Source organism: Nostoc sp. TCL26-01 (assembly GCF_013393945.1).
Lineage (GTDB): Bacteria > Cyanobacteriota > Cyanobacteriia > Cyanobacteriales > Nostocaceae > Trichormus.
Genome location: NZ_CP040297.1, coordinates 2,783,231 through 2,840,901, shown reverse-complemented (window position 1 = coordinate 2,840,901; position 57,671 = coordinate 2,783,231). Strand labels below are relative to the sequence as shown.

Annotated in this window: 56 protein-coding genes and 3 pseudogenes (2 of these 59 running past the window's edge); 25 read left to right on the top strand and 34 right to left on the bottom strand. The window is 41.6% G+C overall.

What is annotated here, in order from left to right:
• Together deoC and FD725_RS12180 are read right to left on the bottom strand one after the other, a co-directional pair.
• Positions 1-230 carry the start of a deoxyribose-phosphate aldolase gene (deoC, locus tag FD725_RS12185; RefSeq protein WP_179048396.1) on the bottom strand. 451 nt of this gene lie to the left of the window's left edge, so 230 of the gene's 681 nt are visible here — the first part of the coding sequence; it begins with the start codon at positions 228-230; its stop codon lies beyond the left edge, outside the window.
• Between the two features lie 185 nt (positions 231-415).
• Positions 416-1,558 (bottom strand): DNA cytosine methyltransferase, encoded by a 1,143-nt coding sequence (locus FD725_RS12180; protein WP_179048395.1) that lies wholly within the window; start codon positions 1,556-1,558, stop codon positions 416-418.
• Between the two features lie 10 nt (positions 1,559-1,568).
• Between FD725_RS12180 and FD725_RS12175 the strand changes: the two genes are divergently transcribed.
• From FD725_RS12175 to FD725_RS12150, 6 genes and pseudogenes are all read left to right on the top strand, one after another.
• A complete protein-coding gene (locus FD725_RS12175) occupies positions 1,569-1,775 on the top strand; it encodes a hypothetical protein (RefSeq protein ID WP_179048394.1) in 207 nt (68 codons plus the stop codon).
• A 74-nt stretch (positions 1,776-1,849) separates the two neighbouring features.
• Complete coding sequence (locus FD725_RS12170; RefSeq protein ID WP_179048393.1) at positions 1,850-2,440, top strand: COP23 domain-containing protein; 591 nt, start codon at positions 1,850-1,852, stop codon at positions 2,438-2,440.
• 128 nt (positions 2,441-2,568) lie between these two features.
• Complete coding sequence (locus FD725_RS12165) at positions 2,569-3,363, top strand: serine protease (protein WP_179048392.1); 795 nt, start codon at positions 2,569-2,571, stop codon at positions 3,361-3,363.
• Positions 3,364-3,382: 19 nt separating this feature from the next.
• A pseudogene (locus FD725_RS32445) lies at positions 3,383-3,877 on the top strand (serine protease); the annotation flags it as partial.
• Positions 3,878-4,174: 297 nt separating this feature from the next.
• Positions 4,175-4,696, top strand: a pseudogene (locus FD725_RS12155) (WD40 repeat domain-containing protein); the annotation flags it as partial.
• A gap of 158 nt (positions 4,697-4,854) precedes the next feature.
• Positions 4,855-6,486: a trypsin-like peptidase domain-containing protein gene (locus FD725_RS12150; RefSeq protein WP_179048391.1), complete on the top strand. Its 1,632-nt coding sequence runs from the start codon at positions 4,855-4,857 to the stop codon at positions 6,484-6,486.
• A gap of 30 nt (positions 6,487-6,516) precedes the next feature.
• On the opposite strand, the gene FD725_RS12145 is transcribed toward FD725_RS12150, so the two are convergent.
• Positions 6,517-6,924 (bottom strand): type II toxin-antitoxin system VapC family toxin, encoded by a 408-nt coding sequence (locus FD725_RS12145; RefSeq protein WP_179048390.1) that lies wholly within the window; start codon positions 6,922-6,924, stop codon positions 6,517-6,519.
• On the bottom strand, positions 6,921-7,175 hold the full coding sequence (locus FD725_RS12140; protein WP_179048389.1) for a hypothetical protein: 255 nt from the start codon (positions 7,173-7,175) through the stop codon (positions 6,921-6,923). The genes FD725_RS12145 and FD725_RS12140 overlap by 4 nt, the downstream gene beginning before the upstream one ends.
• Positions 7,176-7,261: 86 nt before the next feature.
• On the opposite strand from FD725_RS12140, the gene FD725_RS12135 reads away from it, so the two are divergent.
• The gene (locus tag FD725_RS12135) at positions 7,262-7,510 is read left to right on the top strand and encodes a hypothetical protein (protein WP_179048388.1); all 249 of its coding nucleotides are present in this window, start codon (positions 7,262-7,264) and stop codon (positions 7,508-7,510) included.
• A gap of 82 nt (positions 7,511-7,592) precedes the next feature.
• Here the strand turns inward: FD725_RS12135 and FD725_RS12130 are convergent, their stop codons facing one another.
• From FD725_RS12130 to FD725_RS12120, 3 genes are read right to left on the bottom strand one after another with little or no spacing between them, the layout of a single operon-like run.
• Positions 7,593-7,853 carry a type II toxin-antitoxin system RelE/ParE family toxin gene (locus FD725_RS12130; RefSeq protein ID WP_179048387.1) on the bottom strand — a complete coding sequence of 87 codons (261 nt, stop codon included), beginning with the start codon at positions 7,851-7,853 and terminating at the stop codon, positions 7,593-7,595.
• Complete coding sequence (locus FD725_RS12125; RefSeq protein ID WP_179048386.1) at positions 7,853-8,068, bottom strand: hypothetical protein; 216 nt, start codon at positions 8,066-8,068, stop codon at positions 7,853-7,855. Before FD725_RS12125 ends, FD725_RS12130 begins: the two co-directional genes overlap by 1 nt.
• A gap of 56 nt (positions 8,069-8,124) precedes the next feature.
• The gene (locus FD725_RS12120) at positions 8,125-8,361 is read right to left on the bottom strand and encodes a DUF433 domain-containing protein (RefSeq protein ID WP_179048385.1); all 237 of its coding nucleotides are present in this window, start codon (positions 8,359-8,361) and stop codon (positions 8,125-8,127) included.
• A gap of 135 nt (positions 8,362-8,496) precedes the next feature.
• On the opposite strand from FD725_RS12120, the gene FD725_RS12115 reads away from it, so the two are divergent.
• A complete protein-coding gene (locus FD725_RS12115) occupies positions 8,497-8,832 on the top strand; it encodes a XisI protein (protein WP_179048384.1) in 336 nt (111 codons plus the stop codon).
• Between the two features lie 81 nt (positions 8,833-8,913).
• Here FD725_RS12115 and FD725_RS12110 read toward each other — a convergent pair whose 3' ends face one another.
• Entirely contained in the window at positions 8,914-10,320 is a 1,407-nt protein-coding gene (locus FD725_RS12110) for a serine/threonine-protein kinase (protein ID WP_179048383.1), read from the bottom strand.
• A gap of 103 nt (positions 10,321-10,423) precedes the next feature.
• Here FD725_RS12110 and FD725_RS12105 point away from each other — a divergent pair, with 103 nt between their 5' ends.
• Positions 10,424-10,882: a retropepsin-like aspartic protease gene (locus FD725_RS12105; protein WP_179048382.1), complete on the top strand. Its 459-nt coding sequence runs from the start codon at positions 10,424-10,426 to the stop codon at positions 10,880-10,882.
• A 115-nt stretch (positions 10,883-10,997) separates the two neighbouring features.
• Here the strand turns inward: FD725_RS12105 and FD725_RS12100 are convergent, their stop codons facing one another.
• The 10 genes and pseudogenes from FD725_RS12100 to FD725_RS12055 all read right to left on the bottom strand — a co-directional run bounded on the left by FD725_RS12100 (position 10,998) and on the right by FD725_RS12055 (position 21,354).
• Complete coding sequence (locus FD725_RS12100) at positions 10,998-12,425, bottom strand: YcjF family protein (RefSeq protein ID WP_179048381.1); 1,428 nt, start codon at positions 12,423-12,425, stop codon at positions 10,998-11,000.
• A 41-nt stretch (positions 12,426-12,466) separates the two neighbouring features.
• Positions 12,467-12,946, bottom strand: coding sequence for a group I intron-associated PD-(D/E)XK endonuclease (locus FD725_RS12095; RefSeq protein ID WP_179048380.1), 480 nt, complete (start codon positions 12,944-12,946; stop codon positions 12,467-12,469).
• Between the two features lie 447 nt (positions 12,947-13,393).
• On the bottom strand, positions 13,394-14,347 hold the full coding sequence (locus FD725_RS12090) for an asparaginase (protein ID WP_179048379.1): 954 nt from the start codon (positions 14,345-14,347) through the stop codon (positions 13,394-13,396).
• 80 nt (positions 14,348-14,427) lie between these two features.
• Positions 14,428-14,931: a CGLD27 family protein gene (locus FD725_RS12085; protein WP_179048378.1), complete on the bottom strand. Its 504-nt coding sequence runs from the start codon at positions 14,929-14,931 to the stop codon at positions 14,428-14,430.
• Positions 14,928-15,386, bottom strand: coding sequence for a ribosome silencing factor (gene rsfS / locus FD725_RS12080; protein ID WP_179048377.1), 459 nt, complete (start codon positions 15,384-15,386; stop codon positions 14,928-14,930). Before rsfS ends, FD725_RS12085 begins: the two co-directional genes overlap by 4 nt.
• A 299-nt stretch (positions 15,387-15,685) precedes the next feature.
• Entirely contained in the window at positions 15,686-16,447 is a 762-nt protein-coding gene (locus FD725_RS12075; RefSeq protein ID WP_179048376.1) for a peptidase, read from the bottom strand.
• An 18-nt stretch (positions 16,448-16,465) separates the two neighbouring features.
• Positions 16,466-16,699 carry a preprotein translocase subunit SecG gene (secG, locus tag FD725_RS12070; RefSeq protein WP_179048375.1) on the bottom strand — a complete coding sequence of 78 codons (234 nt, stop codon included), beginning with the start codon at positions 16,697-16,699 and terminating at the stop codon, positions 16,466-16,468.
• A 179-nt stretch (positions 16,700-16,878) separates the two neighbouring features.
• Positions 16,879-18,480, bottom strand: a complete 1,602-nt coding sequence (gpmI, locus tag FD725_RS12065) for a 2,3-bisphosphoglycerate-independent phosphoglycerate mutase (protein ID WP_179048374.1) — start codon at positions 18,478-18,480, stop codon at positions 16,879-16,881.
• A 190-nt stretch (positions 18,481-18,670) separates the two neighbouring features.
• The gene (locus FD725_RS12060) at positions 18,671-20,365 is read right to left on the bottom strand and encodes an ABC-F family ATP-binding cassette domain-containing protein (RefSeq protein ID WP_179048373.1); all 1,695 of its coding nucleotides are present in this window, start codon (positions 20,363-20,365) and stop codon (positions 18,671-18,673) included.
• A 137-nt stretch (positions 20,366-20,502) separates the two neighbouring features.
• A pseudogene (locus tag FD725_RS12055) lies at positions 20,503-21,354 on the bottom strand (Rpn family recombination-promoting nuclease/putative transposase).
• Between the two features lie 120 nt (positions 21,355-21,474).
• Between FD725_RS12055 and FD725_RS12050 the strand changes: the two are divergent.
• Positions 21,475-22,824: a TIGR04222 domain-containing membrane protein gene (locus tag FD725_RS12050; RefSeq protein ID WP_179048372.1), complete on the top strand. Its 1,350-nt coding sequence runs from the start codon at positions 21,475-21,477 to the stop codon at positions 22,822-22,824.
• On the opposite strand, the gene FD725_RS12045 is transcribed toward FD725_RS12050, so the two are convergent.
• Complete coding sequence (locus FD725_RS12045) at positions 22,821-23,459, bottom strand: methyltransferase domain-containing protein (RefSeq protein ID WP_256871894.1); 639 nt, start codon at positions 23,457-23,459, stop codon at positions 22,821-22,823. The two genes, FD725_RS12050 and FD725_RS12045, sit on opposite strands and share 4 nt — an antisense overlap.
• 85 nt (positions 23,460-23,544) lie before the next feature.
• A complete protein-coding gene (locus FD725_RS12040) occupies positions 23,545-24,108 on the bottom strand; it encodes a Uma2 family endonuclease (RefSeq protein ID WP_179048371.1) in 564 nt (187 codons plus the stop codon).
• Between the two features lie 115 nt (positions 24,109-24,223).
• Between FD725_RS12040 and FD725_RS12035 the strand changes: the two genes are divergently transcribed.
• Complete coding sequence (locus tag FD725_RS12035; protein WP_179048370.1) at positions 24,224-24,478, top strand: UPF0175 family protein; 255 nt, start codon at positions 24,224-24,226, stop codon at positions 24,476-24,478.
• 755 nt (positions 24,479-25,233) lie between these two features.
• Here the strand turns inward: FD725_RS12035 and FD725_RS12030 are convergent.
• On the bottom strand, positions 25,234-26,151 hold the full coding sequence (locus tag FD725_RS12030) for a tetratricopeptide repeat protein (RefSeq protein WP_179048369.1): 918 nt from the start codon (positions 26,149-26,151) through the stop codon (positions 25,234-25,236).
• Positions 26,152-26,383: 232 nt separating this feature from the next.
• Here FD725_RS12030 and FD725_RS12025 point away from each other — a divergent pair, with 232 nt between their 5' ends.
• The 5 genes from FD725_RS12025 to FD725_RS12005 all read left to right on the top strand — a co-directional run bounded on the left by FD725_RS12025 (position 26,384) and on the right by FD725_RS12005 (position 30,617).
• Positions 26,384-26,644, top strand: a complete 261-nt coding sequence (locus tag FD725_RS12025; protein ID WP_179048368.1) for a hypothetical protein — start codon at positions 26,384-26,386, stop codon at positions 26,642-26,644.
• A 509-nt stretch (positions 26,645-27,153) separates the two neighbouring features.
• Positions 27,154-28,215: a two-component regulator propeller domain-containing protein gene (locus FD725_RS12020; protein WP_372726733.1), complete on the top strand. Its 1,062-nt coding sequence runs from the start codon at positions 27,154-27,156 to the stop codon at positions 28,213-28,215.
• A 197-nt stretch (positions 28,216-28,412) separates the two neighbouring features.
• A complete protein-coding gene (gene panB / locus FD725_RS12015) occupies positions 28,413-29,183 on the top strand; it encodes a 3-methyl-2-oxobutanoate hydroxymethyltransferase (RefSeq protein WP_179048366.1) in 771 nt (256 codons plus the stop codon).
• 378 nt (positions 29,184-29,561) lie between these two features.
• A complete protein-coding gene (locus FD725_RS12010; RefSeq protein WP_179048365.1) occupies positions 29,562-29,882 on the top strand; it encodes a YdhR family protein in 321 nt (106 codons plus the stop codon).
• A gap of 48 nt (positions 29,883-29,930) precedes the next feature.
• Entirely contained in the window at positions 29,931-30,617 is a 687-nt protein-coding gene (locus FD725_RS12005) for a DUF938 domain-containing protein (protein WP_179048364.1), read from the top strand.
• Between the two features lie 275 nt (positions 30,618-30,892).
• Here FD725_RS12005 and glgP read toward each other — a convergent pair whose 3' ends face one another.
• On the bottom strand, positions 30,893-33,106 hold the full coding sequence (gene glgP / locus FD725_RS12000) for an alpha-glucan family phosphorylase (protein ID WP_179048363.1): 2,214 nt from the start codon (positions 33,104-33,106) through the stop codon (positions 30,893-30,895).
• 901 nt (positions 33,107-34,007) lie between these two features.
• Here glgP and FD725_RS11995 point away from each other — a divergent pair.
• Positions 34,008-38,219: a PAS domain S-box protein gene (locus FD725_RS11995; protein ID WP_179048362.1), complete on the top strand. Its 4,212-nt coding sequence runs from the start codon at positions 34,008-34,010 to the stop codon at positions 38,217-38,219.
• Between the two features lie 108 nt (positions 38,220-38,327).
• Here the strand turns inward: FD725_RS11995 and FD725_RS11990 are convergent, their stop codons facing one another.
• Positions 38,328-38,603, bottom strand: a complete 276-nt coding sequence (locus FD725_RS11990; RefSeq protein ID WP_179048361.1) for a LapA family protein — start codon at positions 38,601-38,603, stop codon at positions 38,328-38,330.
• A gap of 100 nt (positions 38,604-38,703) precedes the next feature.
• Complete coding sequence (locus tag FD725_RS11985; RefSeq protein WP_179048360.1) at positions 38,704-40,131, bottom strand: phosphoglucomutase/phosphomannomutase family protein; 1,428 nt, start codon at positions 40,129-40,131, stop codon at positions 38,704-38,706.
• A gap of 105 nt (positions 40,132-40,236) precedes the next feature.
• Here FD725_RS11985 and FD725_RS11980 point away from each other — a divergent pair, with 105 nt between their 5' ends.
• Positions 40,237-41,103, top strand: coding sequence for a PD-(D/E)XK nuclease family protein (locus FD725_RS11980; protein WP_179048359.1), 867 nt, complete (start codon positions 40,237-40,239; stop codon positions 41,101-41,103).
• A gap of 34 nt (positions 41,104-41,137) precedes the next feature.
• Here FD725_RS11980 and FD725_RS11975 read toward each other — a convergent pair whose 3' ends face one another.
• Complete coding sequence (locus FD725_RS11975) at positions 41,138-41,626, bottom strand: cupin domain-containing protein (protein WP_179048358.1); 489 nt, start codon at positions 41,624-41,626, stop codon at positions 41,138-41,140.
• 157 nt (positions 41,627-41,783) lie between these two features.
• Here FD725_RS11975 and FD725_RS11970 point away from each other — a divergent pair, with 157 nt between their 5' ends.
• Together FD725_RS11970 and FD725_RS11965 are read left to right on the top strand one after the other, a co-directional pair.
• Complete coding sequence (locus FD725_RS11970; RefSeq protein WP_256871893.1) at positions 41,784-42,068, top strand: HNH endonuclease family protein; 285 nt, start codon at positions 41,784-41,786, stop codon at positions 42,066-42,068.
• Positions 42,069-42,541: 473 nt separating this feature from the next.
• Entirely contained in the window at positions 42,542-43,546 is a 1,005-nt protein-coding gene (locus FD725_RS11965; RefSeq protein ID WP_179048357.1) for a saccharopine dehydrogenase-like oxidoreductase, read from the top strand.
• Positions 43,547-43,831: 285 nt separating this feature from the next.
• Here FD725_RS11965 and FD725_RS11960 read toward each other — a convergent pair whose 3' ends face one another.
• From FD725_RS11960 to FD725_RS11950, 3 genes are all read right to left on the bottom strand, one after another.
• Positions 43,832-45,013: an aldo/keto reductase gene (locus FD725_RS11960; protein ID WP_179048356.1), complete on the bottom strand. Its 1,182-nt coding sequence runs from the start codon at positions 45,011-45,013 to the stop codon at positions 43,832-43,834.
• Between the two features lie 3 nt (positions 45,014-45,016).
• Positions 45,017-46,153, bottom strand: a complete 1,137-nt coding sequence (locus FD725_RS11955; protein ID WP_179048355.1) for an AI-2E family transporter — start codon at positions 46,151-46,153, stop codon at positions 45,017-45,019.
• A gap of 90 nt (positions 46,154-46,243) precedes the next feature.
• Complete coding sequence (locus FD725_RS11950; RefSeq protein WP_179048354.1) at positions 46,244-46,435, bottom strand: hypothetical protein; 192 nt, start codon at positions 46,433-46,435, stop codon at positions 46,244-46,246.
• A gap of 234 nt (positions 46,436-46,669) precedes the next feature.
• Between FD725_RS11950 and ftsH the strand changes: the two genes are divergently transcribed.
• Positions 46,670-48,601 carry an ATP-dependent zinc metalloprotease FtsH gene (ftsH, locus tag FD725_RS11945; protein WP_179048353.1) on the top strand — a complete coding sequence of 644 codons (1,932 nt, stop codon included), beginning with the start codon at positions 46,670-46,672 and terminating at the stop codon, positions 48,599-48,601.
• A 193-nt stretch (positions 48,602-48,794) separates the two neighbouring features.
• On the opposite strand, the gene FD725_RS11940 is transcribed toward ftsH, so the two are convergent.
• The 3 genes from FD725_RS11940 to FD725_RS11930 all read right to left on the bottom strand — a co-directional run bounded on the left by FD725_RS11940 (position 48,795) and on the right by FD725_RS11930 (position 50,906).
• Entirely contained in the window at positions 48,795-49,355 is a 561-nt protein-coding gene (locus FD725_RS11940) for a Uma2 family endonuclease (protein ID WP_179048352.1), read from the bottom strand.
• Between the two features lie 124 nt (positions 49,356-49,479).
• The gene (locus FD725_RS11935) at positions 49,480-50,394 is read right to left on the bottom strand and encodes an alpha/beta hydrolase (protein ID WP_179048351.1); all 915 of its coding nucleotides are present in this window, start codon (positions 50,392-50,394) and stop codon (positions 49,480-49,482) included.
• Between the two features lie 77 nt (positions 50,395-50,471).
• Entirely contained in the window at positions 50,472-50,906 is a 435-nt protein-coding gene (locus FD725_RS11930; protein ID WP_179048350.1) for a SufE family protein, read from the bottom strand.
• Between the two features lie 209 nt (positions 50,907-51,115).
• Between FD725_RS11930 and FD725_RS11925 the strand changes: the two genes are divergently transcribed.
• From FD725_RS11925 to FD725_RS11915, 3 genes are all read left to right on the top strand, one after another.
• Entirely contained in the window at positions 51,116-52,501 is a 1,386-nt protein-coding gene (locus tag FD725_RS11925; protein WP_179048349.1) for an AAA family ATPase, read from the top strand.
• Positions 52,501-53,070 carry a hypothetical protein gene (locus FD725_RS11920; RefSeq protein ID WP_179048348.1) on the top strand — a complete coding sequence of 190 codons (570 nt, stop codon included), beginning with the start codon at positions 52,501-52,503 and terminating at the stop codon, positions 53,068-53,070. Before FD725_RS11925 ends, FD725_RS11920 begins: the two co-directional genes overlap by 1 nt.
• A gap of 222 nt (positions 53,071-53,292) precedes the next feature.
• Positions 53,293-53,865, top strand: a complete 573-nt coding sequence (locus FD725_RS11915; RefSeq protein WP_179048347.1) for a Uma2 family endonuclease — start codon at positions 53,293-53,295, stop codon at positions 53,863-53,865.
• A gap of 39 nt (positions 53,866-53,904) precedes the next feature.
• On the opposite strand, the gene FD725_RS11910 is transcribed toward FD725_RS11915, so the two are convergent.
• Positions 53,905-54,942, bottom strand: a complete 1,038-nt coding sequence (locus FD725_RS11910; RefSeq protein WP_179048346.1) for a DMT family transporter — start codon at positions 54,940-54,942, stop codon at positions 53,905-53,907.
• A gap of 641 nt (positions 54,943-55,583) precedes the next feature.
• On the opposite strand from FD725_RS11910, the gene FD725_RS11905 reads away from it, so the two are divergent.
• On the top strand, positions 55,584-55,943 hold the full coding sequence (locus FD725_RS11905) for a hypothetical protein (protein WP_179048345.1): 360 nt from the start codon (positions 55,584-55,586) through the stop codon (positions 55,941-55,943).
• A gap of 129 nt (positions 55,944-56,072) precedes the next feature.
• On the opposite strand, the gene FD725_RS11900 is transcribed toward FD725_RS11905, so the two are convergent.
• The gene (locus FD725_RS11900) at positions 56,073-56,738 is read right to left on the bottom strand and encodes a response regulator transcription factor (protein ID WP_179048344.1); all 666 of its coding nucleotides are present in this window, start codon (positions 56,736-56,738) and stop codon (positions 56,073-56,075) included.
• Between the two features lie 16 nt (positions 56,739-56,754).
• On the bottom strand, positions 56,755-57,671 hold the 3' portion of the coding sequence (gene era / locus FD725_RS11895; RefSeq protein WP_179048343.1) for a GTPase Era. 58 nt of this gene lie beyond the right edge of the window; the window shows 917 of its 975 coding nt (coding positions 59-975); its start codon lies off the right edge, out of view; its stop codon occupies positions 56,755-56,757.

Below are 57,671 nucleotides of genomic sequence, written 5' to 3'. Positions count from 1 at the left end.
CTAGTTGTCGCTCCAGTAGGAAAACCAATTACCGTACAAACTTTAGGCTGCTTGCCGTGGAGATGTTCTGCTGCTTGTTTGACATAAGTCGGATACAAACAAACTGAGGCAAAATTAAATCTATCTGCTTGTTCACACCATTGCTCAACCTGCTCTGGAGTAGCAGTTGGCGTTAACAGGGCGTGATCGATAAATGGCGCAATATCAATGTCTGGATAGTGTGCTGCCATCGTGGCTTTTGTTAGTGATTGATTATAAATCTTTACAAAAAACTAATATCCTTTACATATATTAAAGAATACTCAATCACAAGTATAGCTTGAAAACAGAGTATTTATTGACTGAATCGCTAGGTATTTGTGAGCAAGCACTAGTATCTTATTTGACGTTATACGTTCGTGTTTTATGTAGAATTTTAATTACTTTTTATACCAACTTCTATAAAATCCAGAATAGACTGAGCTAATGCTTTTGCTGCCAAATACGGTACACCATTCCCAATAGTTTTAAACATATTCGTGAGTGACATATTTTCTGGCAAGACAAAATTTGCAGGTAAAGACTGTATTGCTAATGCTTCAGCCACAGAAATCCGCCGAATTTTGTAAGGATGTAAATGCACTTCATTATTACCATAACAAGCTGTAGGAGAGTAACGCCATCGGTGTAGACGTTTAAAAGATTTTTTAGAAACATCTCCCTCCGCAACACTAGCAAATCTGGTAATACCTGCTCTAGGTTGAAAATAATGCTTGGCGTTAGGATGGTTTATTACATGATTTTTTTTAAACCAATACTCAACAGTAATTTCTTGAGGAATATTATCAGGACAAGGAATTATAGAGTCTTCTTTAAAATGATTAGAGTGAATCCAAGGATAAGTAAAAATATTTTCTTTATTATATAAAATTTGATTTTTCCACGGAAAACTTAACAGATGCTCATCGTTAAATTTTATCCCAATATTTGCCATAAAACTTTTTTTGAACCCTAATAAAATGATTCTTTCCCTATCTTGAGGTACACCATACTCAATTGTATTAATCAACCGTTCTGTTAATATATATCCTGATTTTTGTAGCTGGATTTTGAGCAATTCAAAAAAATGACGGTGTTTTTTAGTTCGCCACAAACCTTTAACATTTTCAAATAAAAAGAAATCAGGTAAATTCTGACAAATTAATTCAATATAAGCCGTCGAAAGCTTACCATTATCTCCCAAAAAACCTCTATTTTTTCCTCCAATAGAAAAATCAGGACAAGGAGGCCCGCCAATAAACCCCACAATATTATTTGATTGACAACAATCTTGTACTAATTCCCGAAAAGTCTCTGCTTGTCTGCCGAAAATTAGTTGAGTGACATCTCCTACTTCTCCATCATGATAACCGTATTCCGGTAAGGGTAATTTCAGTACCTCCCGTGAATAACGATATGCAGCCATGAATGAGGGAGATATTTCATTGACATAAACAATATTAAAACCGCTAGTTTCAAACCCTAAATCTAGAAATCCTGAACCGGAGAAAAAAGAGAAAATACTAGGAGTAACACTCATTAAAAAAGCTATGGCCTTAGTAGCTGTGACTTCATTGTACCCAGAGAAAAGTAAATTTACTTACATTCGTACGCCACCACCCCGGAGATGGTGTTTAGGGGTGAGAGATGTGCGATCGCCTTTCATCTATCAATTCTCACGTATTTATTTTATAATTTGTTTATTAAAAAACCCGATTTTTACGGATATATTCGAGTATTTTTCCGAAAATTGGTAACTTGTGTTGGTAGCTATCTCTATGTGGTTCCAAGTTGAAATTAATCTAATGTTATTCCTAGAGTGCTGAAATATATGCAACTGAAGTTATTAAGTCACAGATTCACCAGCGTAGCAACATCTGTCGCAATTTCAGCTTTAGCTGTCACCACTACTAACCAACCAAGTGCAGCCAGAGAAAACAAATTCTTCTGCAAACAAGAAAATGGTGTACCTGTCACTAAGGTACGCACCTCACGGGGAAATGAGACGTTTATCCGTTGGGTAGTCAAAGACTTTAAAAAATTCCCACCTGCACAGCGTTGTCGAATTGTTTCCGCCAGATTTCAACGCTTTTATGATAATGGTTCACTATTTATCACCAGTAGAGATAACTTCAACAATCATCCAGTTTTGTGTATTACCAATCGCAAAGGCGCATCTTGCACAGCAGACAATATATTAGTCACCCTCAAACCGGGAACTGATACCGGCAGAGTTTTACAGCAAATACTTGATTTCCGCCGAGGTGTAGGTGAATCAGTGATTAATTTAAGTGGATGTCAAGCTTTTAGCTATGAGCAAGGTGAGGTTTATTTGGATGTGAAGCGGCTTGTAGACACTAACGAGTGTACTTCATCTACTCCTAGCACTAACCAAACAAAACCCGTAGAACCACGTTTTTAGTTTGTAGGGTGCGTCAGTATGAAGAATTTCTGGGTGTAGTATGGTTTAATCACACTCACGCACCCCACCCAATTGCATATTTTTTTACTTGGAAGTCCCTTAACGCTGCTTGAGTGAGCAATACTTACATGAAATGGCTACTCAGAAGCAAGATTGTTTATCTAGTTTGCTTGCTGATTTGTCTTGGAGGTTTTTTCTTTGCACTGTCAAAACAGCAAAACCTTTCTAGGGAGTTGAGCAGAAGAGAGCAACATACTAGACTTTCTACCGAGCAATTGCAAAAATTAGCTCAAACAATCACCGTCAAAATTTCCGCATCTGAGTTACTAGGTTCAGGAACACTGCTAAAACGCCAAGGTCAAATTTATACAGTCCTCACCAATGCTCATGTTTTGAGAGCCGCTAAACCACCCTATCAAATTCAAACACCAGATGGGAGGATATATCAAGCTAATGTGTTGCCAGTTGCCAAATTACAGCAGGATGATTTAGCTGTGTTACAGTTTCGTAGTCCCGATATAGTTTATCCAGTCGCTAACCTCTCTGATTTGTCCAACTTGCGAGTTGGGGATGAGGTGTTTGTCGGTGGATTTATCGCTGATTTAGGACATCAAAACCAGTCTAACTTGACCAAAACTCAGTTTATTTTCACCTCTGGAAAAGTCACTCTATTATTAGACAAAGCCTTAGAGCAAGGCTACCAGATTGGATATACCAATGATGTCCGTAAAGGGATGAGTGGTGCGCCATTGCTGAATATACATGGTGAAGTCGTGGGGATTAATAGCTTACATAAAGATCCGCTTTGGGAGACACCGGAAGTTTATCAAGATGGTTCTCAACCGGAAGCCTATTTACAAGAACTAATTACCCGTTCTAGTATGGCTGTGCCGGTTAAATCAGTGAACAGTTATCAATATTGATGTATCAGGGGAATCAATTATGAGGTTTGTTGGTGGACTTGGAGCAATATTATTAGGTACAGCAATTGTCATAGTCCAGCCAACCGCTACAGCCTTGACACCCTCAGAAATTGCTACTATTGCTCAACAAATTACAGTCCGCATTGATGGCGCGAATACTGGTTCTGGGGTAATTATTGAGCTTCAAGGTAATGTTTATACTGTCGTGACTAACTGGCACGTAGTCCAACTCGAAGGTAACTACACAGTACAGACACCAGATGGTCAAAGATATACATTCAATCATAGTCAAGTCAAGCGACTTCCAGGTGTTGATTTAGCGGTGTTTCAGTTTACTAGTAACCAAAATTACCGTCTGGCTGAAAAGGGAAATTCCGACCAAGTAGCATTAGCAACCAATATTTCTGTAGCTGGTTATCCAGAAGGAACCTCAGACATAAGGTTTCTCAGGGGTGCAATTTCGAGTCTGTTGACAAACCCACAAAATGGCTATGCCTTTGTTTATGACATCGGTGGTTTTCCAGGGATGAGTGGGGGAGCGATACTAGATGAACAGGGTAAATTAGTTGGGATTCACGGACTCGCTAAAACTCGCCCAGACACGAATGCAACTACTGTGTCGGGGATTCCGTTGAGGACTTATTTAAGTCTTGCGCCATCAGCACAACCAGTTGCAACTGCACCAGCACCAAAGCCACCAGTTTCAACTACGCCGACTCCAAAGCCTCAAAATCGTCCGGTAGCAACTGCGCCAGCACCAAAGCCGCCAGTGGCTAATGCGCCATCAGCCGCTAAGTTTACTCTAGCAAATACCCTGTTTGGACATTCGCAAAAAATCAAATATGAAGATCAAAAAGAAGGGGGAGTTTTTTCTATCGTCTTTAGTCCAAATGGCAGAATTTTAGCTAGTGGTAGTGCAGACAAGACTATCAAAATCTGGAATCTCGCCACAGGACAAGTAATTCGTACCCTCAATGGTCATTTTAAAGGTGTTATTTCAGTCGCCTTTAGTCCAGATGGCAAAACTTTAGCTAGTGGTAGTAGCGACAAGACTATCAAAATCTGGAATCTCGCCACAGGGCAAGTAACTCGTACTCTGAATGGTCATCTTTTTTTGGTTCCGTCAGTCGCCTTTAGTCCAGATGGCAGAACTTTAGCTAGTGGTGGTTTTTATAAAACTATCAAAATATGGAATATCGCTACAGGGAAAGAAATTACCACCCTTAATGGTCATTCCTCGCTGGTTTGGAAAGTCGCCTTTAGTCCAGATGGTAAAACTTTAGCTAGTGGTGGTGAGGACGCGACTATCAAAATTTGGCGGTTGTCTGAGTAGCTATTTAATTTGATATTTTGTATGTTATCCCAATTAAACCAACCTTGTATTTTCACATTTTCTAGTAATTTAATAAGGCATACAATCAATTACATTTACTCTCTTATGGCTGTACCGATTAAAAAAGAAGTATTACAAAATCATCAGGAGAATAAATCATGAGGGTGGCTGGTGTACTTTCAGCATTATTATTGGGTATAACAGTTGTCATAGTGCAACCAGCCGCTACAGCGTTGACACCGAAAGAAATTTCTGAAATTGCTCAACAAATTACAGTCCGCATTGATGGCGCAAATACTGGCTCTGGAGTAATTATTGAGCGTCAAGGTGATATCTATATTGTGGTTACCAACTGGCACGTAGTCCAACTTGAAGGTAACTACACAGTACAAACACCAGATGGTAAAAGATATACATTCAATAAGAGTCAAGTTAAGCAATTTTCTGGCGTTGATTTGGCGGTATTTCAGTTTACGAGTAATGCAAATTACCGTGTTGCCGAAAAGGGAAATTCTGACCAAGTAGCATTAGGTACAAATATTTCTGTAGCAGGTTATCCTCAAGGAACATCAGACATTGATTTTCGTAGGGGTGCAATTTCCCGTCTCGTGAGAAACCCAAAAGATGGTTATGCCTTTGTGTATGACATCGGTGGTTTTCCGGGGATGAGTGGGGGAGCGATACTCGATGAGCAGGGTAAATTAGTGGGGATTCACGGAAGGGCTATAACTCGTCCAGATACTAATGCTACTACCGTGTATGGGATTCCGTTGAAGACTTATTTAAGTCTTGCGCCATCTGTGCAGCCGATAGCAACTGCACCAGCACCGACACCTACACCCACCCCAAAGCCACCACAGTCAATCACCTCAACACCTGTAAATCTTAATAACTCATCCGGCAATTTTGTTTTAGCTAAAACCCTCAAAGGTCATTCTAATTGGGTTAAGTCAGTCGCCATAAGTCCAGATGGCAGAACTTTAGCTAGTGGTAGTTATGACAACACTATCAAAATCTGGAACATCGCCACAGGGGAAGAAATTCGTACCCTCAATGGTCATTCTTATGATGTTTGGTCAGTCGCCATAAGTCCAGATGGCAGAACTTTAGCTAGTGGTAGTAATGACAGGACAATCAAAATTTGGAACATCGCCACAGGGGAAGAAATTCGTACCCTCAAGGGTCATTCTGATTGGGTTTGGTCAGTCGCCATAAGTCTAGATGGCAGAACTTTAGCTAGTGGTAGTCGTGACGAGACTATCAAAATCTGGAACATCGCCACAGGGCAAGAAATTCGTACCCTCAAAGGTGTTTTTAGTTGGGTTAGGTCAGTTGCCATAAGTCCAGATGGCAGAACTTTAGCTAGTGGTAGTGATGACAGGACAATCAAAATCTGGAACATCGCTACCGGGCAAGAAATTCGTACCCTCAATAGTCATTCTGGTTCGGTTTATTCAGTCGCCATAAGTCCAGATGGCAGAACTTTAGCTAGTGGTAGTTCAGACAAGACTATCAAAATCTGGAATATCGCTACAGGGCAAGAAATTCGTACCCTCAATGGTCATTCTAATTGGGTTAATTCAGTCGCTTTTAGCCCAGATGGCAGAACTTTAGCTAGTGGTAGTAATGACAAGACTATCAAAATTTGGAATGTCGTTACAGGGCAAGAAATTCGTACCCTTAATGGTCATTCTGATTCGGTTCGTTCAGTCGCCTTTAGCCCAGATGGCAGAACTTTAGCTAGTGGTAGTTCTGACGCGACTATCAAAATTTGGCGGTTGTCTGAGTAGCTATTTTCTGCTGGAATACTACACTAGTTCTCAAGGAAAAACCTCAAATGCTTGATTGCCATACAATCTATATATTTGAAAATCCCTATCAAGTGTAAAAATTCTTCTCTGATTTAAAGATTCAGCCATAGCTACCAAAGAAGCATCTCCTAAATCTATTGGTATATCTCGATATTGCTCCATTAACACTTGCATTCTCTGCTGTTCTTCTATAGTGTTGGTATACAACACAAGAATTTGATCAGCGATATAACCCCATAATTCTTGTTGTGCTAACCAGCCACCATAGCGACTTAGCAGATACATTGCTTCTGTAAAACAAGACCAAGTTGTCACAAGTGGTGCAGATAGCTGAGGTAAAATATCTACACAACGCTGATGATTAGAATCATTTCTGTTAATTAGAGCAATCAGAGCAGAGGCATCACAAATAATCACTGGTTTAATGTTGAAGAATTATACTGATTTTCTAGTAATTCAGCAAAAGCCTCTCCTGTAAACTCAGATAAATTAGAGGGTTGAAAATGAACTTTTCCCACTCTTCCTTGCAACCGCTTACCTAAGTTTTCTTCTACTGGTTGACTAGCAGTTTCAGTAGTTAAAATTGTCAACCTCACTCGTTGTCCGGCAAATTCAGTGGCGTGTTGCAGAATTTCTTCCCAAGTTCCTTCAAAAATCTGTTGTGTCATAATCAATTTTAATAATTATTGAATTGGTAATAAATACTATATTACCAGTTAGCACTTATAAACGAGCTTAAGAATTGGCTGTAATTATGTATGAACAATTGATAAATTTCGAGGAGATTTTTAACTTAGCATTTAAGCACACTGAAGAATTAATCGAACTCGGCTTTGATCTAAGTGATAATTGTGGAATAACAGAACTAGAATCGGTCGCAAATCAATATCCAGAACTTACTGAACGTTGTAATCATGCCTTGCTAGAACTGATTAAAAAGCAAGGTAAGAGTCCTGCGTTTGTAAGTGCTGGATACTCGGATAATGATTTAGAGAGTTTTTAGTTCATGCAGGCGAGTCTAGTTGTAAAAAATTGTAGGGATTGTCTGAGTAGTGATTTTCTCTGATTCCTTGGATAAAACGCGATTAATTATAAATATCTCGGCGATGTCCAATTTTGTGAATCGTGATTAATAAAGCTTCAATATCGAAGGAATAAATAACCCGATAGTTTCCTACTCTCAATTTGAACAGACCACTCATATCAGCACTCAAAGCTTGAGGAGTCAGGTTATCAAAATTTTCACATAACCAGCGAATTTTACGTAATAAACGCTCTTGAATTGTTAAAGTTAGTATTTCTAAACCAGCGATCGCTTCGGCTTTAAACTCGACTTGATAGCTCATTACCAGTTCAATCCCAGTTTTTTCGCCACTTCTTCCGCAGAAATACCACGTTCCCCATTTTGAGTACGCTGTAGCGAATCAAGGAGTTGCTGCTTGACTTCAGGCTTTACTTCCCTATCCTCTTCAAAATCAATCAACAGGGATTCAATGGTTTCTGTAACAATTTTCTGTATCAACAGTTTTAGTTCTTCAACTGTTAAATCTTTAACTTGCATAAGGTTAAATAATCACAACAATTATCATACTATTGTAGTAATATATATTAAAAATATCAAGACAAAAAAGGTAGCATATACAAAGATTCATCTCGCATACACTCAGCAACAAAAGCAAACACAGCCTGCACAGATTGTGGTGTTAAAGTTGGATAATTATCTAAAATTTGCTGTACCGTCCAACCATTAGCAAATAAACCTAGTATAAATTCCACAGATAATCGTGTACCTTTGAGTGTTGGTTTACCTAACAATATTTTGGGGTCAGAATGAATATATTGCTGCCAGTCCATAAATAAGGAATTTTTATTGTAATAGTAATCTTAATTGTATGTTGTGTAAAGTGTAGTAACAACTAATAGCTGCAAAATTTATGAATTTCAATTAAAGCTAGTGATTTACGATACTGAAATTGAGGAGATAGTAAGATGGATAAGTTAGAAAAATATCGGGAATACATTCAGCAACTTTTGACAAAATATGGTAGTTATAAACCTTCTTATAGAGATGTAGAAGTAGAACAAATATTTGATACTGTGCGCGACCATTATCAAATTGTTCATGTAGGTTGGGAAAATAAACGTCGTGTATATGGTTGTTCAATACACATTGATATCAAAAATGAAAAAATTTGGATTCAATGGAATGGAACAGAGATAAATATTGCGGAAGAATTAGTGGCGATGGGTGTTCCCAAACAAGATATTGTCATAGGATTTCATTCACCTTATAAAAGAAAATTTACAGATTTTGCTGTGGGTTAGGAAGTAAATTGATATTTTGCAACTGCCGACATAATAAACTTTCGTTGAAAAAAAGTTTCATAAACTGCAAACAATAAAAAGTCATTCCGCTTTAATTTCCAAGGAATTAATCATTTCTTCTACAACATCTAAATACTTGTTATATTCTTTATCTTCTGCTGTATAAGTAATAAAGTAAGCCTTACCATTTCTGACTGTGCCAATTTCCATAGATTGCAGCTTACATTGTTCTTCTTGGCGAGTATAAGTTAATTTATAAGCCTGAAATTTTGATAGGGTTGTTGATGGTTGAGAATTATCTGTAATTTGTTGATTGGGATTATTCCTGGTGATTTTCCTGAATGCTAGATTTTTATATTCTTCTAAAGATAACAATTTTTGAGGTAATTCATTAGTATTAATTGTAATTTCCAAGAGACAAGAATCTGTCTGATTTTGATTTTTTGGGATAAAGCGGATTAATTCACCGCCAATATCATCACTGGGTTTAATTAGTTGCCAATTCTCTGAGGGATATTTAATGGTGATACCAGAATTAAGCCCTTCGTAAGTTGCAAAAGTAAGTTTTGGCTTACTAAATTGAGAGAAGATCCAGAAAATTAAAAGAGTAATTACTACTAATACACCAATTCCTAACCCTACTTTTTTGAGTGAATATTTGGGAGATATAGTTTTCACCGCTTCCAGTGCTTCACTAGCTGAGTGGTAACGCTGACGGTAATCGTAGCGCACCATTTTATCGATGATATTTGCTAGTTTAAGACTAACTTGAGTGTGAGTACGCCAGACAATTTCCCCTGTTTGTGGGTTTGTCGGGAATCCGCTAGGATAGGGATTTATCCCCGTTAAAGCTTGTATGGCAATAATTCCCACGGCATAAATATCACTGTGGAATGTTGGTTGACCTTTTGCTTGTTCACCAGGCATATAACCAGGAGTACCAATAGCAACTGTTAAAGTCGGTTTTCCTTGAGGATTGACAACTTGAGTAGTAACTTCTTTAACTGCACCAAAATCAATTAAGATAACTTTGCCATCAGACCGACGACGGCGAATATTTGAAGGTTTGAGATCCCGATGGATGAGGTTCTGTTGATGAACAAAAGCTAATACTTCTAAAATATCCTGTAAAAGTTTAATGACTATCGGTTCACTTAGTTGTTGACCTAAGATTAATTCTTGAGTCAAGTCGTGACCTTCTATATATTCCTGTACTATATAAAACTGTTGGTTTTCTGCAAAGAATGCCAGCAGTCGCGGGATTTGGTCATGATTTCCTAACTTTTCTAGTTTTTCAGCTTCGGTGTCAAACAATCTTTTGGCAACTGTCAAACTATATGGGTCGGTAGACATGGATTTAAACTGTTTGACAATACATTGAGGATTGCCCGGTCTGCTGATGTCAATAGCTATAAAAGTAACTCCAAATCCCCCTTGACCAAGTTGTTCTAGAATTTGGTAGCGTCCACCGAGAATTTGACCTATCATGCAAGTTACCAATGTCTGTCTTCTGAACTTTTTTATAGTCAAATATTAACTCGGCGTTTGTGTCTCTAGCTTAAAAGTAAAGAGCTTTTAGGAGTAAAAAGAAATGGGTAAACTCGTAATACCAAATCTTCCTTATAAGCAAATGGGGCAAGTTATAGTTACCCTGACTGTGACAAATAGAATTGATCAAGTACTGGCCCAGCGAGGCTTTATTTCTCCTGAAGAAGTTTGTGGTTGTATCCTGAATGATGTTTTAGTAGATACAGGTGCTACCTTACTATGCTTACCCAGTAGTGTTATTAATCAACTAGGTTTAACTCCAGGTGGAGAAGCTCAGGTAGAGACAGCAGCTGGAGTCAAGCAAGGAAGAATTTTCCGAGATGTGGAATTGAGTATTGCAGAAAGTCGAGGAACTTTTGATTGCTTGGAATTGACAGAAGTACCCTATGCTCTTTTAGGGATAACACCAATGGAAATTTTAGGGTTAGAACCAGACTTAAAAAATCGTCAATTGCGAGTGTTACCAATGAATTATGAGCAAAGTTATTTGAGTATTTTGTAATAGCTTTTTTCAACAATAATGTGTATTTATGGTTAGTTGGCTACCAAATTATTTTTTAGATTTTTATCTCAAGAGGCAAAGACGCATCAGCAAAACTTAGCGCCTTTGCGTGAAATTATCCCACTTCAACCGCCTGTACTTCTGGCGACAAACGCTTCATCCCTTGCTTGACAAAACCTTGCAGAAAACCTAGCTGCTGATTTTGTTGGAAGACGTTTTGTAAGGTTTGGCGTAATTTGTCTAGATTCAAATTACTTCCAGAATCTAGGGCTATTTCTTGTTGCTCAAAATAGGTTATGAGAGTTAAACCAGCAACCCTGGTGAGATAAGCTGCACTGACACCTTGGACTAAACCACCGGCGACAAAGGTAACGGCGTTACTTTTGAGGACTGTGGTGATAGCTTTGGTGGAAAGTTCTACTAAGCCCAACTTCAACATCAGGCTTCCCATTGTTCCGGCTACTGTTTGCGCCTGTTCTAGAGAGAACTTCTGCTGATAGATATTACCTAAATCCATCACCATTTGAGCATTGATTGCCGCAGTTGCTAGGATATCTAGGGCTGGTACTGGGTTGGCAAAGGCAGCAGCCGCCGCTATCCACTGATATTGTTCGATAATTGGGATGGAGCGATCGCCTCTTACACTATTTAACCAGTTTTTCGCCTCAGCTTTTAACAATCTGGCTTGTCTCGTAGTCGTTGTCCACACCAATTGTTGCGTTTGCTGTGCTAAAAGTTCACTCAATTGCTGTGTCAACTGCTGGACATCGGGTGCGGGTTGTTCCATCCACTCTTGTACAGCACCATCAGCTTCATGTTTTCGGACTTTGATGGCGACGGGAGAAGCACAAACAGCAACTACATGATCTTGCACTCGCTGTTTTAATGAGAGTGATATACTAGCTCTCTCGTCTGGTAAATACTGGTCTTGTTTGTTGAAAACCAGAATTTTGGGCTGGTTTGCTGCTTGTATTTGTTGTAAGGTTTGAAATTCTGTATCTGTCAAATCACCATTGGTTAGGAACAGGACAGCATCAGCCTTGGTAATTTCTGCCAGAATATGAGTATCTGAGCTATTACCTACTTCCTTAAATAATGGTGCTGTTTCTTGGAATGTGACTCTTTGCTGGCTAGACTCTAGCACTCGAATTAAAGTACTCTTACCAACTGATTGTCCACCAGTGACAGCCAGTGTAATGTTTTGCCTGTCCAACTCCAACTGTAATTGAGCGAGTTGTGTTCGCAGTGGTTCTAAAGCTTGCTGGTTTTCAGCTTCTTGTGCTAACTGATTAATTACAGCTTCAGTTTTGGCGATCGCACTTTCTGCCGTTGCTCTATCAACAAGCTTACCATTTAGCTGTTCTGTACTGTCTTTTGGTCGCTGACGTTTAAAAAACCACAAGCCACCACCAACCGCTAAAGCACTGAATAGACTCAGTTCACTCAACTGTACGATTGAATGATGCCAACTTTCCAGCATCCACAAGGAAAAGGATAATCCTAATCCTCCGATTAAAATTGGTCGCTGCAACTTCACAACCATGATTCTCTGCACTTTTTGGAAGATTCCAACTTAAGAATAGATCAAAAACCTGACTCACCGAATTGCATTGGCGAAAAGACACAATTTTCTTTACTTGCTGCTTGTAAGATTAACTCCCAAGCTTGGCGATATTGTGTAGAACGAGGTTTACGCTGCCGTTTTTCGGTTTCGACAAGGTGTATTTCGCTACCATAGCCGATAAATACATCTACCGGAAAGATATAGAACAAGTCGAGTTTCTCTATGTACAATAGGGCAAAATCAAAGTCCGATTGTGTATACGCTTCTCGAAGCATGAGCCTACGGTTGGTTTTAGTGCGGCGATTATCTACAACATAATTACCCGATGGCTCATCTAACCAAGCGTATTTGACTTGAATTTTAATGAAAGTCCTCTCCATATCAAATACTAAATCGTCAGGTAAGCGATCCCCCACTGGCCTTAAAACTCCCCAGCCACGCTTTAAGGCATGAAGTATGGCTGCTTGTTCCGCTATATCTCCCTTAAGTTTTGTGTCCATTGGCTAGAGGAAATAACCTAATTTCAGCTTAAAACAAAACCCTGCAACTCTTAAAAGTTACAGGGTTTTATTCTCTATTTGGTGGCGGGAAGTGGATTTGAACCACTGACCTTCGGGTTATGCTTACCATCTACAGCTTTCACTGCCCAGCTTTACTGGTTTGTGGTCTGGACTGTCCCTTCACCCTCAGCATTACTGTTAGGGTGCTTGCCTCCCAGTCTCTACACCTTCTCTGTTTCCAGAGCTTGGTTCGGGATTACCGCGCTATTGGCTTCCCCGAGTTTGACAAGTAATCGTACACGAGTTTCTTCATGCACCGCCCACTGCAAAGTCAATTAAAAAGCGCTTAGTTGACTTTACCTTTGAGCCCGACGAGCTACCAGGCTGCTCTATCCCGCGTCGTTTGCTTCACTTATCTACTGTAGCTCAATCTGATAAGTTTGGCAACTACAAAAGCGATAATTCTCCCACAACCTCTAGACGGGTGTATTTTCCAGGGTTCATAAACTTTTCTGCCAAGCTTTCGGCGACGCTGGGGGTAATCCAACCCATCTGTTGTAGTAAGTAGATGGCAACGGCATATTTTGCCCGTTTAGAGCCATCTATAACTTTAATGGTCAATCCCATACCTTCACCGAGTCTAGCAATGCACTGGATGCCCTCTGCACCTGCTTTGCTGACTAGTTCGCCTGGGGTGAGACGCATTAGTTCTGTGTCAAATTCCCCATCTCCGGCTACCATTGCTGGATGATGGCTCATAGCGCGGACAATGCGTTCCATATCCAAGTTGTTGCTGGCGGCTAGAAGTGCGTATAAGGAGGCAATTTGCCCTAGTTGTAGCAGGTATGTGGGTGCGCCACAGTCATCGTGAGCGCTGATAAACTCTGCGGCTGGCATTCGCAGTAATTCTGCGACTTTAGCCAAGATTAACTGCTGGACTGGGTGCTTGCGGTCTAAGTAATTATTTAAAGGCCAATGGCGCTGCTGACAAACTGCCAACATTCCTGCGTGTTTACCAGAACAATTGTATTCCAGAGGACTTCTTTTGCCTGGAGGAATGGGACATTGGAGTACTGAAGGATCAAGATCAGCTCGCCAAAGGATGTTAAATGTTTGTCGTACCTGCTCGATTGTCCCTCTGTGGGAACTGGTGATGATGGCTAAGTCGCGATCGCTCAGATCATAACGTTCCAGTGTACCTGTCGTAGTGACTGCCAGTGCTTGAAATGGTTTGAGTGCAGAACGGACAAAGGTAGCTGTTTCCGAATTACCGGCAACAGTAAGTACTCGCCCTCGTTCGTCACACACAACAGCCTGGACGATGTGTCTTGATTCAATAATACCTTCTCGCAACAACCGGACTTCCAGTGCTGCGGCTTGAGTTCGCTTGCCCATTGTCATGGGTTAAATTTTATCTCTTTTTAGTTATTAATCAAAAGTCAACAGTCCATAGTCAATTGACGTTGACTTTTGAGTGTTGACTATGAAAACAAATGCCAAACTATAGTACCAGTAAGAAAGATTCCCGCCAAGCCAGCGAAGGTAAATTGTAACCGTTGGAGAATTGGTTTAATTTCGTAGGTGACAATCAGGCGATCGCGGTTGAGGACTTCTGGTGGTTTAATCCAAGTTTGACCATCATACCAGCCTGATTCCTCATAGAATACAGTTGTATCGTAGAGGCGATCGCGCACATACAGCCATCCCAGGTACAAACGCAGCAAACTCAGTACTACTCCTAGACTAGCTCCAGCCGCACCACAAAGCATAAAGTGAACTATGTATTTATGTGGAGGAAAACTAGCTGCTGCTACTGGCCCAGCCACCAGCCAAGATAAACCCCAAATCCAGATTAATTTTGTGGTATAATCTCGCCAAGTTAAGGCACAATCACGAAATAGCCAGGAAGTTTTTAGCTCTTCGTACTCGTTGAGTGGCTGTTGGTCTATAGGAACTGGACAATTTGCCAGGGACGACTTCATCATGTTGGCTTACCCTCATCCTCATCAGATTTTGGCAGAGGAATACGTTCTGCATGAACCCAGAATGCTTCTAAATTATAAAACTCTCTTTCCTTCGGCATCATGATATGGACTATGACATCGCCGTAGTCTTGTAGAACCCAACTTCCTTCGGCTTTTCCTTCTGTCCGCAAAGGTCGTCGTTGCCAATCACTTGCTACTTGTGCTTCAATTGCGTCAGCGATCGCTCTCACTTGGACTTTAGAATAACCAGTCAACATGACAAAGTAATCTGCCAAGTAAGAAACATCAGCGACCCTCAGTACTAAAATATCTCCCGCTTTCCGGTCTGATGCAGCTTCAGCAATGGTTAGAGCCAAATTTCCACTCGACTCAGTTTCAGCCTCTGGACTTCTGATAGCACTCTTGGCCACTGAGACGGACTTTAATGGTAAATTTCCTTGGAAATAATCAGTCATTCAACCTCAGATGCTTTATCCTTTTTACGGTTCTTGAGAATTACTAACAAACAACAATCTAACAGGAACTGTGTCTATTGGTTTTTTTGAATACTAACAAAAAAACTCTTGTCTATGGCACTAAAGTAGTAATTGGCTCACATATCGCAATATAACTGAAGCAGCATTTGCAGGTAGGGTTTATGTAGAGATTAGACCAGAAATGCTCAAATATCAATATGTTCCAATAATCATCATACAACAAACCCACTCTGGCAGATTCTGCCTCAAGTCTGATTGAGAATAATTATTGATAATCTCTATCTTGAGATTGAGGGTGAATGTTGCCAACCCAAGCTGGTGGGCTGTTCATAAATCCGCTTTAAGGTATTTACATCTCTAGTAGAAATTGGTGGTGGGTTACGGACTTGAGAAAAATATAGAGCATCGGTTGGTAATGGACTATGTCCCCAAATACCCAAAGCGTGACCAAGTTCATGACGTGCGGCGGCGATAAGATAATTACCTGTCTGGCTGGGACTCAACAAAATAGTGCAGCGATGCCATAAGATGTTGTCGCTCGTGTATAAATCGTAGCGAGTCAGTGCAGAACGCGCACGAGGAACTTTATCTTCACCTATTTCTAAAGGAGGGGTTTGACGCTTAAATATAATATCGGCAATTTCTGGTTGTTCAACAACTGTCAATGGTAAATAATTGTTCCACTCTTGGACAACTTGCAAGATGCTGTTAACCCATTGTTGGTTAACTACTGGTGGTTGTTTGATGTAAACTCGCACCGGAAATCGTGACCAAATTAAATAACCTACTGGAGTTGTAGCGATTTGAGAAAAATAATCACCGCTATTTGTACTGTCTTGCCATTTTGCAAGCGTAGATGGTAAGGGATGAGAGTGAGATGATGTGGGTGAGGAGTTTGCACCTAAAGTATTGCTCCAGGGAATATTTGTCAAAATAATGAGCAGCCCTGTACTAATAGTGAAGACGAGGGCTGCTAGTAAGCGCTTGGTTATAAAATTTTTGCGGTTATGAGGTTTTGGGTGCCGAATTTTCTTGCCCATTTACTCATCCCCTTGATTTTATTTAGGTAGCCAGCCGGCACTTAAAACTACTGTTAAACCCATAAATATGACTGTTAATGCCCAAGTAATGCGGTTAAGGGTGTTTTCAGCGCTTTTGGTACTACTAAATAACTGTGCTTGTCCACCAATGGCTCCAATGCCATCACCTTTGGGACTGTGAAGCAATACCAAAATAATCATACCTGTCGCGGAAAGCGCCCAAATTAGTTGCACTATATTAGTAATTGTCATGGTAGCAATCTCTTTCTTTTATCACAAGTTTCTAAACGGAAGGGTTTTTCAGGGGAGAACAGTTAACAGACTCTGTGTTTTTTGTGTCTCTGTGGTTAAATAAGTTATTTTTACCACAGAGGCACAGAGACACAGAGAGAAAAATCACTACATTGACACAGTGACTGTTCTCTCATAGCTCAGTTAAGACCTACTGGTATGCGAGTGCGGGGGTTTTGCACATCGTATGCTGTCGGTTGTAAGAGCGATCGCCCTGTCATTTCTGGTGGTTGGGGTAGTTGTAAAATATCTAAAATTGTGGGTGCAATGTCGGCTAGTTTGCCATCGCTGCGTAGTTCAACATTGGTAGCACTTCCAGGGATTTTTACTTTTTCGCCTTCCACTAAAATTAGGGGGACTGGGTTAGTAGTGTGAGCTGTCCAAGAATTACCTGCTTCATCTAGCATATACTCAGCGTTGCCATGATCGGCAGTAATAATTGCTGTCCCACCTGCTTTGCTGATGCCTTCTAACAAACGACCCAAACAGCGATCAACTGTTTCAATGGCAGTGATTGTTGGTTCTATTTGACCAGTATGCCCTACCATGTCTGGGTTAGCATAATTGATCACAACCAGGGAATATATACCTTTTTTAATGGCAGCGATCGCTGTATCTGTGACAGCTGCTGCTGACATGGCTGGGGCTTTGTCGTAAGTTGCGACCATCGGACTGCTGACAAGTTCCCTGTCTTCCCCAGCAAAAGGTTCTTCCAAGCCACCGTTAAAGAAGTAAGTGACGTGGGCATACTTTTCGGTTTCGGCAGTGCGAAACTGTTTTAACCCTTGATTGGCGATGACTTCACCCAGAATATTACTGAGATTTTGCGGCTCAAAGGCTACATTTACAGGTAGATCACCATCGTATTGGGTAAATGTGACAAAAGACAAAGGTTTAACCTGTTGTCTGGCAAAACCTGTAAATTCGGGGCTAACAAAAGCTTGAGTTAGTTGTCTAGCGCGGTCTGGGCGGAAGTTGAAGAATATCACCCCGTCTCCTGGCTCGATTGTACCAGGAGCAATGCGAACTGGAACGATAAACTCGTCCGTCACCCCTTCGGAATATGAAGCTTGCAAGACATCAACAGCCTTGCGACCATCACCCGCACCGACTTGTGTCATCACATCGTAAGCCCGTTGTACCCGATCCCAACGGCGATCGCGATCCATTGCATAGTAGCGCCCGCTAATTGTGACTATGCGGCCAATACCTAGACGTTTTGTGTAGTCTTCTATAGCAGCGATCGCTTTGATGCCGTCTACTGGTGCAGTATCACGACCATCGGTAATAGCGTGAATACAAACGTCGGAAATTCGCTGATCTTTGGCTAAGTCAATTAGTCCGAACAGATGGGTGAGATGTGAGTGTACACCCCCCTCAGAACAAAGCCCAACTAAGTGTAACTTGCCATTTCGAGAGCGAACTTCCTGGCAAATTTTGACAAGAGCTGAGTTGCTGAGGATAGAACCATCTTCCACGGCATCAGATATGCGTACCAATTCTTGTGGTACGACTCGCCCAGCACCAATGTTCAAATGACCAACTTCTGAGTTACCCATTTGACCCTCTGGCAATCCTACGGCTTTCCCTGATGTATGGATGAGGGTGTGGGGATAAGCTGCCCATAAACTTTCCATGACTGGAGTTTTGGCAGCCATAATGGCATTTCCTCGCTTCTCCTCGCAGTAGCCCCATCCGTCTAAAATGACTAGCACCACAGGAGCAACAGGTGCTTTGGTCATAGTAAAATTGCCCTTTACTTTTTGTAATACCCGAATGATACCACTGCTAATTACCACTGCAAGTGAATTTCTGCTTATTAACTTTTTTTATGACATAACTCTATATTTTTTTAGCTTTTCTTTAACCTAGTCATTAGTCAATAGTCAATGGTCATTGGTAAAACTCTTACCCATTACCCATTACCCATTTTTATTTCTTCTTACCGCCAGCCTTGGCAGATTTAGCGGCTTTTTTAGCAGCTTTTTCCGCAGCGATCGCTTCTAATCTGGCAGCTTCTTTTTCTTCCGCAATTTTTGTCAGATAATAGTGATAATCGCCTAAGTAGACGCGAAATTCTCCATCTCGAATTTCCACAATTTTGTTAGCTACCTGAGAAATAAAATAGCGATCGTGAGATACGACTATGGCTGTCCCATCATAGTTTTGCAGCGCTTCTTCCAGCATTTCTTTGGCTGGAATATCTAGGTGGTTAGTAGGCTCATCTAAGATGACTAAGTTGGCTGGACGCAAGAGCATTTTTGCTAAAGCTAAACGTGCTTTTTCGCCTCCACTTAATGCTTCTACTAGCTTAAATACTGTGTCACCTGTAAACAAAAACTGTCCTAACAGGGTGCGGACTTCTTCGTTTTTCCAATCAGGTACTTCATCATGAATAGTTTCCATGACGGTTTTTTTCAAGTCTAAGGCTTCGGCTTGGTTTTGTTCAAAGTAACCAGGAATGACGTTATGATCGCCCAATATCACACTGCCTTCACTGGGAGGTTCTAAACCCATGATTAGCCGCAATAGGGTAGATTTTCCTGCACCATTGGGGCCTAAAAAAGCAATGCGATCGCCTCTCTCAAGTAAAAGATTTGCACCCAAGAATAAAATCTTATCATCGTAGATGTGAGTTAAATCCTTGATGATGACAACCTCTCGTCCACTCCGGGGTGCAGGAGGAAAGCGGAAATGCAAGGTTCTCACCCCAGATATAGGTGCTTCGATGCGTTCGATTTTGTCTAGTTGCTTTTCCCGGCTTTTTGCTTGAGTACTCCGGGTAGCACTAGCGCGGAATCTGTCAACAAAGGCTTGCTGTTTGTCGATTTCTTTTTGCTGACGTTCGTAAGCACTCAGTTGTGCTGACTGATTTTCCGCCTTTTGTTGTAAGTATGCAGAATAATTACCGAGGTAGGTGCTAGAAACACCCCGTTCAGTCTCGACTATTTGTGTGCAGAGGCGGTCAAGAAATTCCCGGTCATGGGAAACTATCACCATTGGTGTGATCAGCTTTTTCAGATAATTTTCTAGCCATTCAATAGTTTCTAAATCTAAATGGTTTGTCGGTTCGTCCAGCAGTAAGATATCTGGTGCTTGCAGGAGAATCTTACCTAAACTCATCCGCATTTGCCAGCCACCAGAGAAAGCACTGACTAAGCGATCGCCGTCTTCTTGCTCAAACCCCATTTCTGGTAAAATTTTCCCGATGCGTGCTTCCAAGCCATAGCCATCCAAAGCTTCAAACTGACGTTGCAAGCGATCCAATTTATGAATTAGCTCATCTAATTCTTCTGGAGTCGCTGTTTCCATCTCACGCTGTACTTGAGTTAAGGCTAGCTGTGCTTGGTTTGCTTCCTTAAAGACTGTCCAAAATTCTTCTCTAACGGTACGCAGGGGATCTACCTCAAATTCTTGGTTAAGGTAGGCAATGTGTAAACTCGCCGGCCGAATAATTTCCCCAGATGTGGGTTCCATTTCCCCAGTGATAATCTTTAGCTGGGTGGACTTTCCTGCACCGTTTACGCCAACTAAACCAATGCGATCGCCTGGTTTAACTTCCCAGTTGATGTCTTTGAGAACTTCGCCTGTAGGATAAATTTTACTTATATGTTCTAGTCGCAGCATCGAGTTTCTCTCAGGTAGGAATTATAGGATTTGAGGACGAAGTAACAACACTGTGTCCAATATTAACAAAAATTAACCAATAATTTGTCTTAAGAAACTCTTTCTAGACCAAAAATAGTAGTTAAAAGTTATCTTTCTCAATTACCACTTGAGGAATTAGGCGACTTTTGTTGTGTAGCTTGGCGTACTGCTTCAATATTTAAATCTAAAGCTTGTGCTATTTGCTCTAAACTAAACCCTGCTGTCAACATTGGTAAAACCGCTTTTAATTTACCTCTAATCTCTCCTTGCTCAATGCCTTGCTCAATGCCTTGCTCAATGCCTTGCTCAACACCTTCTTGAAAAACTTCCTGATAAAATCTGGTTTGCTTTAAATCGCTTGTGCCAAACATTTCTTCCATCTCCTCTTTACTGATTTTGGGTAATTTATACAACAGGATAGTCTCTATTAATTGTAATAACTGTTGTTGTTTTAGTGGTAGGTTTATTTCTAACTTGGTTCTGGATATCAACTCCCTTGCTTGTGCGATCGCTCTATCTTCAGATACAACTATTAGTTTGAGAGTGGCAATACCAATTGGTAATGAAGTAGCCTCACTTAAATCATCCAAATAAATACGTCGAACTCGTTGACTAGCAAAGAATTCTCGATAATGTTTGATGTCTCCTGTGTCTACACTCCTATTTGGGTATAAAAGTACAGCACCCCAATCATTTAAGGGTTGATTTTGCCGTAGGTATAAGCAGATTTCAGCAAACAGTCGTGAGTAAATACTTGCATCTGCTTGAAATTGTACTTCGATAAAATATATTGGCTGCTCACTTTCAACTATGGGAACAAACACACCATCAATTCTAAATGCTGTTTGTTTGATTTAAATTGATGAAAATTGGTAAGCAATAGCCATATCAGGAGAATTCCCCATCAGTTCAAACAAGATATCGGGAAATTCTTGAAACAGGCGATAAAAAATACTATCTGTTTTCACTATTTTAAATAAATTATCATTAATAGATGTATTATACGTGACTACACTTTTCCAATATTTAATTATCGTGATCCTAGACGCAAGTGATGATGAGCATACCTTTAATCAAGGTCACTACCCATGCTAAATTCTTTTGAAGCTGCCCTCTATCAACGTTTACAAGATTTTGCGTTAGATGATCCCACCCATGAATTTGGGTTTACTCGCCATTTGATGAAAAATCAGGGTTGGACACTAATCTATACACAAAGAGCGATCGCTGAATATAAAAAGTTTGCATTTTTAACTGTGGTAGCCAACCATCAAGTCGTACCATCAGATCAGGTTGACCAGGTGTGGCACGCTCATGTGCTACTAACACAATCTTATTGGGAAGAGTTTTGTCCCAAAGTGTTGAGGAAAAAATTACACCATCATCCCGCGCGGGGTGGACGGACGGAACGTGCAGAATTCCATCATCTCTACGTGCAAACAATGACTAGCTATCGGGATTTTTTTGGCTCTCCACCAGCAGATATTTGGTCACCCCCCGATATTCGATTTGGTGCAGAACTGAAGATGCAGCGAGTTAACTTAAGTGAGTATTGGGTGATTCCCAAACGTCTACCTCAAATGAGATTTGCCTGGCCCTTGGGAGTTATGGTAATAATTGCTTTGGCAATCGCTGGTTGTGTGGATTTAGGTCAAAAATCTCCTTTTGGCAGATTTGTGAGTGATTTTATCGTCTATCATTTTATCACCATTCTGATTGTATCCGTTATCCTCGGACTAATTCTGCGTTACTGGATTCGCATACCGAGTCAACAACCACAAAAGCCGCAACTAGATATTTATCAAATGGCTTATCTGGCAGGTGGTAGTGTGCGATCTGTGGAGTTAGCAATTACACAACTTGTCCATCAGGGATATCTGCGTCCAAATGTGCGTCATCGGACTTTAGCGATTGAAAAAGCACTTCCTTCTGGAGCTAACAATTTAGAACGACAGATTATGCAACAAGTTCATCAACATCCAAATTTACAAAGTCTACGGCAAATCAGCAAATACAAAACCGATTTTCTTCAAAAACAACTGGAGCAAGAAAAACTTTTTATCACAGGCTGGGAAGCTATAATCAGAATGAGTTTTGGATTCTTTTTAGTCATCACGGTTTTGGGTCTTTTCATAGCATCAGTAGTATCAGGTTTACTAACAGAACCATTGATGAAAATTGCCCCAGTTGTGGATATGATGATAGTAATCTGGACAGCCATTGGTATTATCACTGCCTGCTGTTTTGTCCCTTCTGGTCGAACTCGCTGGGGTAGTTGGCTACTTGCAGACATCAAGAAAAACCACGATGTCTATGATGTGACACAAAGATTTGCCCTCTATGGCTATGGGGCGCTGTCGGGTGGAACACTGGATGATTTAAAGCAGATGTTTAAAGCAGAGGATGAGGAAGCTGCTTCCGGTGGCTGTGGCTGCTAGGTCGATTTCACCTGAAAAATTGCTAAATGTTCTTCCCCTTTGCGTCCGGTGATGGAATCTTTCGCCGCCTGAAACAGGATGATATCAAAGTAGGGTGAAAAGCTATCCAAAATTGCCTGTGGCTTCACACCAAATGGGGGGCCATCTAACCGACTATGAGTAAAAAACAGGGCAATTAGTTGACCATTGGGACGGAGTAAGTTTTTGACAACCTGCACATATTGCGATCGCAATTCTATATCAATGGCACAAAAACAAGTGTGTTCTAATACATAATCAAAACTATGGAGAAACTCTACTTCTAAGTCAAAAATGTTGCGTTGTAAAAATTGCGTGTTTAGTTCTCGTGCTTTAGCAATTTTATCAGCACGAGCGATCGCACTGGCAGCAAAATCAAACCCAATCACATCAAACCCTGCGGTGGAAAATAACATCGCATCCTGTCCGCTACCACAGCCTAGAACTGCCATTCGTCCAGGCTTAGGGGCTTGGGCTGATGCCAAAAGATTGATCAATGGTGGAGCAGGACAGCCCAAATCCCAAGGATCGCGATTTTCTTGATATCGTTTTTCCCAAGCTTCAGCGCTGAGGTCAATCATGATAGCATTTTCAAACAGCAACAATTTTCTTGTCACAAGTTTAGCTTATGGACGTGTGAACAAAATAGCTAAAAATCGCAGCTTACAAGTTTTTTGACTTCCCCAAAGTAGTACCATTAATTTATCTACCAAATATTTCATCAGCAGTAATTTTGACATCAGGAAAGCCAGGAATTGATAAAGTTTCACCGCAATCAAACTTTTGTATATGTTGATATCCTGTAGCTATTGGTTGTTGATAAACTTCGACAATTTGCTCATTAATATCTACTAACCAAACCTCAAGTATATTTGCTGCTGCATATAAAGGGATTTTCTCTTCCCTGTCATATATAATTGTCGAATCAGCTACTTCAATTAATAACAAAATATCCTGGGGTTGGGGGTGTGCAGTTGCATAAAAATCATCACGGGGTTTGAGTAACGCCACATCTGGCTGCGGTTGTGAATTATCGTTTAAAGCCACTGGATTTTGAGCCGCAACTACAACCTGTTTTCCCAACAACTGCACCAATAAATTAATCAATCGATTGACACAAGCTGCGTGTTTTGTCCCAATGGGTGACATCTCAATAATCTCTCCTCGTATCAACTCCACTCGGTCGTCTTCTGTCAGAATCCCCGACTCAATCATTTTATGATATTGCTGCACTGTGAATTTTCGTCTTAATAATTGCACAGTCATAACCACCTCTACTGTCTCTTGTATCTTAATTATGGAGTAAGTGATGCCTACGCTCCATGTTTCAGGTTATTTTGGAGATAATTAAATGATTAAACAAAGCAAAAAGGAATATTTTATGAAAATAGTACCAATCCAATTACCATCAACTGTATTCTCGGCTCTTCGTAAGAACCCCGAAGAATTTGTGCAAGAAATGCGGATTGCTGCCGCAGTCAAATGGTACGAATTAGGTGAAATATCTCAAGCTAAAGCAGCAGAAGTTGCTGGGCTAACACGGGCAGAATTCATTAATGCTTTATCTCGTTACAGAGTTGATTTTATGCAATATACTCCAGAAGAACTAGCACAAGAAATTGCCAATGTCGATTAATCGCATTATTATCAATTCTTCTCTCTACGTCCCACATGGGATCTAAAAAATTAGAGCGATCGCACTTTATACTTCAATACAGTAAGTGTAGGTTGGGTTGAGGAACGAAACCCAACAGTATTAGGACTAAAAAATTAGAGCGATCGCATTTTATACTAGAAGCTTCAGCTTTAGAACATGACAGTTGAGCCTCTGAAGTCGAACGTTGAGCCTTTGAACATGAACTTTGCGGTTCTGAAGTCGGAGGTTGAACCTTTGAGGGTGAATGTTGAGGTTCTGAGGACGAAATTTGAGCCTTGGAACATGAACGTTGAAGTTCTGAGGTCGAAAATTGAAGTTCGGAAGTCGAATGTTGAAGCTTTGAACATGAACGTTGAGGTTTTGAGGTTGAAATGAGGCGTTGATGTCTACAAGGGGCTGTCTCTACACTTCATTTTTTGGGTTATCGCACTTGTGGGAAGCACAACAAAATATAAAAATATGTCTCAAATATAGCGGTTCTCGTTTGTATGCAATACGCTCTGACCTCTCTCCAAACCTCTCTCCTACAAGGAGAGAGGCTTTGAATCTTGCTCCCCTTCCCTACAAGGGAAGGGGTTGGGGGTTAGGTCTGTATTGGACTCGATTGAGAAGCACTATAGTATGAATCTTGCGTTTTATGTGTCGGTGTTGAAAATTTAACTAAGACTTTTGTGATTGCAGAGCGATGACTTTATTTTTTGAGAATCAAGAGACTTGCTAACGATATGCTTCTCTTAAAAATTGTGCATATTCTCCCGGACTCTTATTGTATGGGGATGAGCTACACCCAAACTACGCTCACAAATTGCTAAAGCTTGCTGATACAGAAGTTTGGCTTCACCGTATCTTCCTGTCGCACGGTAGAGTTCTGCCAGATTATTCAGGCTATTGGCGACATCGGGATGTTCTGCTCCTAACTGGTGTTTCCTGATTTCTAGAGCTTCCTGAAACAGAAGTTCGGCTTCACTGTACCTTCCTGTCGCACGGTAGAGTTCTCCTAGATTGTTCAAGCTACAGGCGACATGACAATGTTTTGCGCCTAACAGGCGTTTCATTAGTTCTAAAGCTTGCTGATAAAAGAGTTCAGCTTCACTGTACCTTCTTGTCGCGTAGTAGAGGTCTGCTAGATTATGCAGGCTAGTGGCGATATTGGGATGTTCTGCGCCTAACAGGCGTTTTTTAATTTCCAAAGCTTGCTGAAACAGGGGTTCAGCTTCACTGTACCTTCCTGTCTCACAGTAAAGTAATGCCAGATTATTCAGGTTAGCGACAACAGATGGATGTTCTGCGCCTAAGTGGTGTTTCCTGATTTTCAAAGCTTGCTGAAACAGGGGTTCAGCTTCACTGTACTTTCCTGTCGATCGATAGAGTAATGCCAGACAATTCAGGCTATTGGCAACATCGGGATGTTCTTCTCCTAACTGGTGTTTGCTGATTTCCAAAGCTTGCTGAAACAGAGGTTCGGCTTCACTATACTTTCCTGTCAATTGATAGAGTGATGCCATGTAATTTTTGAAAGACGCAATGCCCATATTAATTTCATCGGCAACTTTCACGTCCTCATCATCAGTTCGCAAACGCGCTAAAAAAGCTTTTTTTTCGTCTTCATTCAACCCATGTTTGGTAGCTTCTTCGGTTAGAAAATCATCCATTGCATAGACGAACTGAAACTTTTCTACTTTATTCTACTTTTTTCTATCAAATTTATACATATCCATTGATCTCCGGCTTTGAGGGGAGACATACGATTTACATAGTAGGTTAGGTGGAGCGATCGCGCAACCCAACAAAAGCCTTGTTGATGTTGGGTTTCCTTGCGTCAACCCAACCTACGCAGATTATGTTTTTCAAGATTAAAACAGTAAATTTCACAAGGTTTGCGCCATGAATAATCATCTAAAAACTTCTCCCAACTCCCAACCATCTACCCAAACCTCACAATTAATTCCCCCATCTCCCCCAGCAATGGAAAATCCCTCTGCTTGGATGCGCGACGGTTACAGTCCGACAGAAATCATCCTCGCCGCCGCAATTTTAACTTCCTTATTGATGGGAGGAATGGCCAGTGTGATTTTAGCAATGACTGGTTTAGTCAAAACTGTAGCCCCAGGAACGGTAAACCAAATAAGCCAAAAAAGAAAATAATCAAACTGCGTGTCAGGGAGTAGGGGAAACCACAAGATAAAGGTAAGGACTCTTCACTGATAACTGATAACTGATTTAAGTTGATCAGCTAAAAAATTGCAGATCACAAAGTTTTTGCCAAAGTGCGAACTACTGAAATTAAGGGAATACTCAAACTAAGTCAAAGCCCATTGCGGCGATGGCTAATTATAAGGCAATACGGTTCAGTTAAGCTTCTGATCCCCCCTAGCCCCCCTTAAAAAGGGGGGAATTAAATTCAAAGTCCCCCTTTTTAAGGGGAGCCACTGCGTTGGGCGGCTCTGCCGACTTGAAGCAAGTGGCGTGGATTTAGGGGGATCTAAAAGAATTGGGTTCTACTAACTGAACCGTATTGAATTATAAGGGGCTGGAGTGGATAAAGTTTTTGAGACTATATACACTTTCAACCCTCAAGGTAAAGTGTTTCTAGAGGAAAGAAGACCGTGATATACTTACGTAGGTGTCGTAATTTATTAATTAGCGCTTCATTGATGGGATTGGTAGGGTTGCCAAATGTAGTGGATGTGGCGATCGCTATACCAGCAACTACCCCAACAAAAAATAGTAACCCTCTCAATGTCAAACCATCGGAATTAACACCCGCCTATCCAGCATCTGCACCACCACCGCGAGTAGCCCCCTTGCCAGACCAACGGGACATAGAAGAACGTACAGTAGAAACTGATTACCGTGTGAGTAACTTGCTGGGAGATTTTGCTGGTAATCTCTGGGTGGGTTCTTGGCGGGGGTTATCGCGGATTGACCCAAAAACAGGTAAGATTTTAGCTCGTGTTAGTTTGCCTAATGTGGCTATTGGTGCGTTAGCTCAAGATAAAGTTGGGCGTTTGTGGGTGGGGAGTTATGAAGGACTGATGCGTGTCGAACCCCGGACTAATGAAATTACAGCTCAAAATTTATTTTTACCTTCTAAACGGGTGTTGTCACTGTTAATAGACAAGCGGGGTTACCTGTGGACGGGAACTGATAACGGCTTGGCTTTGGTGAGTCCCGACCAAGGCTTGATTATGACAACAGTCAAAAATTTACCAGGGGTAAGTGCTAACACTTTGACTTTAGATGCTGAAGGTCAGTTGTGGGTAGGAACTCTAGATGGAGTTGTGCGAGTCAATACCGCTAATGCTTTAATTATGAAGCGGATTAATGATTTACCCGGTACAACTGTTCAAGCCTTGGCTATTAGTCCAGATGGGTTGATTTGGGCAGGAATGCCGAATAATCTATTGGTAATTAATCCCAAAACTGGTGTGGTTTTGCGCTCTGTAGCTCGTTTACGAGGTAAAAACGTCACCGCAGTGCGTTTTGCTCAAGATGGTAGTGTTTGGGTCGGTACGAACAATGGTTTGTTACGATTAAATCCAAACACAGGTGCTGTTTTAGATGAAGTCGCCGGACTTCCTTCTAGCCGAGTTTTGGCTCTTGTACCAGATGTAGCTAGTAAACTATGGATTGGTACTAGTGAAGGTCTAGCTTGGTTAATGCCCAAAATGGACAGTGCAAAACCTCATTTGGCTTTTAGTCGTGCTGTTAAATAAGTGCTGAGTCATGAGTGCTGTTAGCGGAAGCGGGGCGTTCAGCCCGTGCTGAGTCAAGGAGTGAGGGAGTGAGGGAGTGAGAGACAAGAAGATAATCTGTTGACTAATGACCATTGACTATTGACCAATGACCAATGACTATTGACCAATGACTATTGACTAATCACTCTTCCCTATCCCCTATCCCCTAATTTAAAATGTCAGTTACTACACAGCAGTTAATTCAATGGAAACAGCAGGGACGTTCGATTGTGGCGTTGACTGCATGGGATTATGCGATCGCCCAAATTCTCGATGCGGCTGGTGTAGACTTAATCCTGGTGGGTGACTCGATGGCTGTGGTTTGGGGCCATGAAACTACATTGCCCATCACTTTAGATGAGATCATCTACCATGCTAAAGCTGTGCGTCGCGGGGTGAAACGAGCTTTTTTGCTGGTTGATTTACCGTTTTTGAGTTATCAAGAAAGTATCCAACAGGCAATACATTCGGCGGGTAGGGTGTTGAAGGAGACGGGAGCGCAAGGGGTAAAATTAGAGGGTGGTTATCCAGAAATGGTAGAAACTGTGGCTCGGTTAGTCAAAGCAGGAATACCAGTTATGGGTCATGTAGGTTTGACACCCCAATCAGTACATCAACTGGGATTACGACAACAGGGTAAGACACAAGCAGCCAGTACCCGGATTTTACAAGAAGCGATCGCTCTCGAACAAGCAGGTGCTTTTGCCTTGCTACTGGAGCATATACCCGCAGATTTGGCAATGCAGATTACACAAAAAATTAGTATTCCTACAATTGGTATCGGTGCTGGAATTCATTGTGATGGACAAGTTTTAGTAACATCTGATGTACTTGGGTTATTAGAAAAACAGCCACCCTTTGCCAAAGTCTATACAAATTTGCGACAGACGATTACTCAAGCTGTTCAAGATTATGCACAAGAAGTACGGGATAAAAAGTTTCCCTAGTTAATACCATTTCATGTTAATCATCATACATATAAATTATGTAGAGACGTTGCAATGCAACGTCTCTACTGTTTCTTTGACAAAGAATTTTAGCTGCGATCGCTATTAAGTAGTCAGATTAATTACACTGTCACAAAGAAAGACAGATCATTTAGAGCAGATTAGTCATGACAAAATTAATCCCTATCTCAAAAATGAAAAGCTAACACCACGTTTGCTGTGAGATAATGTCAAATATAATATCGAAAAAAAGTTCCTTCAAGCTAAAAAAGTGAAACAATTCCTTTGTTAATGTCTCCACCGACAAAGCGGATTTTATCGCTACAAACGATTTATTTCAAGATTCTACGGACGTTGTAAAATTGCAGGATCAAGATTATGAGTCAGGTGTTTATCTATGCTGAGTATCAAGTTTCAGTGCCATTCACCGAAATTGATTGGGTGCCAATCAATGCGGAAATGAAAAAGTTTGCAGGATTAATCTCTAAGACTTGGTTAAGCGGAATCAATACCAATACTGTTGGCGGATTCTATGAATTTGATTCGCTTAAGAATGCCCAAAATTACATTGATGGTTTATTGATTCCATTTACCAAGCAAATCAATGGAACGCTATCGGTAAAGCTTTTTGACGGCATTGTCACGAAAGAAGCTAGTGCTGATATTGGTTCTCCGTTTTATTTGACTACCTCTCGATAAACGGCCGCCTTGGAACTGAATGCAAATTAATACAATACAGAAATAACGATGTCTCAACTAGAATTATCTAATACTGAAGAAATTCCTTCACTTGATGAAAAGCCAACCCTTGATCCACATCCATTAAGCCCTTATGTTGCTTGGGCAGGTAAACGTAACTGTAATCCAATTCTGAATGTCTTTAAGGATAAATTTCCTCAGGGCAAAGGTCAGGTTCTGGAGTTTGCTTCAGGTAGCGGTTTTCACATTCATTACTTTGCGCCCCATTTTCCGAATCTGAATTTTCAGCCCTCTGATCTAAACGAGGAAGTCTTGGAAACGATTAGACAATCAACCCAACAAACAGGTGCTAAAAACGTTCAGTCGCCCATCAAGCTGGATCTGACTGCACCAGAAACATGGTCTGCTTTAGAGGGCAAAAAATTTGATGCCGCTTTCGTCATCAATATCTTTCAGGTCGCACCCGTTGCTATTGCTGATGGCATTGCCAACATAGCTGCAAGCCATTTAAGTGAGGGTGGGTCTTTATATATTTACGGTCCATTCAAAGTCAATGGTACGTTTACAACCCCATCAAATGAGGAATTTGACCGGACGCTTCGCTCCTACGGAGTCCCAGAATGGGGACTCAAAGATATTGCAGACATTAGCAAAGCTGCTAATAACTATGGACTGGCATTGAAAGAAACAGTGGATCTACCTGCCAATAATTTTATCCTGATTTATGGGACATAGGCTGGGGTTTGAGTAGTAACGCCAATCATCGCTCTACCCAAGCCACTTTGGTTGCTGATGATGATATCAGCCTTAAAGATATAGCAACAGCCAAGCTGGTTAGGACATCAAGAGATAATAAAACTTAGACACCAAAAGACTTTTCACCCAGTCCCCAGTCCCCAGTCCCTTGCTATATTTCTCATCGTCGTAGTGATTGGTTTTGGAAACTAGCTCATGAATAAAAAAGGGGTAGATGACCTACCCCTTGACCGAACCAGGAAACTTGTAATTACTTAGAGCAGAACTTTAGCCAAAATTGGTTGTACGACAGTGGAAATTTCGGGAACGTACACCTGGGTAACGTAATCGGCAATCATTCTGTCTGTATTGAATAGGGGTGCATTAGTTTTGATCGATGCTTTCATCATCTGCACCCAACGATGGGGGATACCTTGGGCATCTTGATCGTAGTATAGAGGAACGATTTCCTCTTCTAGTAGATGATAAAGAGATTGGGAGTCAATGCGGTCTTGTAATTCTTGATCGCTTGTATGAGCATCTTCCCCAATTGCCCAACCGTTGATCCCCTTACCGTCTGCACCAGCTTGATAGCCTTCGCACCACCAGCCGTCCAGGACGCTGCAATTGATCCCGCCGTTGAAGCAGACTTTTTGTCCACTTGTTCCGGAAGCTTCTAGGGGACGACGGGGATTGTTCAGCCATACATCTACGCCTTGGACTAGTTTTTGTCCGGTGTAAATGTCATAGTCTTCAATAAAGGCAACTCGGTTGATAATACCGGAATTATGACACCATTCCATCAGGCGTTGGATAATCCGCTTACCTTCTTCATCGGCTGGGTGCGCTTTCCCAGCAAAGACAATTTGTACTGGACGTTGGGCGTTGCTGAAAATTTTCAGCGCCCGTTGTGCGTCACGGAGAATCAAATCCCCGCGTTTGTAGGGACTAAAGCGTCTAGCAAAACCAATTGTCAAGATTTTGGGATCAAGTAAACTATCGCTGGCTTGGATGAGTTGATAGTCTTCACCTCGTTGTTCCCGCGCTTTCCTGACTTTATATCGAGTGTAAGCTACTAATCTTTCTTTGAGGATCAGATGACGTGACCACAATTCCTCGTCAGGAATATTGTCAACTTTTGCCCACATTTGGGGATCAACAGCGTGAGTTCTCCAGTCTGCACCCAGGTATTGATTGTACAAGTCGGCTAACAATGGTGCTGTCCAAGTCGGTGCATGAACGCCATTAGTGATATAACCAATGGGTACTTTGTCTTCTGAACGATGAGGATACAGGACTGTCCACATTTTGCGAGAAACTTGACCGTGGAGTTCACTCACACCGTTACAAGCACGGGACATCCGCAAGGCTAAGACAGTCATCCCGAAGGGTTCCCAGGGATCGCCTAATCGACGTGCGCCTAATGCTAAAAATTGTTCGCGGGATAGACTCAATTGTGGCCAGTATTGCGCGAAGTAGGAGTCGATTAAGTCGGGTGAGAAGACATCATGACCGGCGGGAACGGGTGTATGGGTGGTGAATACACAACTATTACGGACGGTGGCTTCGATATCGTAGAAGGATTTGCCAGTGCGTTCGATTTCTTGACGAGCAACTTCTAGAGTACAGAAAGCCGCGTGTCCTTCGTTGAGGTGGTAGACTGAGGGTTTGATTCCCAAGGCTGTTAAGGCGCGGACACCACCAATTCCTAAGACGACTTCTTGAGCGATGCGAGTTTCTGAGTTACCGCCGTACAAGTGTCCAGTCAGCCAACGATCTATGGGATCATTGTCATGGCGATCGCTATCTAGTAGATATAAGCTGACTCGTCCTACTTGCACTCGCCAGATTTGCACTTTTACCTGTCTGTGGCGAATCTCTAATTGAATTGTTAGGGGTTCCCCTTGAGGATTTTTCATCAACTCAATGGGCATCCGGTCAAAGATATTATCTATGTAATAATCTTCTTGCCAACCCTGACGACTTAAGCGTTGGCGAAAGTAACCTTGGCGATACAGTAAGCCAATCGCTACCATCGGTACACCTAAATCTGAGGATGATTTCAGGTGATCCCCAGCGAGAATTCCCAAACCACCAGAGTAAACTGGTAGGGATTCATGGATACCAAATTCTGCACAAAAATAAGCGATGGGATTGTCTTTGGTAACTTGTGGTGCGACTCGACTCACCCAAGTGTCTTTTTGGTTCATGTACTCGTCAAACTCCTGCGCTAAGGCAGAAACTTGCTTGAGATAGAATGGATCTTCTGCCAATTGGGTGAGACGTTCGTAACTTGCAGATTCGAGAATGGAGACTGGGTTATGTCCGCACCGTTCCCATTCTTGGGGATCAATGGCTTGGAATAACGCCAGGCGATCGCCACTCCAACTCCACCAGTAGTTGTAAGCTAAATCTGCTAGGCGTTTCAATGGAGAAGGTAACTTTTGACTTAAATGTATGGCTGCTGTATTTGCACTGCTATTAGTCATAAAATGCTGCGTCATCTGTTGTGAAATTTCTGTTAAATTGCGGGGTGTGACTCTTGCTGCTACCCCAGATGATGAAAGATATCCTCTGCTTTGTTGACACCAACAGAACATCAATGGATCTCTAAATTTGATTCAATTCACTTAAATATTTACTCCCCATCAGAACTTATTCAGGTTTATTGAGTTTCAGCTTTCAAGAGTTAGCTATCACCTGAATATGGAACCGTCTATTGTCAACAAATTTTGTCCGGCGTGAATAACTTCTATTGTTTATGCCTTGTAGAGATTATCCTTGTTTTTCGAGGTTTTTGACACTTTTTTCTATCAAATTACTTGACAAGAGTTTAACTTACTTGTTGCATTGTTAACATTTGTTGAATACTTAACAAAAAACTCGCGTAATATCGGTAGGTTGGGTTGAGGCTTTGGGAAACCCAACACCAAAATATCGGTTAAGCTTTCAGTATCGATGTTGGGTTGCGATGTGCTTAACCCAACCTATATCTGCTGAGTAATTAAAATTAGTTTTTAATTAAACTGCATAAAATACAACAAGTGTTCTCAGTGATTGATTGCAGTCATATTACTGCCATTAACTCTTAATTTTGTGCCTCTTAATAAAGGATTAAGGATCAAAAATGACCAGGGCTAGACGCTAGAGTAGTATCAGACATAGCCGCTAGCTCGAATGTCCAGCGATCAAAGCTTGACGGCGATTTTTTTCTGCTGTCTGCATTTGGCCACAAAAAATATGCACATAGATAGATAAAAATTTCTGTGATTTAATTTTAATCTTAGGATATGAAATTATGGCAACCGCAAAAAATCTTAAACAAAGTAAAATAGACTTAACGCGGTTATAGATTCAGTGATAAAAATCACCTGCCTGCGATTGCAAAGTATGCACAGTTTACTGGTAGCAAGGTTGGTAAGTGCGATCGCTGTCTTTTTTGGCAGCTTGGTATTAGTTGGTTGGTGGCTAAATATTGAAATTCTTAAAAGAGGGTTATTTGGCGATTATCCACCAGTGAAATTGAGTGCAGCATTGGGTTTTGTGCTGTGTGGAATTACCTTATGGTTATTAGTCAGGAAGCAAACGCCAGAACCCAGATTAAACTTAGCTCAAGATTTTAAAAAAAAGTTAAGGTTTATTGATGATCAATTAATATCTGGTGTTTGTGCGATCGCCGTAACAGTTATGGCTGGACTCACGCTGGGTTTATATTTATTTGCTTGGCACAACGGCATGAATCAACTGTTTTGCAGCCAGTTGAGCTTATGCTCATCCATAATGAGAATAAACACAGCCGTTAATTTCTTCCTCATCAGCATCGCGCTGTTACTCCTGATTTATCCCCAAAATCATCGCAGCTACTGGTATGCGCAGATCCTGACCCTGGTTGCTAGTGTTATCGCCTTACAAGTGGTTGTGGGCTATGCCTATAAAGTAAAATTTTTTTACACAAATAGCCCTAATGTTACATCTATGACCTTACAAACGGCACTATTATTTATACTGCTATGTATAGGTATTTTATTTGGGCGGGCAGAACAGGGTTTAATGAAAATACTGACTGGCAACAGCTATGGAAGTATGAATGCACGTCGCTTGTTATTGGCAGCGATCATTGTACCTTTTTTGTTGGGATGGTTAATCTTGCAAGGTCAAAGAATCGGCAAATATGGGACAGCCTTTGCAGTGTCAGTATTTGCCGTACTATTGATTGTGATCTTTGCTATTATCATCTGGCAAAATGCCGTGGTGATCGAACTCCTCAGCCAGCAACGCGATCGCGCTCAAGCCTCACTCAGAGCTTATGAACAGAAGTTGAAAAGTTTCGTTGATGCTAACGTCATTGGCATTTTGTTTGGTGATATTTACGGCGGTATCCAACAAGCAAATGACGCATTTTTAGCGATGATTGGTTACTCCCAGGAAGATTTACTAGCAGGTAGATTGAGTTGGCAAAATATCACACCACCAGAGTATCTTTATTTAGATGAACGAAGCATTGCTGAAGCTCAGGCAGATATTAAAGGAGCTTGTACACCTTACGAAAAAGAATATATTCATAAAGATGGTAGCCGAGTTCCGGTTTTAGTCGGTTATGTATTATTAGGGGAGAATCGAGAAGAGTCAGTAGCATTTATCCTGGACTTAAGCGAACGCAAACAAGCACAAACAGAGCAACAAAAATTAGTTGCGATTATTGAAAATAGCCACGACTTTATTGGCTTTGCTAGCCTGGAAGGACAATCTCTCTACATTAACCAAGCAGGGCAAAAATTAGTAGGGTTAACCAGTTTAGAACAAGTTAAACAGAAAGTAGTCGCAGAATATGTGATGCCAGAAGACCAGGCTTATTTTCAAGAGCATATTTTACCAATTCTCATCACTCAAGGGCGCTGGCAAGGAGAATTCCGCTTTCGTCATTTCCAAACTGGACAAGCTATACCTGTCGATTATCACGTGTTTGCGATCGCTGACAAGTCTACTGGTGAGCCAATCGCCTACGCCACCGTCACCCGCAACATGACAGAGCAAAAACAAGCACAAGATAAAATCCTCCAACTCAACAAAGATTTACAGCGTCGGGTTGATGAGTTACAAACTTTACTAGAAGTTATTCCCGTTGGTATTGGCATTGCCGAAGATCCAGCGTGTACAACTATCAAAGTTAATCCTGCTTTTGCTAGGCAATTGGGCATTTCTATTGATGATAATGCTTCTTTAAGTGCTGCTCCTGAAGAAAAACCTACAAGCTTTAAAGTTTACCGTGAAGGGCGAGAACTATCATCAGAAGAACTACCAATGCAGTATGCTGCTACCCACGGTGTAGAAGTTTTGAATTATGAACTCGACGTTGTCCATGAAAATGGCCAGGTGATTAAACTATTAGAGTATGTTGCTCCATTATTTGATGAAGAAGGTAAGACGAGAGGATGTATCGGCGCATTTTTGAATATTACTGAGCGCAAGCAAGCGGAAGAAGTACTGCGAAATCAGCAAAAATGGCTAGAAGATGTGTTAAATCTGATGCCAAGACCACTGCTATTTATTGAACCAGGGACAGCGCGAGTCACTTTTGCCAATCGTGCGGCTGATGAATTAGCCGGAGGAGAATTCCCCAAAGGCATACCAGCCGAAGCATATCACACTGCTTACCACTTCACAGATCCAGAAGGTAATCCCATTCCCAATGAACAAATGCCAGGGGTACGAGTTGCCCGTGGAGAACGTCTGGATGGATTAGAGGTAGACTGGCATACCTGCGGTGGTGTGCGCTCTTTACTAATTTTTGCTGATACTTTACCTGCTATGCACGGTTACGCTGCTACTTGTATTTTGGTATTTCAGGATATCAGTAACATCAAACAAGCAGAAAAAGCTCTGTCAATAGGTTATCAAAGGCTACAATTACTGTTTAGCATAGCCAATGACTTACTATCTAGCCAGCAACCAATAGCACTGCTAGATAACTGTTTTCACAAACTGGCAGAGCAGATTGGATTGGATGCTTATTTTAATTACCTAGTAGAAGAAAATTCGCAGATGTTGCGTTTAGCTTCTTATAAAGGTATTGATGATAAATTAGCACAAAAAATTAAGTGGTTAGCCTTTGGACAAGCAGTCTGTGGGACTGTAGCTCAATATCGCTATCCTATCGCTGTAGAAAATGTCCAGCAATCAACCGATCCCACTACAGAAATAGTTCGCTCTGTAGGCATTACAGCCTATTATAGCTATCCTTTAATTGCTCAAGGACGGTTGTTAGGAACACTCTCTTTTGGCAGTCGCACGCGGACTAGTTTTACAGACAATCAAAAAAGCATGATGCAGGCAGTTTGTGACCAAATTGCCATCGCTATGGAACGAGCTGCTTTAATTACTTCTTTACAACAGCAAACAGAGCAATTGACCCAAGCCAATCGCATGAAAGATGAGTTTTTAGCTATCCTATCTCATGAATTGCGATCGCCTCTCAATGCCATTCTGGGTTGGGCGCAGCTACTACGCTCCCGTAAATTAAATGAAACTCAGACAAATAAAGGATTAGAGACTATTGAGCGCAATGCTAAAAACCAAACTCAGCTAATTGAAGACTTACTAGATATTTCGCGGATGATTAGAGGCAATTTACGACTCAATGTCCGTACTTGTAATTTAGTTCCCATCATTGAAGCAGCGATGGAAACTATTCATCTGGCAGCGCAAGCCAAAGAAATTGATTTGCAATTTTCCTTAGAAAATATAGATAAAAATAATTCCGAGTTTATGGTTTCTGGTGATTCAGAACGCATACAACAAATTATGTGGAACTTACTTTCTAACGCAGTGAAATTTACACCTCCAGGTGGGAAAGTAAAAGTCAATCTCGTCAAAATTATCGAGGGGAGTAAATATGCACCCACAGCTAATAACTATGCCCAAATTCAAGTAATTGATACAGGGATTGGTATTAGTTCTAGCTTTCTGCCCTACGTATTTGATCGCTTTCGTCAAGCCGATAGTTCTAGCACCAGATCCCACGGGGGTTTAGGTTTAGGTTTAGCCATTGTGCGTCACTTAGTAGAACTACATGGTGGAACTGTTCATGTCGATAGTGCTGGGGAACAACAAGGGGCCACTTTCACCGTCAAGTTACCCCTCTTGTGTCTGCATAAAGTAGTTACCGCCGAGCCAGTTAACCAAACAACAGACAGCCTCACCCCTCTACCTCTGTGTACTTCGTTGTTAGGTATAAAAGTACTGGTAGTAGACGACGAAGCAGATTCTCGTGATTTTGTTACCACAGTATTAGAACAATGTCAAGCTCAAGTGCAAGCAGTTGCCTCCGTACAGGAAGCTTTGCAGGTAATTGCTGAATGGCAACCGGATGTGTTAGTCAGTGATATTGGGATGCCACAAGAAGATGGTTACTCCCTGATTCAGAAAGTGCGATCGCTTCCACCAGAACAAGGGGGAAATATTCCTGCCGCCGCCTTAACAGCCTATGCTAGGGCTGAAGATAGAATGCGGGCTATCCAAGAAGGTTACCGTCTGCATCTGCCTAAACCCATCGAACCAGCCGAATTAGCGACAGTTGTCGCTAGCCTGATTGGACGTAGGTAAATTCATTAGGGGTGTAAGGGTGTAAACAGTGAACAGTGAACAGTGAATGTTTTAACTGGTAACTGATAACTGATAACTGTTAACTGATTTGGTAGGGGTGCAACGTCTCTAATCTTCATCATCAACAAAAAATTCTGCGTCTTCTTCTAAGCGAGAATTACCATTCAGAGAACCAGCTACACCCCACAAAGGTTGTAAGATAGCCATAGCAATTAATCCCATACCAGTGCTAAAAGCTAATACTAAACCTACTGGAATTTGTATGGATTGAAATGTTAAGAACTTCAACGATACTGGTGTAGCATTCTGTACAGAAATAATGGCGATCGCCATAATCCAAATAGCCACAACTAAAGAGATAAATAAATTAGCAAAAGTTTTCATAAAAAACAAATCCAAATACACACCGATAAACACAAATTAAGAAGAATTCAGCAGGCTGAATTCTGTTCGATCAATCTGCATTTATCGGTGGTGGAGATTCTTATCCTAACTTAGCGATCGCACTTTCTAATTCTTGCGCCAGTTGGGTAAGTTTTTCGGGTGAGTTGGTTTCTAGATAAACGCGCACCAGAGGTTCTGTACCAGATGGGCGCAACAATACCCAGCTACCTTCTTCTAAATACAGCTTGATGCCATCCTTACGTCCGACTTCTTTGACTTTAATCCCAGCTACCTCGCTAGGAGGATTTTTGGTAAAGGAGTCGATGACAGCGAGTTTATGGGCTTCTGTCAGGTGTAAATCCAGACGATTGTTATACAAGGGGCCATCAGCTTCGGCGATCGCTTCCTTGACTAATTGACTCAGGGGTTTACCTTCATAGGCGATCGCTTCTGCTATCAGCATATCAGCTAAAACCCCGTCTTTTTCCGGAATATGCCCGATGATACTTAAACCACCTGATTCTTCACCGCCAATCAGCACGGCAGTTTCCCGCATTTTTTCCCCAATGTATTTAAAACCCACGGCTGTTTCATAAATTGGCAAGCCGTATTTAGCGGCAAAATTATCTAGTAAATGAGTTGTGGCGACAGTGCGGACTATCGCGCCGCTTTTGCCCTTGTTTTTGATTAAATGACGTGCCAGTACCAACAGCACCGTATTGGGGGTGAGGACGTTGCCTAACTCATCTACAATACCAAAGCGATCGCTATCTCCATCCGTCGCTAAACCCAAATCTGCATGATCTTGGCGCACTGCTTCCACCAGTTCCACCAACTGTTCTCCCTTGGGTTCAGGCATCCCGCCGCCGAATAGCACATCTCGCCAAGTGTGGAAACTTTCTAATTGCACACCACTTTGTTGCAAGACTTCATCTAAATAGCCACGGGATGTAGAATATAAAGCATCATACTTGACTTTGAGTTGGGCGCTTTTGATTTTTTCTACATCAAGTAATGTGTAGATAAATTGCAGATAGTCTGGTTTGGGATCGAAAGTGGAGATGGAACCTGATGGTTTGCCACTAGGCAATTCATCTGATGCACTTTCTATGTTTGCCACAATAGTATCAGTGATTTCTGGAGTGGCAGGGCCAGCATAATCAGGGATATATTTAATTCCACAATAAGGTGCTGGATTATGGCTAGCCGTAAACATCAATGCCCCAGCCGAATTTAGGTGACGGGCATTGTAAGCAATTACTGGTGTGGGGCAATCCCGATCAGTAATTTTCACATTCCAGCCCAAGTCTGCCAAGACTTGAGCCGCTGTTTGGGCAAACTGGTCAGCTAAAAACCTTGTATCGTAGGCAATCAGAACTGGTCTATCTTTGGTGTAGGCCGTTTCTAGATAACCAGCGATCGCTCTTGTCACTTTCCGCACATTGGGGAAAGTGAAATCATCGGCTATAATGCCTCTCCATCCATCAGTACCAAACTTTATCTTGCCAGAATTGCTACTAGCGCTCATGTTTGCCACTTTCTCCCATCTATTTGAATACTATAGGAAGCTTCCCGCAAAGCGTGCGTAGCTGCAAGCATCCTCCACCGTATTTTTTCTCACTGCTGTTGAGCAATGTCAACCCCCGATCGACTTTTTGTTAGTTATCACCTCTGGTCTTTAGTTGCCCCAGGAATAGGGCAAGAACGTTGGCATTGCCAGATGAGACGGGGGTTTATCAAAGCGCGTCAACATGAACCACAAGTCAAAGCACTGTTAACACAGGCTACCGCACCTCAGCGAATTGGTATACTCGCCCAAAAAGGCGTTTATGAGTTTCATCATAATCGACATTTGTTAACCCGAACCGATGGAGTAGAACAAGTTGCTCAATTATTGAAACTAAGTAACTCCTCGGTACAGGTGCAACAGAGAGTGCTACGAATTTTACAAAAATATTATGATGCTCCCTTACTTTTAGGGAAAAGAATCTTGCAATTAACTCGTGGTGATGAAGGCTTTCCCAAACCGATTTTAATTGAAAGAGAGAATGATCGCTTCCGTTTATATGCAGCGATGGACTGTATTTTTATCGATGCTGATGATCAACACACGTTGCATATTTTAGATTTTAAAACCGGCAAATCCGCTTTTGATAGAAGACAAGCATTAGTTTATTTATTGGCAGCACATTATCTCTATCCAGACAGAAAAGCAGTTGCCTCATTTTATAATTTAGAACTCTGTCAAAAATCTGAATTAATTAGTCTGAAAAATCGAGAGTTAGAATCCTTAAAATCTGAGTTAATTAATATTGCGAAAAAGCATCAAGCAGATGTACAACAATATCAAGAAGAGGCTAGAGGATTTAATGAAATCTTTCCACCTAATCCTGGATATCACTGTCGCTTCTGCCCTTTTCAATCTATTTGTAATTTTTCAGCGCCACCATCTCAAGGACAATCTTTGCCGATTATCAAAACTAATAACTCAAGTCGCTAGTTATTTTTGAATTTGGAATTTTGAAACTCCTTCTCTACGAGATAGTATAAGGTGTGCCGTCTTTGTGAGCAAACTTCCACTTGCCATCCTTCAGAAAGGCTTGGAGATCATCATCAGGATAGCTTCCCTCATCTCCCGGCGTTCTGTCACCAATTTCCAGATACAGAACGTCTGCTGACGTTTCGTTGATTAGATGGTGTCCGTTTCCAGTACCAGACTTAAAACCTGCACACATACCTGGAGAGAGTTGTGTGCAACCTTCGTCAGTCCGGAGGGTGGGATATCCCTGCAAAATGTAGACAAACTCATCTTGCTTGGTGTGAGCATGACGCAAGGACGAAACTGCATTGGGAGCCAAGCGCGTCAAATTCACACCAAAGTTTGTGAGTCCAAATAAATCGCCAAGCGGGCGCTTCTCTCTACCTATCATCCGCGACGCGAACGGTTCAGGATAGTTTGAAGGTTTAGTTCGGATAGGTGCTTCAACTGCATGGATGGCAATTGGGGTTGTTTTTTCGGACACAAAAGCCTCGCAAAACAGGATGGGTTAAAGTTCGGCTAGAGCAAATGTCAGTAGCTCTGGCAGCTTACTAAATATTTTGCTAAAGTTCGCTCGCATGAAACATCTTGTCATAAAAATTTGTAAAAAAGCTATACTTACGAGTACCGCTAACCCAATTTTGCCTGAATCACCAAGCAGTAACTGGTGGCAAAATTTTACTGATAATCAGATAGAAGAAATGGTATATCGTCTTGGGAATCTCACACCTTTAGAACCTTCCTTGAATCGTCAAGTAGGTAATGAGATTTATGCAATTAAGCGAGATACTTATCAACAAAGTGTGTATACACTAACAAAAAATATATTAGCTGAAGAATGGACTCCAAATACAGTGGCTACAAGACAAAAATATTTAGCACAACGAGCCGTTCACATCTGGAAATCAGACTTTCCTGACGATTGATATTTAAGTAGCGATCGCCCTAGACCATATAGCAGGTCAGAAATTGGCTCATAGTTATAAAATCTAGATGGATACTATATGTAATTATCCAATGTGCTGAATCGTGGTGGTCGCAGTCCCTTAGAGGGTGTTGGAAAAGTTTCAGTAGGTATAAAAATGTCATTCTGATTGGAGCGGAGCGTCAGGAAGAATCTAGTGGCGTGGCACATACCGAGATGTTTCATTCCGCTACGCTGCATTCAACATGACAAAGAAACAGACTTTTCCAACGTCCTCTTAGATTCTTGATGCCATGTAGCGTGAAAATTTGCTCAAACTCAAATCACTCAGCTAGAATTTCTCGTGAAAAAACTGATCGGCTTTAGCAAGAATCCAGGATAATGCAGCATAATTAACCTTTATAGCTTTGAGCGATCGCCATCAGCCAAGATGGTTGAAACTCCAGGCTTGTGATTTAACTTCAATAATTGACTATGAGTACAGCAAATATTGTGTCAGCGATACGTGTGGGAGTGTTGGGCTTCGGTGGACTCGGACAAGCCGCCGCTAAAGTACTTGCTGGTAAACGGGAAATGAGTTTAGTAGCAGTAGCTGATCAAAAAGGTTATGCTTACGCTGCTAGAGGTTTGAACTTTCAAGAATCCATTGCTACCTATCAGTCTCAAGGCTCCATAGGTTATTTAGAACCAGTCGGTACACTGACAAATAATAGTATTCAAGATTTAATCGACAGCGCTCAACCTGTGGATGGGTACTTTTTAGCTTTACCCAACCTACCTAATGATTTTATCCCTACCGTTGCTAGGCAGTTTATCCAATCTGGTTGGCGTGGGGTATTGGTGGATGCCATTAAACGTACCAGTGCAGTAGAACAGCTAATGGCGATGAAAGACGAACTACAAGCAGCTGGGATCACTTACATGACAGGATGTGGTGCAACACCAGGACTATTAACCGCCGCCGCCGCCTTAGCCGCCCAAAGCTACGCCGAAATTCACAAAGTAGAGATTACTTTTGGTGTGGGAATTGCTAACTGGGAAGCTTACCGTGCTACTGTGCGGGAAGATATAGGTCATATGCCTGGTTACACAGTAGAAGCAGCTAGGGCCATGACTGACGCAGAAGTAGCAGCACTACTCGATAAAACTCATGGTGTGCTGACCTTAGAGAATATGGAACACGCCGATGATGTGATGCTAGAGTTAGCAGGGATAGTAGAACGCGATCGCGTGACGGTTGGTGGTGTAGTTGATACCCGTAACCCCAAAAAGCCCCTCAGCACTAATGTCAAGGTTACAGGACGGACATTTGAAGGTAAAATTTCTACCCACACCTTCACTTTAGGAGATGAAACCAGTATGGCAGCTAATGTCTGCGGCCCGGCTTTTGGTTATCTCAAAGCAGGCAGACAATTGCACCAACGCGGTATTTACGGCGTATTTACAGCTGCCGAAATTATGCCTCAATTTGTCAAGTGAGAGGCTAGTGGAGCGACACAGCTAAAATGTGGCAATAGATTACACATCTGGTGAAAATGAATGTAGAGACGTTGGACTGCAACGTCTCTAAAAGGATTTAAGGCAACGCAGAACTAAATTCGGTCGATATCTATTAGATAAAATTAAAAGTGGCCACTGAAGCTCATTGAAGTGCGAGTTTTGCCTGTGTAGCCAAGCCATTGCTTTGGGGAGACAGTGCGGTTTCCCCCATTGTAGCAAGTGGCGTGCGACTTCCAGTCGCCTAGTGTAAGATATAAGCCACCCCTACGTTGTTGACAATCGCTTCACTTCTTCACCTGCCAATAATTGATGAGCTGTGGCTAAAAGTTGGGGGATTTTAGCGGCGTGGGGGCTGCGTGCTAGGCATTGTCGCAAATCTAGTTCGTCTAGTTTATCGGCTTTGTTACCTGGGAACCAGTGACTACCATTACCCAGCAAGTTGTAGCGCATTTTGGCATAGTCTACTAAATCGTAAGCTGTGGCTAGATTTAACAGCCATAAAATAAATCGGATATTGATTTGCCCAGGGGTGGATTCCCAGGTGGGTAAGTTAGTTTCCCAGGTTTTTACCCAATCTTCTCCCAAGGTGGCGATCGCTTCTGCTTCCAACTTCGCTAAAATTGGCGGTAAAATCTCAGATGCTTTGTCTATTAAATCTAATGTTTTTAGGTGTTCATCAAAATCTTGAGGTTTTGCTGCACCTAAGCTTAAGGTATGTACTTGAGAATGACTTAGGCAAAATAAATCATTGAATACCATCGGGCTTAAAGGTTGGCATAAGTCTACTAATTTTGCTGGGGGATTATATAACTTACCACCTTTATCTGATGGGCTAATAATAAATACCCCCATATCATGCCGGGTAGCAGCTGCAATTGCTGGCCAATTCCATTGATTAATGTAATACCAATGCAGGTTGACATAATCAAATTGATTGGTCTTAATTGTCTGCACAATCGTATCTGTTGAACCATGAGTAGAAAAGCCGACAAATCTAACTTTTCCCTCGGCTTGTAACTTTCTGACTACGTCCAAACAGCCTCCAGGACGGATGCTATATTCTAATAATTCAGCGTTATTAATCCCATGTAGCCCTAATAAATCGACATAATCCAGTTGCAGATATCTCAATGATTGTTCAAAAGTTTGGCGAAATTCTTGAGCATCCGCGACAGGCGAAACTTTTGTCTGGACAATCAATTGTTCACGAGGAAATTTAGGAAGTATTTTTCCTAACTGCATTTCTGAGCTACCGTAGCCACGGGCAGTTTCAATATGATTAATACCAAGCTCAACTGCTCTGTAGATAGTGGTTTCTAAATTTGCTTGATTGTCAGTAGGAACATCCTCATAACTGACATCTTGCCATTTAAATTGGTATCTCATACCGCCGCAAGAAAACACCGGCATTTGTAATTCTGTGCGTCCAAATCTTCTATATAGCATTAGCTAATCTTCTGGTGAAACAGCATCATCAACCTGATGGGCTGGGTGATCATCTGCCCAAGGATCATCATCTCCAGAGAAATGAGAAACAATAACTAACTCAGTCTCTTTCGTCTGATTATCGTCCCATTGATCTAGAACATCTTTGATTAATATTTCCTGTACCCAAATTTTAGCGACAACTGTTAGAGGTAGTGCTAAAAATAATCCTAAAAATCCAAAGAAAGTGACAAAGAATAGTTGAGCAATTAATGTCACGGCTGGTAGCAAGGAAACTTGATGAGCCATGACGACAGGAGTGATGAAATTGCTTTCTGTTTGTTGGATAATAAAGTAGAGAATCAAGACCGCGATCACTTTCCAGGGGTTATCCAAAAGAGCGATCGCCATTGCTGGTAAAACACTCATAGTTGGGCCAAGATTGGGAATTAGGTTTAAAAATCCTGCCAAAACTCCTAACGCTAGCGCCGCCTTCACACCCAACACAGATAAGCCAACGACACTCATTAACCCCACAACACCCATCGCAATCACCGCACCTGTCACCCATCCTTCCAAGGAAGTTTCACACTTATCTAAGATTCCTTCTACCCGACGGCGATAAAAAGAGGGAAATAACCGGACAAAAACTTTCCGATAAGCGATGGGATCTACTAACAACATTCCCGTTAACACTAACACCAGTAATACTTTTAGTACTACTTCCAAGGAACCAGAGACAAAGGCAAAAGAACTACCCAAGGCGCGATTGATAAATGGTTGTGCTTGTTGGATCAGGCTGTTGAGATCGGGTATGTAAGACACTAACTGATTGGGAATCCTGGTTCTCAATGCGTCCAGCCAATTATTAAAGCGTTCAAATCCTTGGGGAACTCGATAGGTAAGCTCATGAAACTGCTGGGCAAAGGGCGGTACAATCAACCAGAAAAAACCGATGACGACAGCAAAAAAGATACCAACAGACAGTATGACTGCAAATCCCCGCCTCATACCTGAACGTTGAAAGCGCCTTGCTAGTCGATTGAGGGTAGTAGCTAAAACAACTGCGGCAAACATCAATAAAAGTACTTCCTTAATTTGCCACAATATGTATAAAGAAAGTATTAAAGCGATTAAGCCGATCCATTGACCAAGGTTCACAAGTAGCCCCCCAAGTGATGACGTGACGCAATTTCTGCGCGGTTCCTGTAGGTTAGCCGATTTTCCCAACTTCCGCCTAGATGATTTTAGTTAATTTTGTTTTTGGATTTGCCATCTCCACAATAGAGCGATCGCCATCACTACAGTCGGCAACAAAACTAAAATCAAAGCATTGATTGCTGTTGCTGGAATCGGTAAACTAGGCGCTACATACTTAAGTAATATTGATATTACAGCCGACATTACAAGCAATTTAACAATCAAACTAAACTGATTTTCCATAAAAGTACGGCTATACACATTCTTCAGTGAGGCATCCCCTAATTTGAGCTTCCCCCCATCATCTCTACAATAGACCAAGGAGTACACAAAACTTTATAAAAGTGGGGAGTGCTGAGTAGAAGTCGGAAGTCAGAAGTCGGAAGTCGGAAGTCGGAGAGTACTGACTAATGACTAATGACTAATGACTAATGACGATTAACTATTGACCAATGACCAACCAGAGGTTAAATCAAAATGCCTGTTGAAACTGATAATAAAAACTCGATTAAACCACCAAGGTTACGGCAGTTTGGCGGGAGTTTCTTAATTCTCCTAACCTTGCTGTTATTACTAAATTTTATCGTACCCAGCTTTTTTGGCACTCGATTACCACAGGTTCCCTATAGTGACTTTATTGCTCAAGTGCAAGCAGGTAAAGTGGATCGGGCAATTGTGGGTGGCGATCGCATAGAATATTCGATCAAAGGTCAAGATGGCATACCATCAAATAAAGTATTTATCACTACTCCGGTAGCTATTGATTTAGACCTACCAAAAATTCTCCGCGACAATCATGTGGAGTTTGCTGCACCACCACCAAATCAAAATGGTTGGATTGGGACGATACTTAGTTGGGTAGTTCCACCGTTAATTTTCTTTGGGATTTGGGGTTTTTTAATGAATCGTCAAGGTGGTGGCCCGGCGGCGTTGACAGTTGGCAAAAGCAAAGCCCGGATTTATTCGGAAGGTAGCACTGGGGTGAAATTCCCCGATGTGGCTGGGGTAGATGAAGCTAAGGCAGAATTAGAAGAAATTGTGGATTTCTTAAAAAATGCCACCAAATATACGAATTTAGGAGCGAAAATTCCTAAAGGCGTGCTGCTAGTGGGGCCTCCGGGGACTGGGAAAACATTATTGGCAAAAGCGATCGCTGGCGAAGCTGGTGTACCATTCTTTAGTATCTCTGGTTCCGAATTTATCGAACTGTTCGTGGGTGTAGGTGCGGCGCGTGTCCGTGACTTATTTGAACAAGCCAAAAAACAAGCCCCTTGTATCGTCTTCATCGATGAATTGGACGCACTAGGCAAGTCGCGCGGTGGTGCAGGTGGTTTTGTCGGGGGGAACGATGAACGGGAACAAACCCTCAACCAGTTACTGACTGAGATGGATGGCTTTGATGCCAACACAGGTGTGATCATTATCGCCGCTACTAACCGTCCCGAAGTCCTCGACCCAGCATTACGTCGTCCTGGTCGCTTTGACCGTCAAGTTGTGGTTGATCGCCCTGATAAAATTGGTCGAGATGCTATTCTCAAAGTTCATGCTCGGAACGTTAAATTAGCCGATGATGTCGATTTAGGTAACATTGCCATCAAAACCCCTGGTTTCGCTGGTGCAGATTTAGCTAACTTAGTGAATGAAGCGGCACTGTTAGCAGCTAGACAAAATCGTCAAGCCGTAACAATGGCAGATTTCAACGAAGCAATTGAACGTCTGGTTGCTGGGTTAGAAAAACGCTCCCGTGTCTTAAATGAAACCGAGAAGAACACTGTAGCCTATCACGAAGTTGGTCATGCCATCATCGGTGCATTGATGCCTGGTGCGGGTAGAGTCGAGAAAATTTCTGTTGTGCCTCGTGGTGTAGGGGCTTTGGGTTATACAATTCAAATGCCCGAAGAAGACCGCTTCTTGATGATTGAAGACGAAATTCGCGGACGTATTGCTACTTTGTTAGGTGGACGTTCGGCAGAAGAAGTCGTCTTTGGCAAAGTTTCTACAGGTGCAAGTGACGATATCCAAAAAGCTACAGACTTAGCTGAACGCTATGTCACACTCTACGGGATGAGTGACCAACTAGGGCCAGTGGCATTTGAGAAAATTCAACAACAATTCCTCGAAGGTTACGGAAATCCCCGTCGTTCCATTAGTCCCAAAGTAGCTGAGGAAATTGACCGCGAAGTCAAGCAGATTGTCGATAATGCTCATCATATCGCCTTGAGTATTCTACAAAATAACCGTGACTTGTTAGAAGAAACAGCCCAGGCATTATTGCAGCGAGAAATCCTGGAAGGTGGCGAACTCAGAGAACGTCTCAGTCAAGCCAAAGCACCAGAAGAACTAGCAGAATGGTTGCGGACAGGTAAAATATCCGACGATAGACCTCTACTACAAACACTGCTGGTTTAATTAGTCAGGACTTACGCAGTGTCACCGATTTCCCGCACTTTTTGTCAATGGTCAATAGTCAATAGTCCAAAAAAACTTAATTTTGACCATTGACTATGGACTATTGACCACCCTAGTAAGGGTTTTTATCTTCGGTGCGTAAGTTCTATTAGTTTAGATCAAGCGATCGCTTATTTTGCAGGCGATCGCTTTTTTAGGCAAAACTCAACCACCCAAAAACCTGTGCCACAGTCAGTGACAACTCAATCCCCTCAAGTATCGGCAATTGATCAACGCCTTCGTATAACTCCACTCGCTGTCCAGGAAATACCGCCAGCACACTTTCATCTTCTGGGTTGAGTAACCAACCCAACTCAGTGCCATTGCGCGAACAATGCAATAATTTACTCAGCACCTTGGTTAATTTTTGGTCTGGAGACAGAATCTCAATCACCCAGTCAGGATGAATCTCAAAGCGGTTAGCAATTTTACCAGATGCAGTTTGCGGAATTCTCTGCCAGCGAAATACCGCTATATCAGGAACGATAGAAACGCCATCAAAGGTGCAGCGCAATTCTGGAAATGCTCGTGCAATTTTCTCAGGTTTAGTGACTCCATTGATAGTAATAATTAGTTCACCTTGGATTGTACTGTGTTCACCTTGAGGCATGGGTTTTTGAATAATTTCTCGATTGATAAATTCTGATGCTGGCTCAGTTTCTGGTAGATTAAGGAATTCTTTTAAAGTGATTTGGGGTTGAATAGCGATCGCCATATATGAGTAGATATAGAAGGGATGATTTTATTATGAGCGATCGCCCCTGTTGCTATGACTATTTGTAGTGATCACTAGGTATCTTTGATATATCCTACGACATCTCACAAGTTATCTAGATTTCTCAAGTGTGCGGTGATAACAAGAAATCTGCAATGGCAGCAAAAATAGCGGCTGGATATTCCTCGTGCATTCCTAAAGAACCGGGAAGGACTGCGCTTTTAACTCCCGATAGCGCGGCGATAGTATCCATTTCAGCACGTGATTTGGGGGGACTAGATGCGCCAATCACCACCATGAGGGGAACAGATAAAGACTGTACCAGTGCGACAAAATCAGATTGGTGGTGAATAGCATCAATATTACCAGTGACAAAAGCCGCAGAAGCAAATCTGGCTCCTGGTTGTTGAGTTGTCTGCCACTTTTGCTCTATGAAACTGGGTGTTAGCCTCGTTACATCTGTAAATACATGACGGCGGTACATGAAATTGAGAAATCTGGGTGTAGTGTTGAGTTTGTAGAGGAGTTGACCCAGAATCGGCGATCGCACTAATCCTCTGACAATCCCCGCTACCTTTGAATTTGCTCCCATTGTTGGTAAAGGGCCACGCCAAGTAGGTGCGCTTAAAACAATCCGCGAGCAAGCCTCTGGTCGTTTTTGCGCTAGTTGCAACACATAACCAGCCGCATGACCAGCCGCTACCACAGTAATTGGTTGAGTAAACACAGATTGCACAAAATCTTCAAGAAATTGCTGATATATTTCTGGTCGATAATCTAAACTCGGACGAGCAGATGCACCAAATCCTGGCCAGTCCACTGCAACTACCTGAAAATGGGGAGCAAGTAACTTAGCTAATTCACCCATTTCTAGACGAGTAGAGACACTGCTAAATGCTGGAAGTAAAAGTAGTGATGAACCTTGACCTAGAGTTTCGTAAACAACTCGTAATGATTGGTTTTGCCAATTCCACAAGAATTCTTTGACTACTCCACCAAATCCCACAGCGTCGGTAGTTGCTAGTAAATTGGTAGACATAATTTTTCACCAATAATTGCTTGATGGTACAGAGTCGGCCGCAAAATATGTGGAATCAAAATCCCCAATCTTCCGCCCTATTGTTCTAACTTACATTCCAGCGCCTTTTTTTGCATAGTTTTAAATATGTTGTAAAATCCGTTGGCGCGGGAAGGTGTGAGGCTAACATTCAACCCGGTGGCTTGAATAAAATCTGGAGTCAGTTGCACAATTTCCGTAGGAGTTAGTCCATTCAACCCTTCAATTAACAGCGCTACTAATCCTTTGGTTAATTGAGAATCAGATTCTCCTTGGAATGCAACTTTACCATCGTTCAAAGTGGCAGTCACGTAAACTTGTGAAACACATCCAGGAACCTTGTTTTCCGGTAATTTATCAGCTTCTGGGAACTCTGGCAGTTTTTGAGCATACCAGATTAATTGTTCATAGCGCCGCTTTGGGTCAGAAGCACGTTGAAAGCGCTGGACTATTTTAGCAAGTGCAGGCGGCAAAGCATCTAAGGTTGAAGACATAAACACAAGGGCAAATAATTGGTCTCACTTTGAGTTTAGATTATCTTCGAGACGATGATTCTATAAGAGGCGTTATGCGATCGCCTGGATACTGATCATCTCACAGTTGCAGACTCAACATCAAAGCGATCGCTCAAGTCACTAAGCATTCTCGGCTAAGATATGGTTGAAGAGTGATTATAGGTGATGATCGCTAAAGGAATACGGCAATGACAATTAAAGTTAAAAATCTTGGTGCTTTAAGACAAGCCGAATTTACACTTGGCGATCTGACCATCATTTGTGGCTACAATAATACGGGCAAAACTTACGCGACTTATGCGTTATTTGGTTTTTTGTATACTTGGCGAACGCTGTTTCCCATCATAATTAACACCAATAAGATTCAGCAGCTTTTTGCGGACGGAGTAATTCGTCTTGATATACAAGAATATGTTCAACAGTCCGAGCAGATTGTTACTAAAGCTTGTCAGGAATATACTCAGCAATTACCCAAGATTTTTGCAGCACAGGCTGAACGATTTAAGGAAACAGAATTTAAAGTGATACTGGACACTCGAAATATCAATTTCAAAAACAAATTTGCTCGGACAATGGGATCTGCCAACACGGAAATATTCTCGATGACAAAAAGTGAAGACAGCACAGAATTAGTTATCACTCTACTTGTTGAAAAAGAAAACATAAAAATACCTAGCGAAATCATTGAACGCATCATTGCTGACGCTCTTAAAGACATCATTTTTGATCAGCTTTTCCCTCGTCCTTTCATTGCTAGCGCAGAACGAACTGGTGCTGCGATTTTTCGCCAAGAGTTGAATTTTGCTCGTAATCGTCTTTTAGAAGAAATGGGTCAGGCTGACAAGAATATTGACCCAATGGAACTGCTTTTTAAAGATTATGATGATTATGCTCTGCCTATTAAGACAAATGTGGAATTTACCAGAAAACTGGAAACAATTGTCAAAAAAACTAGTTTCATTGCCGAAAATCATCCCGATGTGCTGGCTGACTTTGCTGACATTATCGGTGGTGAGTACACAGTCACCCACAACGATGAGCTTTACTATGTGCCGAAGGGTAAACGAGTCAAGCTGTCTATGGATGAAAGTTCTAGTGCTGTGCGTTCTCTACTAGATATTGGCTTTTATTTGAGACACGAAGCCCAGCTTGGTGATTTACTGATGGTAGATGAACCAGAACTAAACTTACATCCCGAAAACCAGCGCCGGGTTGCACGACTTTTTGCTCGATTAGTGAATCTGGGTATTAAGGTTTTCATCACTACCCATAGTGATTACATCATCAAAGAACTGAACACACTAATCATGCTCAATCATGATAAACCTCATCTCAAACGAATTGCTGAAGAAGAAGGTTATCGGCCAGCAGAACTGATATTGGCTGAAAAAATCAAGGTTTATATTGCTGAGGAAGCATCGATAATACCGGAGGGTAAAACAAGAAAACAGAAATGCTCAACTCTCACACCAGCCGATATCGATCCAGAACTAGGTATTGAAGCTCGCAGTTTTGATCAAACCATCGAAACAATGAACCGAATTCAGGAAGCAATTGTCTGGAGTGAAGAGTAATGTCTGACATTGCTATCCTCAAACAGATGATCAAAGAGACTGCTACAGTACCATTAGAATTTGATGACAACAATAAAAAAAAGGTCATACTGAGAGAACCTGATCTACCCAACTGTTATGTAACTATTAATGGAATGCCTGATGACCATCAAGTTATTATTATTAAGGCAGATCAATTTAAGTCACCCAATACAATATTTACTGGCTCAAAAGGTGAATGCAAACGTGCAGATTTTGTTATTGTTGCCGACATTGATACAAAAAAAGTCATTCTCTTTATAGAGATGAAAGCAAAGACGAAGACAAGTACAGAGTGGGAAATAATTCAGCAACTTAAAGGCGCACAGTGTTTTGTTGCTTATTGCCAGAAAATTGGCCAAGAGTTTTGGAGATATCCGAATTTTCTTGAAAGTTACGTTTATCGCTTCGTCACTATAAGAAATATTAATATTCATAAGAAACCAACACGAGAGAAGATTACTGATGATCATGACAGTCCAGAGCAAATGCTGAAAGTAAGTTCTCCACATTACCTTCAATTCAATCGTTTGATCGGAGGGAGAAAATAGTAGCATTGTGGATCAACTGTCATTAGTGCGATCGCATCTCTATTTATCGTAGGCGATCGCCTTCAATCTAGTTAGTTTTTACATCAGCAATCCCAATACTCAAATGTACTAAAATTGAGATGCCAACCTGTGTTGGAGTGCATTCATACGTCTTCTGTAAACTCCTTGTGAGCGATCGCAAATAGATTAAGCTGGATGTTTTGAAAAGAATGTAAGGTAATTATGGCAATCACATTAAATCAAGTTCCATCTATGACTCTTGAGGAGTTCTTTAATTATGACGATGGTACAGATGCAATGTATGAATTGGAAGATGGAGAACTGCTATCGATGCCGGCTGAGAGTGAGAGAAATCAACGAATTGCCATGTTTATCCTTGTTTGCCTTGTGCAATTAGGCATCCCATCTTCTCAGTTACGGATGAAAACGGAAATTGTGACTACTGGTTCGCGGGTGCGTGTTCCTGATTTAGTGGTGTTTTCGGAAGAGTTGGCAACTGTGATGGAGGGAGCTAAACGGTCTACAGTCATGCCAGAGATGCCACCACCGTTATTAGTAGTTGAGGTAGTGAGTCCCAATCAGAGCAATCGTGATTATCGCTATAAGCGCTCAGAATATGCGGCACGGGGTATTGCTGAGTATTGGATTGTTGATGCGATACAAGAGCGAGTGACGGTTCTGGAATGGGTAGAGGGTTTCTATGAGGAGAAGGTTTATACAGGAGATAATGCGATCGCTTCGCCAATATTTACTGATCTAACGTTGACTGCTGCTCAAGTTTTGCAGTGCCATTAAGGAGGATAATCAGTTCGTGATTCTCCATCAATGAAATTATTATATCCCCTTAAATCCCATACCAGCTTCTAATGCTTGTTCTGTCTTCATAGAATCGATGGAAGAAGATGCGGTTCTACGGGCATTTTGGTATTGAATCCCAACTTGGCTTAAAAATATCCCAACTAAAATTAAACTACCACCAATATATTGAGCTGTTGTTGGTGCTTCTTTTAATATCAAATAAGCCGCTACGACACCGACAATCGGACTAAAAGAACCAATCAGAGATGCTGTAGATGTTGTTGAATTCCTCAATCCTTGCAGCCACAATAACTGACCTATAACTACAATCACAATACTATAAACCAGCATCCACTGCCACAGAAAAGGTGAAAACGCATCAGCAAAATGATCTTGACCATACAAAACTAAAGCGCTGACAAAAAAGACGACTGTTCCTATAGCAGTACGAACAATACTGTAGATCCCCAAAGGAGTGTGAACAAGATATTTTTTACTAATAATCACAGCAGCCGTTGCACAAACAGATCCAGCCACTGCTAAAGTTTCGCCTAGACCTATATGCAAACTGCCCATATTCATGACGGCGGCAGCTGCTGGCTGAAGCAGAATGGTTAAAGTCACGCCGATAAATGCAATAGTAGCGCCCATCAACTCCCAAAAATTTACTCGTTCTTTTAATAACCAGATTGATAAAGCTAGCGTGAGAAGAGGTTCTATGCGTCCCACTAAAATCACATTATTGACTCGTGTGATGGCTAATGCTTGGAAAATTAAACCAGGTGCTAATGCTCCTGCTAAAATAGCCACCACTATTAAACTTACCCACTCTTTCTTAGATAGTTGTTTTAATATTGCTTGATTCCACTGTCGTCTATAAATTAATATCAGGACTACCAAGGCCCACAAGTTGCCTACAAATAAAACATTACATAAGGAAATAGGATTGCGCCCATCTACGAGGTGTTGAGCGCCAATTTCAGTTAGCTTGCGAGTAACTGCACTAGATGCTCCAAAAATTATTACCGCTAGCCACAGATAGGTTTGTCCAGAAGTTTTGTGGATTTGATTCATGATAGTTTTTAGGTTGTAATCAACTTTGTCCAGTACAGTAATCTAATTAAGAAAAAATAAAGTCTAAGTTATGAAAATATTATTTATGATCCTACTTCACTTAGAACCACAGCAAAATTAGGTTTTGCTGAGAGAAAAATTAAGTCATCCCAATTATCTAATATAGGACTTACGCAGTTTCACCAAATTTTCTGGCTTTTTTGTCAATAGTCAATAGTGAGATAGTGCGTTCCTGAGCCACCCCCGTGGGCGGGTTTCCCGCGCCACTTGCTACAACGGGGGAAAAATACGCAACGCAGTGGCTTGACTTGAGCGAACTGCCGTGGAGACCCCCACAAGCGGCTGGCTCCTCTTGACTATGGACTATTGACCACCCTCTTTTATGGTTTCTTGGTTGAGTGAGTAAGTCCTATATTAGAGTGAGACAGATGCAAAGCTGAAAATACAAACGACAAATGACTTGAGCAATTGGTATTATTCTGTGACTTTGAGCCATCATTCATATCTGAGAAAATGCTGAGAATTAACTGAATTTTATAAACAGATAAACTCATAAAAATTATGATTAAGTCTCAATCAGTTCTCACTAGCACCTGAGATAGTTTTTGTGTTCGGGATAGCTCAATCTTCAGGAGTAATCAATGAAACTCGCGCCCCTAGTTGCTACTATTGCTTTCACTGGTTTTTTAACTGTTTGGGATGCACCACTTAAAGTCATTAATCCTGCTTTAGTTCAAGCATCAGCCCAAGAATTATCTACGCAACAGAAAATAGATTTACTGACTAAAAATAAAGGTCAAATTGGTAGTGGTGATCAACTACGTCGCTTCTTTTTTGGTGATTTAGAACCTATTGGTATTCAGCCTGGTGGCGCTGGTCATGTCGTTAATCTTTACAATAAAGCTAATAATGTAACATTTTCTTACTGTTCAACATACGATGTGATTGTTGCTGTGAAGAAAGGCAAGATAGCTAAATTTCAACCTAATGAAGTGAAGTAATAATCCTTCGGAAATAGAACACTGACCAATTGTTTGCTTGCAGTATCAGATAAAAAGGGAAAGAGGTAAATTTTTTCCCTTTAACTTGTTTTTATTTTTAAAAATACACGCTACACTCCTTTGATGAATTCAAACTAAGCCAGAACGTAGAGCCACAACTGCGGCTTGGACACGATCATCAACTGCTAATTTGTTCATAATTCCTCGGACGTGAGTTTTGACGGTGTTGGGACTAAGGTAGAGTTTTTCGGCTATTTCTGGGTTACTTAAACCTTCCACCATGAGTTTTAATACTTCTAATTCTCGTCCTGATAAATTCGCAGTATTCCCAGAAACTGAAGGGGGTTTGAGGTTTTCAATTACTTGTCTAGCGATTTGGGGATCAAGGTAGGTTGCACCATCGACGGCAGCAGCGATCGCATTCAATAATCGCTCGACACTTGCACCTTTGATACAATAGGCATCAGCGCCACTAGAAAGTGCAGCAATAATTTCTGTCTGTGTTTTGTGCGATGTCAACATTACTACATGAGTTTCTGGGAGTGCAGCTTTGATTTGCTGTGTGGCAGCAATACCATCAAGTCGTGGTAAACCAATGTCCATGACTACTAAATCTGGTTTCAGCTTCAGTGCTGCTTGCACACCTAAATAACCATCTTCTGCTTGTCCAACAATTGCTAATTGAGGATGAGCCATTAATGATTGCTCTAGCCCCAATTGCATCATCGGATCATCTTCGACAATCAACACACGCAAAGGGGGAGCATCACTTGGCAGATTTAAGGGATAGCTCATAATTCACGAATTATTTCTATTCTTCCACGCGATAGCCCAATTCAGCTAATCTGATGCGCGAGTGTCGCCATTTTGGTTGTACTTTGACAAATAGTTCTAGATAGACTTTACCAGAAATCAGTTTTTGAATTTGTTCGCGGGCGGCGCTACCAATGGCTTTGAGCATTGAGCCACCTTTACCGATGAGAATACCTTTTTGGGAATCACGTTCCACATGAATAGTTGCAAGTACGCGGGTAACGGTTGGTGTTTCTTCGACTAGATCAATTGCGATCGCTACTGAATGCGGTACTTCTTCACGAGTCAACAGCAACACCTGCTCACGGATTAACTCTCCCATAATAAACCGTTCTGGCTGGTCTGTTACCAAGTCTGGGGGATAGTATAGGGGGCCTTCATCTAAATGCTCGATTAATAATTCTTGTAATTGAGGTAATCCCGTACTCACTTTGGCAGAAAATTTGACTGTTGGCCATTGATAAGCTAAAGCCATTTGCTCGTAGCTGGTATCTATATTGTGAGCATCTGGGGGTTGTTGATCTATTTTGTTGATCCCCAAAATTACAGGCGTTTGGCTGCGTGTTAACAAATCGGCAATAAAGCGATCGCCTGCACCACAAGCCACCGTTCCATCTACTACAAATAGCACCACATCCACAGATTCAATCGCTATTTTGGCATTTTGTACTAGCACTTCACCCAATTGATGATGGGGTTTGTGAATTCCTGGTGTATCTACAAAGATTAACTGGGCTGCTGGGGTGGTGACGATTCCTCTCAAACGATTGCGCGTAGTTTGAGCTACTGGTGATGTAATGGCAATTTTCTGACCTACTAATTGATTCATCAACGTAGATTTACCGACATTAGGACGACCAATAATGCCAATAAACCCAGATTTAAATCCGGGAGGAGCTTGAGGAATTGTTACAT

Excerpts from the sequence above, each read along its gene's own strand:
- FD725_RS12180 (WP_179048395.1), bottom strand. The coding sequence starts at position 1,558 with ATGAGTGTTACTCCTAGTATTTTCTCTTTTTTCTCCGGTTCAGGATTT.
- FD725_RS12175 (WP_179048394.1), top strand. The coding sequence starts at position 1,569 with ATGGCCTTAGTAGCTGTGACTTCATTGTACCCAGAGAAAAGTAAATTT.
- FD725_RS12170 (WP_179048393.1), top strand. The coding sequence starts at position 1,850 with ATGCAACTGAAGTTATTAAGTCACAGATTCACCAGCGTAGCAACATCT.
- FD725_RS12165 (WP_179048392.1), top strand. The coding sequence starts at position 2,569 with ATGAAATGGCTACTCAGAAGCAAGATTGTTTATCTAGTTTGCTTGCTG.
- FD725_RS12150 (WP_179048391.1), top strand. The coding sequence starts at position 4,855 with ATGAGGGTGGCTGGTGTACTTTCAGCATTATTATTGGGTATAACAGTT.
- FD725_RS12140 (WP_179048389.1), bottom strand. The coding sequence starts at position 7,175 with ATGACACAACAGATTTTTGAAGGAACTTGGGAAGAAATTCTGCAACAC.
- FD725_RS12135 (WP_179048388.1), top strand. The coding sequence starts at position 7,262 with ATGTATGAACAATTGATAAATTTCGAGGAGATTTTTAACTTAGCATTT.
- FD725_RS12130 (WP_179048387.1), bottom strand. The coding sequence starts at position 7,853 with ATGAGCTATCAAGTCGAGTTTAAAGCCGAAGCGATCGCTGGTTTAGAA.
- FD725_RS12125 (WP_179048386.1), bottom strand. The coding sequence starts at position 8,068 with ATGCAAGTTAAAGATTTAACAGTTGAAGAACTAAAACTGTTGATACAG.
- FD725_RS12120 (WP_179048385.1), bottom strand. The coding sequence starts at position 8,361 with ATGGACTGGCAGCAATATATTCATTCTGACCCCAAAATATTGTTAGGT.
- FD725_RS12115 (WP_179048384.1), top strand. The coding sequence starts at position 8,497 with ATGGATAAGTTAGAAAAATATCGGGAATACATTCAGCAACTTTTGACA.
- FD725_RS12110 (WP_179048383.1), bottom strand. The coding sequence starts at position 10,320 with ATGATAGGTCAAATTCTCGGTGGACGCTACCAAATTCTAGAACAACTT.
- FD725_RS12105 (WP_179048382.1), top strand. The coding sequence starts at position 10,424 with ATGGGTAAACTCGTAATACCAAATCTTCCTTATAAGCAAATGGGGCAA.
- FD725_RS12100 (WP_179048381.1), bottom strand. The coding sequence starts at position 12,425 with ATGGTTGTGAAGTTGCAGCGACCAATTTTAATCGGAGGATTAGGATTA.
- FD725_RS12095 (WP_179048380.1), bottom strand. The coding sequence starts at position 12,946 with ATGGACACAAAACTTAAGGGAGATATAGCGGAACAAGCAGCCATACTT.
- FD725_RS12090 (WP_179048379.1), bottom strand. The coding sequence starts at position 14,347 with ATGACAATGGGCAAGCGAACTCAAGCCGCAGCACTGGAAGTCCGGTTG.
- FD725_RS12085 (WP_179048378.1), bottom strand. The coding sequence starts at position 14,931 with ATGATGAAGTCGTCCCTGGCAAATTGTCCAGTTCCTATAGACCAACAG.
- rsfS (WP_179048377.1), bottom strand. The coding sequence starts at position 15,386 with ATGACTGATTATTTCCAAGGAAATTTACCATTAAAGTCCGTCTCAGTG.
- FD725_RS12075 (WP_179048376.1), bottom strand. The coding sequence starts at position 16,447 with ATGGGCAAGAAAATTCGGCACCCAAAACCTCATAACCGCAAAAATTTT.
- secG (WP_179048375.1), bottom strand. The coding sequence starts at position 16,699 with ATGACAATTACTAATATAGTGCAACTAATTTGGGCGCTTTCCGCGACA.
- gpmI (WP_179048374.1), bottom strand. The coding sequence starts at position 18,480 with ATGACCAAAGCACCTGTTGCTCCTGTGGTGCTAGTCATTTTAGACGGA.
- FD725_RS12060 (WP_179048373.1), bottom strand. The coding sequence starts at position 20,365 with ATGCTGCGACTAGAACATATAAGTAAAATTTATCCTACAGGCGAAGTT.
- FD725_RS12050 (WP_179048372.1), top strand. The coding sequence starts at position 21,475 with ATGCTAAATTCTTTTGAAGCTGCCCTCTATCAACGTTTACAAGATTTT.
- FD725_RS12040 (WP_179048371.1), bottom strand. The coding sequence starts at position 24,108 with ATGACTGTGCAATTATTAAGACGAAAATTCACAGTGCAGCAATATCAT.
- FD725_RS12035 (WP_179048370.1), top strand. The coding sequence starts at position 24,224 with ATGAAAATAGTACCAATCCAATTACCATCAACTGTATTCTCGGCTCTT.
- FD725_RS12030 (WP_179048369.1), bottom strand. The coding sequence starts at position 26,151 with ATGGATGATTTTCTAACCGAAGAAGCTACCAAACATGGGTTGAATGAA.
- FD725_RS12025 (WP_179048368.1), top strand. The coding sequence starts at position 26,384 with ATGAATAATCATCTAAAAACTTCTCCCAACTCCCAACCATCTACCCAA.
- FD725_RS12020 (WP_372726733.1), top strand. The coding sequence starts at position 27,154 with ATGGGATTGGTAGGGTTGCCAAATGTAGTGGATGTGGCGATCGCTATA.
- panB (WP_179048366.1), top strand. The coding sequence starts at position 28,413 with ATGTCAGTTACTACACAGCAGTTAATTCAATGGAAACAGCAGGGACGT.
- FD725_RS12010 (WP_179048365.1), top strand. The coding sequence starts at position 29,562 with ATGAGTCAGGTGTTTATCTATGCTGAGTATCAAGTTTCAGTGCCATTC.
- FD725_RS12005 (WP_179048364.1), top strand. The coding sequence starts at position 29,931 with ATGTCTCAACTAGAATTATCTAATACTGAAGAAATTCCTTCACTTGAT.
- glgP (WP_179048363.1), bottom strand. The coding sequence starts at position 33,106 with ATGACTAATAGCAGTGCAAATACAGCAGCCATACATTTAAGTCAAAAG.
- FD725_RS11995 (WP_179048362.1), top strand. The coding sequence starts at position 34,008 with ATGCACAGTTTACTGGTAGCAAGGTTGGTAAGTGCGATCGCTGTCTTT.
- FD725_RS11990 (WP_179048361.1), bottom strand. The coding sequence starts at position 38,603 with ATGAAAACTTTTGCTAATTTATTTATCTCTTTAGTTGTGGCTATTTGG.
- FD725_RS11985 (WP_179048360.1), bottom strand. The coding sequence starts at position 40,131 with ATGAGCGCTAGTAGCAATTCTGGCAAGATAAAGTTTGGTACTGATGGA.
- FD725_RS11980 (WP_179048359.1), top strand. The coding sequence starts at position 40,237 with ATGTCAACCCCCGATCGACTTTTTGTTAGTTATCACCTCTGGTCTTTA.
- FD725_RS11965 (WP_179048357.1), top strand. The coding sequence starts at position 42,542 with ATGAGTACAGCAAATATTGTGTCAGCGATACGTGTGGGAGTGTTGGGC.
- FD725_RS11960 (WP_179048356.1), bottom strand. The coding sequence starts at position 45,013 with ATGCTATATAGAAGATTTGGACGCACAGAATTACAAATGCCGGTGTTT.
- FD725_RS11950 (WP_179048354.1), bottom strand. The coding sequence starts at position 46,435 with ATGGAAAATCAGTTTAGTTTGATTGTTAAATTGCTTGTAATGTCGGCT.
- ftsH (WP_179048353.1), top strand. The coding sequence starts at position 46,670 with ATGCCTGTTGAAACTGATAATAAAAACTCGATTAAACCACCAAGGTTA.
- FD725_RS11940 (WP_179048352.1), bottom strand. The coding sequence starts at position 49,355 with ATGGCGATCGCTATTCAACCCCAAATCACTTTAAAAGAATTCCTTAAT.
- FD725_RS11935 (WP_179048351.1), bottom strand. The coding sequence starts at position 50,394 with ATGTCTACCAATTTACTAGCAACTACCGACGCTGTGGGATTTGGTGGA.
- FD725_RS11930 (WP_179048350.1), bottom strand. The coding sequence starts at position 50,906 with ATGTCTTCAACCTTAGATGCTTTGCCGCCTGCACTTGCTAAAATAGTC.
- FD725_RS11925 (WP_179048349.1), top strand. The coding sequence starts at position 51,116 with ATGACAATTAAAGTTAAAAATCTTGGTGCTTTAAGACAAGCCGAATTT.
- FD725_RS11920 (WP_179048348.1), top strand. The coding sequence starts at position 52,501 with ATGTCTGACATTGCTATCCTCAAACAGATGATCAAAGAGACTGCTACA.
- FD725_RS11915 (WP_179048347.1), top strand. The coding sequence starts at position 53,293 with ATGGCAATCACATTAAATCAAGTTCCATCTATGACTCTTGAGGAGTTC.
- FD725_RS11910 (WP_179048346.1), bottom strand. The coding sequence starts at position 54,942 with ATGAATCAAATCCACAAAACTTCTGGACAAACCTATCTGTGGCTAGCG.
- FD725_RS11905 (WP_179048345.1), top strand. The coding sequence starts at position 55,584 with ATGAAACTCGCGCCCCTAGTTGCTACTATTGCTTTCACTGGTTTTTTA.
- FD725_RS11900 (WP_179048344.1), bottom strand. The coding sequence starts at position 56,738 with ATGAGCTATCCCTTAAATCTGCCAAGTGATGCTCCCCCTTTGCGTGTG.